48 protein-coding genes (1 of these 48 running past the window's edge) are annotated in these 56,248 nt (G+C 75.3%); 27 read left to right on the top strand and 21 right to left on the bottom strand.

Annotation, left to right across the window (positions count from 1 at the left end):
• Both OM98_RS16010 and OM98_RS13245 read right to left on the bottom strand, forming a co-directional pair.
• Positions 1-1,993 carry the 5' portion of a glycosyltransferase family 4 protein gene (locus OM98_RS16010; protein ID WP_010535117.1) on the bottom strand. 239 nt of this gene lie to the left of the window's left edge, so 1,993 of the gene's 2,232 nt are visible here — the first part of the coding sequence; it begins with the start codon at positions 1,991-1,993; the stop codon falls past the left edge of the window.
• Positions 1,993-3,414, bottom strand: a complete 1,422-nt coding sequence (locus OM98_RS13245; RefSeq protein WP_083837778.1) for a glycosyltransferase — start codon at positions 3,412-3,414, stop codon at positions 1,993-1,995. The genes OM98_RS16010 and OM98_RS13245 overlap by 1 nt, the downstream gene beginning before the upstream one ends.
• Before the next feature lie 190 nt (positions 3,415-3,604).
• Here OM98_RS13245 and wecB point away from each other — a divergent pair, with 190 nt between their 5' ends.
• On the top strand, positions 3,605-4,669 hold the full coding sequence (gene wecB, locus OM98_RS13240; RefSeq protein WP_010535115.1) for a non-hydrolyzing UDP-N-acetylglucosamine 2-epimerase: 1,065 nt from the start codon (positions 3,605-3,607) through the stop codon (positions 4,667-4,669).
• A complete protein-coding gene (locus OM98_RS13235; protein WP_010535114.1) occupies positions 4,666-5,868 on the top strand; it encodes a glycosyltransferase in 1,203 nt (400 codons plus the stop codon). Before wecB ends, OM98_RS13235 begins: the two co-directional genes overlap by 4 nt.
• Before the next feature lie 35 nt (positions 5,869-5,903).
• Here OM98_RS13235 and OM98_RS13230 read toward each other — a convergent pair whose 3' ends face one another.
• The 4 genes from OM98_RS13230 to OM98_RS13215 are packed head-to-tail and all read right to left on the bottom strand — an operon-like array spanning position 5,904 to position 10,671.
• Positions 5,904-6,986: an acyltransferase gene (locus tag OM98_RS13230; protein WP_010535113.1), complete on the bottom strand. Its 1,083-nt coding sequence runs from the start codon at positions 6,984-6,986 to the stop codon at positions 5,904-5,906.
• Entirely contained in the window at positions 6,976-8,928 is a 1,953-nt protein-coding gene (locus tag OM98_RS13225; RefSeq protein ID WP_010535112.1) for a DUF6541 family protein, read from the bottom strand. The genes OM98_RS13230 and OM98_RS13225 overlap by 11 nt, the downstream gene beginning before the upstream one ends.
• Positions 8,925-9,344 carry a DUF2304 domain-containing protein gene (locus OM98_RS13220; protein WP_010535111.1) on the bottom strand — a complete coding sequence of 140 codons (420 nt, stop codon included), beginning with the start codon at positions 9,342-9,344 and terminating at the stop codon, positions 8,925-8,927. The genes OM98_RS13225 and OM98_RS13220 overlap by 4 nt, the downstream gene beginning before the upstream one ends.
• Positions 9,345-9,348: 4 nt before the next feature.
• Positions 9,349-10,671: a nucleotide sugar dehydrogenase gene (locus OM98_RS13215; RefSeq protein WP_010535110.1), complete on the bottom strand. Its 1,323-nt coding sequence runs from the start codon at positions 10,669-10,671 to the stop codon at positions 9,349-9,351.
• A gap of 205 nt (positions 10,672-10,876) precedes the next feature.
• Between OM98_RS13215 and OM98_RS13210 the strand changes: the two genes are divergently transcribed.
• Positions 10,877-11,584, top strand: a complete 708-nt coding sequence (locus tag OM98_RS13210) for a glycosyltransferase family 2 protein (protein WP_010535109.1) — start codon at positions 10,877-10,879, stop codon at positions 11,582-11,584.
• Positions 11,585-11,596: 12 nt separating this feature from the next.
• On the opposite strand, the gene OM98_RS13205 is transcribed toward OM98_RS13210, so the two are convergent.
• Positions 11,597-12,931, bottom strand: a complete 1,335-nt coding sequence (locus OM98_RS13205; RefSeq protein ID WP_010535108.1) for an LCP family protein — start codon at positions 12,929-12,931, stop codon at positions 11,597-11,599.
• 244 nt (positions 12,932-13,175) lie between these two features.
• Here OM98_RS13205 and OM98_RS13200 point away from each other — a divergent pair, with 244 nt between their 5' ends.
• The 6 genes from OM98_RS13200 to OM98_RS13175 all read left to right on the top strand — a co-directional run bounded on the left by OM98_RS13200 (position 13,176) and on the right by OM98_RS13175 (position 20,195).
• The gene (locus OM98_RS13200) at positions 13,176-14,171 is read left to right on the top strand and encodes a glycosyltransferase (protein ID WP_050812683.1); all 996 of its coding nucleotides are present in this window, start codon (positions 13,176-13,178) and stop codon (positions 14,169-14,171) included.
• Positions 14,168-15,109 carry a glycosyltransferase gene (locus OM98_RS13195; RefSeq protein ID WP_010535106.1) on the top strand — a complete coding sequence of 314 codons (942 nt, stop codon included), beginning with the start codon at positions 14,168-14,170 and terminating at the stop codon, positions 15,107-15,109. The genes OM98_RS13200 and OM98_RS13195 overlap by 4 nt, the downstream gene beginning before the upstream one ends.
• Before the next feature lie 122 nt (positions 15,110-15,231).
• The gene (gene glf / locus OM98_RS13190) at positions 15,232-16,392 is read left to right on the top strand and encodes a UDP-galactopyranose mutase (protein WP_010535105.1); all 1,161 of its coding nucleotides are present in this window, start codon (positions 15,232-15,234) and stop codon (positions 16,390-16,392) included.
• Between the two features lie 69 nt (positions 16,393-16,461).
• Positions 16,462-18,504, top strand: a complete 2,043-nt coding sequence (locus OM98_RS13185) for a glycosyltransferase (RefSeq protein WP_010535104.1) — start codon at positions 16,462-16,464, stop codon at positions 18,502-18,504.
• Entirely contained in the window at positions 18,501-19,421 is a 921-nt protein-coding gene (locus tag OM98_RS13180) for an ABC transporter permease (protein WP_010535103.1), read from the top strand. The genes OM98_RS13185 and OM98_RS13180 overlap by 4 nt, the downstream gene beginning before the upstream one ends.
• Positions 19,422-19,424: 3 nt before the next feature.
• A complete protein-coding gene (locus tag OM98_RS13175) occupies positions 19,425-20,195 on the top strand; it encodes an ABC transporter ATP-binding protein (RefSeq protein ID WP_010535102.1) in 771 nt (256 codons plus the stop codon).
• A gap of 28 nt (positions 20,196-20,223) precedes the next feature.
• On the opposite strand, the gene OM98_RS13170 is transcribed toward OM98_RS13175, so the two are convergent.
• On the bottom strand, positions 20,224-20,880 hold the full coding sequence (locus tag OM98_RS13170; protein WP_010535101.1) for a TIGR03089 family protein: 657 nt from the start codon (positions 20,878-20,880) through the stop codon (positions 20,224-20,226).
• Complete coding sequence (locus OM98_RS13165; protein ID WP_139017722.1) at positions 20,877-22,115, bottom strand: coenzyme F420-0:L-glutamate ligase; 1,239 nt, start codon at positions 22,113-22,115, stop codon at positions 20,877-20,879. The genes OM98_RS13170 and OM98_RS13165 overlap by 4 nt, the downstream gene beginning before the upstream one ends.
• A gap of 274 nt (positions 22,116-22,389) precedes the next feature.
• On the opposite strand from OM98_RS13165, the gene OM98_RS13160 reads away from it, so the two are divergent.
• The 3 genes from OM98_RS13160 to OM98_RS13150 are packed head-to-tail and all read left to right on the top strand — an operon-like array spanning position 22,390 to position 27,679.
• Positions 22,390-22,686: a WhiB family transcriptional regulator gene (locus OM98_RS13160; RefSeq protein ID WP_010535099.1), complete on the top strand. Its 297-nt coding sequence runs from the start codon at positions 22,390-22,392 to the stop codon at positions 22,684-22,686.
• A 12-nt stretch (positions 22,687-22,698) separates the two neighbouring features.
• Entirely contained in the window at positions 22,699-26,115 is a 3,417-nt protein-coding gene (locus tag OM98_RS15950) for a glycosyltransferase family 2 protein (protein ID WP_010535098.1), read from the top strand.
• A complete protein-coding gene (locus tag OM98_RS13150) occupies positions 26,108-27,679 on the top strand; it encodes a DUF5719 family protein (protein ID WP_010535097.1) in 1,572 nt (523 codons plus the stop codon). Before OM98_RS15950 ends, OM98_RS13150 begins: the two co-directional genes overlap by 8 nt.
• 3 nt (positions 27,680-27,682) lie before the next feature.
• Here the strand turns inward: OM98_RS13150 and OM98_RS13145 are convergent, their stop codons facing one another.
• Positions 27,683-28,153, bottom strand: coding sequence for a metallopeptidase family protein (locus OM98_RS13145; RefSeq protein WP_010535096.1), 471 nt, complete (start codon positions 28,151-28,153; stop codon positions 27,683-27,685).
• Between the two features lie 165 nt (positions 28,154-28,318).
• On the opposite strand from OM98_RS13145, the gene OM98_RS13140 reads away from it, so the two are divergent.
• Together OM98_RS13140 and OM98_RS13135 are read left to right on the top strand one after the other, a co-directional pair.
• Positions 28,319-28,615: a DUF3499 family protein gene (locus tag OM98_RS13140; RefSeq protein ID WP_010535095.1), complete on the top strand. Its 297-nt coding sequence runs from the start codon at positions 28,319-28,321 to the stop codon at positions 28,613-28,615.
• Positions 28,608-30,284, top strand: a complete 1,677-nt coding sequence (locus tag OM98_RS13135) for a hypothetical protein (RefSeq protein WP_010535094.1) — start codon at positions 28,608-28,610, stop codon at positions 30,282-30,284. Before OM98_RS13140 ends, OM98_RS13135 begins: the two co-directional genes overlap by 8 nt.
• Before the next feature lie 14 nt (positions 30,285-30,298).
• On the opposite strand, the gene OM98_RS13130 is transcribed toward OM98_RS13135, so the two are convergent.
• Positions 30,299-31,126 (bottom strand): RDD family protein, encoded by an 828-nt coding sequence (locus tag OM98_RS13130; RefSeq protein ID WP_010535093.1) that lies wholly within the window; start codon positions 31,124-31,126, stop codon positions 30,299-30,301.
• A 117-nt stretch (positions 31,127-31,243) separates the two neighbouring features.
• On the opposite strand from OM98_RS13130, the gene OM98_RS13125 reads away from it, so the two are divergent.
• Positions 31,244-32,239 carry a stage II sporulation protein M gene (locus OM98_RS13125; protein ID WP_010535092.1) on the top strand — a complete coding sequence of 332 codons (996 nt, stop codon included), beginning with the start codon at positions 31,244-31,246 and terminating at the stop codon, positions 32,237-32,239.
• Positions 32,240-32,251: 12 nt separating this feature from the next.
• On the opposite strand, the gene OM98_RS13120 is transcribed toward OM98_RS13125, so the two are convergent.
• Genes OM98_RS13120 through OM98_RS13100 form a run of 5 tightly spaced genes read right to left on the bottom strand, consistent with a single transcriptional unit; the run spans position 32,252 to position 37,545 of the window.
• A complete protein-coding gene (locus tag OM98_RS13120) occupies positions 32,252-33,550 on the bottom strand; it encodes a DUF58 domain-containing protein (protein ID WP_010535091.1) in 1,299 nt (432 codons plus the stop codon).
• Between the two features lie 14 nt (positions 33,551-33,564).
• Positions 33,565-34,587 carry an AAA family ATPase gene (locus OM98_RS13115; RefSeq protein WP_010535090.1) on the bottom strand — a complete coding sequence of 341 codons (1,023 nt, stop codon included), beginning with the start codon at positions 34,585-34,587 and terminating at the stop codon, positions 33,565-33,567.
• Complete coding sequence (locus OM98_RS13110) at positions 34,584-35,807, bottom strand: DUF4350 domain-containing protein (protein WP_139017721.1); 1,224 nt, start codon at positions 35,805-35,807, stop codon at positions 34,584-34,586. Before OM98_RS13110 ends, OM98_RS13115 begins: the two co-directional genes overlap by 4 nt.
• Positions 35,804-36,445 (bottom strand): DUF4129 domain-containing protein, encoded by a 642-nt coding sequence (locus OM98_RS13105; protein ID WP_010535088.1) that lies wholly within the window; start codon positions 36,443-36,445, stop codon positions 35,804-35,806. The genes OM98_RS13110 and OM98_RS13105 overlap by 4 nt, the downstream gene beginning before the upstream one ends.
• A complete protein-coding gene (locus tag OM98_RS13100; protein WP_010535087.1) occupies positions 36,442-37,545 on the bottom strand; it encodes a glycerophosphoryl diester phosphodiesterase membrane domain-containing protein in 1,104 nt (367 codons plus the stop codon). Before OM98_RS13100 ends, OM98_RS13105 begins: the two co-directional genes overlap by 4 nt.
• Before the next feature lie 127 nt (positions 37,546-37,672).
• On the opposite strand from OM98_RS13100, the gene mtrA reads away from it, so the two are divergent.
• The 7 genes from mtrA to secA all read left to right on the top strand — a co-directional run bounded on the left by mtrA (position 37,673) and on the right by secA (position 48,018).
• Entirely contained in the window at positions 37,673-38,368 is a 696-nt protein-coding gene (gene mtrA, locus OM98_RS13095) for an MtrAB system response regulator MtrA (RefSeq protein ID WP_010535086.1), read from the top strand.
• Between the two features lie 89 nt (positions 38,369-38,457).
• On the top strand, positions 38,458-40,065 hold the full coding sequence (gene mtrB, locus OM98_RS13090; protein WP_245528780.1) for an MtrAB system histidine kinase MtrB: 1,608 nt from the start codon (positions 38,458-38,460) through the stop codon (positions 40,063-40,065).
• Positions 40,062-41,819: an LpqB family beta-propeller domain-containing protein gene (locus OM98_RS13085; protein WP_010535084.1), complete on the top strand. Its 1,758-nt coding sequence runs from the start codon at positions 40,062-40,064 to the stop codon at positions 41,817-41,819. Before mtrB ends, OM98_RS13085 begins: the two co-directional genes overlap by 4 nt.
• 83 nt (positions 41,820-41,902) lie before the next feature.
• Positions 41,903-42,814, top strand: a complete 912-nt coding sequence (locus OM98_RS13080) for a ComF family protein (protein ID WP_010535083.1) — start codon at positions 41,903-41,905, stop codon at positions 42,812-42,814.
• A gap of 109 nt (positions 42,815-42,923) precedes the next feature.
• Positions 42,924-43,574, top strand: coding sequence for a ribosome hibernation-promoting factor, HPF/YfiA family (gene hpf / locus OM98_RS13075; RefSeq protein WP_010535082.1), 651 nt, complete (start codon positions 42,924-42,926; stop codon positions 43,572-43,574).
• Between the two features lie 82 nt (positions 43,575-43,656).
• Positions 43,657-44,958, top strand: a complete 1,302-nt coding sequence (locus OM98_RS13070; RefSeq protein WP_010535081.1) for a winged helix-turn-helix domain-containing protein — start codon at positions 43,657-43,659, stop codon at positions 44,956-44,958.
• A gap of 96 nt (positions 44,959-45,054) precedes the next feature.
• Positions 45,055-48,018, top strand: a complete 2,964-nt coding sequence (gene secA / locus OM98_RS13065; RefSeq protein WP_010535080.1) for a preprotein translocase subunit SecA — start codon at positions 45,055-45,057, stop codon at positions 48,016-48,018.
• Positions 48,019-48,190: 172 nt separating this feature from the next.
• Here the strand turns inward: secA and OM98_RS13060 are convergent, their stop codons facing one another.
• Together OM98_RS13060 and OM98_RS13055 are read right to left on the bottom strand one after the other, a co-directional pair.
• Positions 48,191-48,586 carry an Rv3235 family protein gene (locus OM98_RS13060; RefSeq protein WP_010535079.1) on the bottom strand — a complete coding sequence of 132 codons (396 nt, stop codon included), beginning with the start codon at positions 48,584-48,586 and terminating at the stop codon, positions 48,191-48,193.
• Positions 48,583-49,713, bottom strand: coding sequence for a LysM peptidoglycan-binding domain-containing protein (locus OM98_RS13055; protein WP_139017719.1), 1,131 nt, complete (start codon positions 49,711-49,713; stop codon positions 48,583-48,585). The genes OM98_RS13060 and OM98_RS13055 overlap by 4 nt, the downstream gene beginning before the upstream one ends.
• 309 nt (positions 49,714-50,022) lie before the next feature.
• Here OM98_RS13055 and OM98_RS13050 point away from each other — a divergent pair, with 309 nt between their 5' ends.
• The gene (locus tag OM98_RS13050) at positions 50,023-50,565 is read left to right on the top strand and encodes a hypothetical protein (protein ID WP_010535077.1); all 543 of its coding nucleotides are present in this window, start codon (positions 50,023-50,025) and stop codon (positions 50,563-50,565) included.
• Positions 50,566-50,652: 87 nt separating this feature from the next.
• Here the strand turns inward: OM98_RS13050 and OM98_RS13045 are convergent, their stop codons facing one another.
• A complete protein-coding gene (locus tag OM98_RS13045) occupies positions 50,653-50,937 on the bottom strand; it encodes a helix-turn-helix transcriptional regulator (protein ID WP_010535076.1) in 285 nt (94 codons plus the stop codon).
• A 215-nt stretch (positions 50,938-51,152) separates the two neighbouring features.
• On the opposite strand from OM98_RS13045, the gene OM98_RS13040 reads away from it, so the two are divergent.
• From OM98_RS13040 to OM98_RS13030, 3 genes are all read left to right on the top strand, one after another.
• The gene (locus tag OM98_RS13040; RefSeq protein WP_010535075.1) at positions 51,153-51,788 is read left to right on the top strand and encodes an SAF domain-containing protein; all 636 of its coding nucleotides are present in this window, start codon (positions 51,153-51,155) and stop codon (positions 51,786-51,788) included.
• The gene (locus OM98_RS13035; RefSeq protein ID WP_010535074.1) at positions 51,785-53,050 is read left to right on the top strand and encodes a CpaE/TadZ family protein; all 1,266 of its coding nucleotides are present in this window, start codon (positions 51,785-51,787) and stop codon (positions 53,048-53,050) included. The genes OM98_RS13040 and OM98_RS13035 overlap by 4 nt, the downstream gene beginning before the upstream one ends.
• 102 nt (positions 53,051-53,152) lie before the next feature.
• Positions 53,153-53,587 carry a DUF6912 family protein gene (locus OM98_RS13030; RefSeq protein WP_010535073.1) on the top strand — a complete coding sequence of 145 codons (435 nt, stop codon included), beginning with the start codon at positions 53,153-53,155 and terminating at the stop codon, positions 53,585-53,587.
• Between the two features lie 37 nt (positions 53,588-53,624).
• Here the strand turns inward: OM98_RS13030 and OM98_RS13025 are convergent, their stop codons facing one another.
• Entirely contained in the window at positions 53,625-54,119 is a 495-nt protein-coding gene (locus OM98_RS13025; RefSeq protein ID WP_010535072.1) for a DUF2505 domain-containing protein, read from the bottom strand.
• Positions 54,120-54,209: 90 nt separating this feature from the next.
• Between OM98_RS13025 and OM98_RS13020 the strand changes: the two genes are divergently transcribed.
• Positions 54,210-55,700 (top strand): sensor histidine kinase, encoded by a 1,491-nt coding sequence (locus tag OM98_RS13020; RefSeq protein WP_010535071.1) that lies wholly within the window; start codon positions 54,210-54,212, stop codon positions 55,698-55,700.
• A gap of 71 nt (positions 55,701-55,771) precedes the next feature.
• Here the strand turns inward: OM98_RS13020 and OM98_RS13015 are convergent, their stop codons facing one another.
• On the bottom strand, positions 55,772-56,020 hold the full coding sequence (locus tag OM98_RS13015; protein WP_010535070.1) for a WhiB family transcriptional regulator: 249 nt from the start codon (positions 56,018-56,020) through the stop codon (positions 55,772-55,774).
• Positions 56,021-56,248: the final 228 nt, after the last annotated feature.

Below are 56,248 nucleotides of genomic sequence, written 5' to 3'. Positions count from 1 at the left end.
CCTCGACGAGGACCCGGGTCTGCGCGGCCAGCTCCGCACGCTCGCCCTCGGTCCAGAGGGCGGTGTCGGCGCGGTAGAACACGGCGCCGAAGACGTGGATGCGCAGGACCTTGGTGGCGATCGCGCGGCGCGCCACCGGGGCCAGGCCGCGGAACCAGTCGGCGTCGAGCATCGGCGGCACGAAGCCGAGCTGCTCGCGCATCGGCCGCACCACGTAGGTGACGCGGTCCCCGGCGTCCACGCCGATCACGTACGGCGGGCCGGAGCGGTCGTAGGCGGTGGGGACGGTCGCCATCATCGCGGTCACCATCTCCACGTCGCCGCCGACGGTCGCCCCCGGCACCAGGGCCAGGCCGGTCCGGGCCAGCATCGCCCGGCTCATCAGGCCCAGCGGCGCCGAGCGGTAGGACAGGCGGTCGCGCACCAGGTCCCGCAGGCCGCCGCGGAGCATCCGCACCGGCGGGGTCGGCACGCCAGTAGCCGCGGTGCCGAGCGCCAGGCGGGGGATGACGAACTCGGCGCCCGTGCGGCGCTGCTCCGCCAGCCAGGAGGCGACGGCGCCCGGGGCGAGGGTGTCGTCCGAGCCCATGATCGACACCCACGGCGCCGTCGAGGCCGCGATGCCCGCCATGAAGGGCCCCGAGGCGGAGCGGAACGCGTCGCGGTGCTCGCGGAACTGCACCTGCTCGCGGTGTCCGGCGGGGATCACGGCGGCGATGGCCGCGGCGTCCACGTTGTGGCAGACCACGGTGACCGAGGCGTGCTCCGCGTTGCCCTCCAGCACGGAGACGACGGCGCGGGCGACGGGCCGCTCGGGGGTGTGGCAGGCGATGATGACCTCCACCTCCGGTTCGCCCGAGCCGTCATCCGATCCGGCTCCGCGCGGGGCGCCGTCCAGCAGCTCCTCCTGCACGGCGCGGTACCCGGCGGCGACCGAGGGGGTGGAGAAGCGATCGCCGATGGTGGCGGCGATGTCCGCGGCCGGCAGCTCCCGGGTGCGCGCGTCCACCGCACGGATAGCCGTGGCGTACTCTGCGGCGTACTCTGCGGCGTCCTGCGCGGCGATCAGCTCTCCCACCTGCGGACGCACGTACTCGCCCTGCCCGCCGGTGGCGCCGAGCACCACGGGCCGACCGGCCACGATGGCCTCCGCGGCGGAGACGAAGAAGTTGTCGGCGCGGGTGGGCCCGAAGAACAGGTCCGCCCGGGCCAGCGCCGCCCGCACCTCGGCGCCCGACACGTTGCCGGGTAGGTGCAGACGCTCGGCGACGCCCCGCTCGGCGGCGCGCGCCTCGGTGGCCTCGCGCAGAGGCCCCTCGCCGAGCCACTCCAGGTGGGCGTCCACGCCCTGCTCGACCAGCAGCGCCAGCGTGTCCACCGCGACCAGCGGGTCCTTTCGCTCGATCAGCCCGCCCGTGGAGACCAGCCGCAGCGCGCCGTCGCCGCGGTCCCGGCGCGGGGCCGGGGGAGCGGGCTCCACGATGCAGGGCACCACCGTCGTCGGCCGCTGCCCGCGCACCGCCCGGATCGGGGCGGCCAGGAACTCGCAGACCGCCGTCACGTGATCGGGCAGGGCCAGCAGCCGTGACATCGCCGGCAGCGCGATCTGCGCGGGGCGGGACAGGGTGGCGGGTGTGGTCAGTGCCGACCAGTGCTCGGTGTGCAGCCACGGCACCGTCGGGCGGCGCAGCGCCAGCGGCAGCAGGGAGGAGAAGGCCATGGAATGCACCAGGTCCGCCCCGGTGCAGGCCCGGCGCAGCGCCCGCGCCGCGGCGAGCACCTGGTCGGGGCGCTTCGGGTCCATCGGGATCCGCAGCACCTCGATGCCGTCGTGGACCAGGCGCCGGGTGCCGTCGTCGTCGGCGGGCGGCACCAGGTGGACCAGGCGCACCTCCGCGTGGCGGGCGATGGCCTGCACGTCCCGCACCACGAAGGAGCCGCGGGAGGGCGCCACCGTGGTCGGGAACCAGGTGGTGACCACGGTGATCCGCATCAGCGGTCCTCCCCGCCCGCGGGCACGGCATCCGGTTCGCCGTCCGGCGCGTCGGCGCCGAGCACCCGCCGGTACAGGGCCAGCAGGTGCGCCGCCTCGTGCTCCCAGGTCAGGTGCGGGGCGGCCTCGCGGGCGCGTGCCCGGTAGCGCTCGGGGTCCTCCAGGATCGAGGTGAGCGCCGCCGCGAGGTCCTCGGCGCTGGTGCCGCGGAACACCTCGCCCACGCCCAGCTCCTCCACCACGGCCCGCATGTCCGGGAGGTCGGCGGCGGCGATGGGCAGGCCCGCCCGGATCGACTCGAACAGCTTGTTGGGCAGCGCGAAACGGTAGGACAGGCACACCGGGCGCACGTGCACCACGGCCACGTCGCCGTCGGCCAGGGCCGCGGAGACCTCGTCGGGGGCGACGGCCCCCACCAGGTGCACCCGCTCGGCCACGCCGAAGCGCTCCGCCTCGGCGCGCACGTTGCGCAGCGCCTCCGCCTCCCCGTACCCCAGCAGCACGAAGTGCACGTCCTCGCCCAGGTGCGCGAGCGCCGCGATGGTCTCCTCGATGCCGCGGGAGGTGGTGATGCGTCCGCCGTAGGCGATGACCTTCGCCTCCGGGCCGAGACCCGCCCGGTCGCGCAGCACGCCCGTGGAGGGGTCCGGCAGCGGACCGGCCGCGGGCACGTTGCGCACCAGCACCGGCGTCTCCGCCAGGTGGTAGGTGTCGCGCAGCCACTCGGCGATCGAGGGGGAGACGGTGATGAGGCCGTCGGCGCGGGCCACCCCCAGCGCCTCGGTGACCCGCTCCAGGGCCGGGGCCAGCCAGCGGTCGGGACGAATGTTGCGGTGGCGCCACAGCTCGTGCGAGTCGTAGACGATGCCGACGTCCTGCGGCGACAGCGCCTTCACCGCCAGCGCCGGCACCAGCGTGTTGCCGTCGTTGGCGTGCACCACGTCGGGGGAGAAGCGCATCGCGGCACGGGTGGCGTTGACCCAGTAGGTGCCGAGCGCGATCGTGCGGTAGGCCCGCTCCCCGAGCCCGCGCACGCGTCGAAGCACCGTCGTCTCCAGCCGGGAGGCGGGACGGCGGGGCGCCGGCGGGGGCGGGACCGTGTCCCCGGGCAGGTCCGCCTCGCCGCGACCGATCAGGTTGCGCCACAGCGGCGCCAGCGCCGGCACGATCCGCTCGATCGCGAACTCCGGCACCCGCTCCAGGTCCAGCCGCGCGGAGAGCTGATGGCGGGCCGCCAGGTAGCCCTTCTCCCGCCGCTCCACGGCGACGATCCGGGTCAGGTACCCGGCCTCGTCGAGGGTCGCGGACTCCTTGAGCACCCGCGAGTCGTTCGCGCAGTCGTTGTAGACCAGGACCGCCACCCGGGGCTCCCCGGGAGGGGCGGGGGCGGGCTGCTCCGCCGGGGTGTGCTGAGCCGTCATGCATCGTCCGTTCCCGGCCTCCGCACCGGCGTCGCCGGGGGATCGGCCGTGTCGCCGGGCGCTGTGCGACCTCGGCCGACAGCTACAGTGGGGCGCGTCCACTGTACCCGCGTCCCCGATGCGTTCCCGAGCCCTCCCCGGCGCCCTGCGGCCCCGTGGTGAGCAGGCCGGCAGCGAGGAGCCCCAGCCGATGAAGATTCTCTCCGTGGTGGGCGCCCGCCCCCAGTTCGTCAAGCTCGCCGCGATCGCCGACGCGGCTGCGCAGCGCGACGACGTCGAGCACGTGATCGTCCACACCGGGCAGCACTACGACGCAACCATGAGCGACGTGTTCTTCGCGGACCTGCGGATCCCTGCCCCCGACGTGAACCTCGCCGTCGGCTCCGGCAGCCACGGCCGCCAGACCGGCGCCATGCTCGCCGGGATGGACGAGGTGCTCGAGGAGCAGCGGCCCGACTGGACCCTGGTCTACGGGGACACCAACTCCACCCTCGCCGGAACCCTCTCCGCCGTGAAGATGCACCGCCGGGTCGCCCATCTCGAGGCCGGGCTGCGCTCTTTCAACCGGCGCATGCCCGAGGAGCACAACCGGGTGCTCACCGACCACGCCGCCGACCTGCTGCTCGCCCCCACCGAGGTCGCCCGGGAGCACCTGGCCGCCGAGGGGCTCGCGGAGCGGACCCTCGTCACCGGTGACGTGATGACCGACGTCTGCCTGCGGGTGGCCGCCGCCGAGCTCGGCGCCGCCCCCGCCCTGCCCGAGGGCATCGACCCCACCGCCGACTTCGCCGTCGCCACTCTGCACCGCGCCGACAACACCGACGACCCCGCCCGGCTGCGCGCGATCATCACCGCCCTGCAGGAGCTGCCGCTGCCGCTGGCCCTGTTCGCCCACCCGCGGCTGGTCGCGAAGGCCCGCGAGGCCGGCATCGCGCTGGCCGGCGGCTCCCTCCACCTCGGCGAGCCCCTGGCCTACCCGGACCTGGTCCACGCCGTGCAGACCGCCCGCGCCGTCGTCACCGACTCCGGCGGCCTGCAGAAGGAGGCCTACCTGCTGGGCACCCCCACCACCACGGTCCGCACCGAGACCGAATGGGTGGAGACCCTCGAGCACGACTGGAACCAGCTGGTGCCCGAGCCCGCGCGGATCGCCGCGAGCGTCGCCCGGCCCCACCCCACCGCCGCACGGCCGCCCGTCTACGGCGACGGCGAGGCCGCCCGCCGCAGCGTCGAGGCCCTGGTGGAGCGCGCATGAGCCGCTCCCGCAGCGCCCGCCGCCGCCCCGGCCGGCCCCCGCACGTCGTCCTCGCCACCCGGGTCTTCGCCCCCGAACCGGTCGCCGCCGCCTTCCGCGAGGAGGCCCTGGTGCTGGCCCTCGAGAAGGCCGGGGCCGAGGTCACGGTGCTCACCACCACCGCGCCCGGCACCGGACGGGTCCGCTCCGCCGGACGGAAGGTGTCCCGCTTCCCCGTGAAGCGCGACAAGCAGGGCCAGGTGCGCGGCTACGTCTCCTACCTCAGCTTCGACGTGCCCCTCGCCCTGCGCCTGCTGCTGCAGCGGCCGATGGACGCCCTGGTCGTGGAGCCGCCGCCCACCACCGGGCTGGTCGCCATGGTCGCCGCCGCGATCCGCCGCGTTCCCTACACCTTCTACGCCGCCGACGTCTGGTCCGACGCGACCGACAGCGTCGACGGCGTCCCCACCGTGGTGCGCCGCGCCGTGCGGGCGATGGAGACCACCGTGTGGAAGCGCGCCGCCCGCGTGCTGACCATCTCCCCGGGCGTCCAGCACCGCCTCGAAGAACTGATCGGCGCGCGTGACAGCCTGGTGATGGTCGGCAACGGCATCGACACCGCCACCTTCACCGACCAGGGGCCCGACGCCGGCGAGGACCCCCGCGGAGAATCCCCCTACCTCGTCTACGCGGGCACCGTCTCCGAATGGCAGGGCGCCGGGGTGTTCCTGGACGCCTTCGCCCGCGTCCGCGAGAGGCACCCCACCGCGCGGCTGCTGTTCTTCTCCGAGGGCAGCGGGCGCGACGCGCTCGCCGAGCGCGTGGCCCGCGAGGGCATCGAAGGCGTCGAGTTCCGCGACAAGATCCCCCCGGCCCTGGTCGCCGCGCAGCTCCGCGGAGCCGCCGCCGGGCTCTCCTCTATCACCCCCGGGCAGGGCTACGAGCTCGCCCTGCCCACCAAGATCTACGCCGCCACCGCCACCGGCACCCCCGTGATCCACGCCGGCGAGGGCGCCGCCCACGACCGCATCCGCGATCACGAGCTCGGCTGGGCCTGCGCCTACGACGCCGAGCAGGTCGCCGCCGCGATGGACGAGGCCCTGCGCGGGGAGGGCGCCCCGCCGCGTGAGCACCTGCGCGCCTGGACGCAGGAGAACGCCTCCCTGGCCGGCTGCGCCGCCCATGCCGCCCGTGCCGTGCTGGAGACGATCAACCGCTGACCGGGCCGCCCGAACGGGCCGCCCGAACGGTCCGCTCAGACCACGCGTCGCAGGCCCGGGACCCGCATCGCGAGCAGCGCGAAGACCGCCGAGATCGCCGCGGTCAGCGCCCACAGGCCCAGCAGAGCGCCTGCCGTGGGCGCGTCCAGGCCGGGCACCAGCTCCCGCAGCAGCACCAGCACCGGGTAGTGCACCAGGTACACCCCGAAGGTGGCCTCCCCGGCGCGACGCAGGCGCCGGGCGGCGACCTCGCCCACCCGCCAGTCGCGGCCGAGCGACACCACCGCGGCCACCAGGCCCACGGAGTACGCCATCACCGGGGCGGTCACGTAGGCGGGGGAGAGCACGGCCGCCGTCGCGCCGCCGGTGCCGGTGGCCGCCCAGCGGTACAGCACCACCAGCAGCGCCACCCAGGCCGGGCTCACCGCCAGCAGCGCCACGGCGAGGCGCCGCGGCACCGGGGCGACCAGCACCGCCCGCCCCAGCACGTAGTAGCCCAGGTAGACCAGGAAGAAGGTGCCGGTGCCCAGCTCGATCGGCACCGTGGACAGCACTCCCGCCTCCGCGAGCCGGCCCACGGCCATCACCGCGACCGTCCAGGCGCAGGCCCCGAGCCCCAGGATCCAGGCGCGTCGCCCCTCGTACGGGGCCAGGAACGGCTGGATCACCGGGGAGAGCAGCACCAGCCCGGCCAGCGCGAACAAGAAGTACAGGTGCGGGGCGGTGGTGCCGGTGACCACCATCGAGACCACGTCGCGCAGATCGGTCGGGGTGCGCAGCAGACCGACCCGGATGACCAGGATGCACAGCGCCGACCAGACCACCAGGGCCGGCAGGATCCGCGCGGCCCGGCGGCGCAGGAACGCCCCGGCGCCGTTACGCTGCGCCCGCGGGTCCAGCCCCAGCGCCCCCGAGATCATGAAGAACGCGGGCACGGCCGCGACCAGCGCCATGTCGACCGTGAGCAGTCCGGTCCCCTCCGCGCCGGCCTCCTCGGCCCCGGCGAGCACGTGCACGCCGACCACGCCGGCCACCGCGACCACGCGGATCACGTCCAGCAGCGGCAGATAGCCCGGCCGCGCTCCGCCCCTCAGGGCCGTCCGGTCCTCATCCGGCATCGCAGTCCAGCTCGAGGAGCCGCGAGTGCTCGGTCTCGAACAGCACGGTGCCGATCGCGGTGGAGCCCAGGTTCACCGAGTCCGAGGTCTTGTGGTACTGGTACGGCCACCATTCCTGGTAGACGTAGCGGATGCCGGCGTCCTGCAGCAGCGCGCAGGAGGCCGGGTCAGTGTCGGCGTCATCGACGGCGTACAGCAGCTCCCGGTCCGCCTCGGTGTAGGCCATGCCCGCGACCGGGAAGCGCACCTGCTGGCCCTGCATCGCGTACAGGTGGGAGGCGCCCGAGAAGGGACTGGCCAGGATGACGCCGTCCGGGTCGAGGCGGTCCTGCACCTCGGCGAAGGCCGCCAGCTCGTCGGCCTGCAGGAAGCGCCCGCGCCCCGGGTAGTCCAGGGCGAGGTTCTTGGCGGCGTTCTCCAGCCGGGTCGGCACCGAGGTGCCCGCCGCGAGGATCGCGAAGCCCACCAGCAGCGCCACAAGGCCCCGGCCGAGCGGCCGCGGGGCGGTCTCCCCGGGGCGGGGGCGGCGCAGCCAGCGGCCCAGCAGCTGCAGGCCCGGCACCACCAGCACGGCGCAGATCATCGCCAGCGGCAGGGAGAGCCGGTCCTGGCCCCGGTAGAACAGGGTGGAGAGGTTCGCGGCGGAGTCGACGGCCGCATCGAGGTACAGCAGGGTCAGCACCGCCCAGGCCACCGTCAGCCAGCGCAGCGCGGGCCGGCGGGCGGACTCCACCAGTCCGGGCCACCACAGCAACGCCAGCACCACGCCGAGGGCCATCGGCCACACGGTCAGCAGGCCCAGGCCCGCCTCCAGCAGGGCGCGACCCCCGGAAACCTGCAGGCCCCCGGTGAAGGCGCGGACGCTGCCGCCGAGCGGGGTGAAGGTGGCCGCCAGGTAGGGCAGCACGAAGGCCAGCGGCACCAGGGCCAGCCAGGGGCGGGCCCGACGCTGCTCCCAGGCGGTGACCGCGGTCAGCGAGGCCAGCAGCAGGATCGCGGTGACGGCCGTGTTCGGGTGCACCACGGTCAGGCCCAGGCCGGCCGCGGCGAGCAGCAGCAGGACTGCCGAGACGGTGCGGACCGTGACCGGGCTCCGCTCCGGCGCGGGCGGGGCGACGGCGGTCGCGCCGGGCAGCAGCGCACCCCAGAGCGCGACGGCCGCGGCGAGCACGCCGGTGAGCATCGCGAAGCCCGCCACGTTGGGCACCGCGGAGAGGTGGATCCACTCGTCCAGCGGGGAGGCCGGGATCAGCGCCGCGGTGATCGCGGCGGCCGTCGGGGCCCAGCCCACCTGCGGCAGCACGGCCCGGGCCAGCAGCGCGATGCCCAGGATCCACGGCACCGTCGCCAGCGCCAGCACGGCGCCGTTCAGCAGGATAGGCACCTCCACCCCCGGCACCAGGGTGGCCAGGGCGTGGAAGCCCGCCGGATAGGGGGAGGCGGCACCGGCGCTGTTGGAGACCGAGCCCAGGTCCAGGCTGGAGGAGGTGCCGGACTCCCGCACCCGCTGCAGGGCGGAGAGGTGGTACAGGGTGTCCCAGCGCTCCAGCACGGTCCCGGGGGAGCGGGCCTGCCAGGCGATCGGCACCACCGCCACGGCCACGGCCCCGGCGATCCACCAGGGCCCGCCGGGCACGGCGCCGCGCGGCGCCATCCGCCCGTCCAGCACCGTCGCCGGCAGGACGAGGCCCAGGGCGCGCATCCCGGCCGCGGCACTCAGCAGCAGCGCGGAGCCCGCCGCGAAGGGCAGCAGGGACCAGTCGATCCCGAGCAGCGGGGCGAGCAGGGCGCTGCCGCCCGCGACGGCCGCGCCCAGGGCCGGGGCCAGGGCGAGGGCCAGCAGGGGAGCGCCGCGCAGCAGCCGCACCGCCGCGTACCCGGGCAGGTAGGCGGCGGCGAGGACGACGACGAGGGTCGCGAGCAGCTGGGCCAGGTCGCTCATCGATCGCGCATCGCGCGCTCGCGGTACGCCGCGGGGGACTCGGCCTCGTCGAGGGCGAGGCGGCGCGCGAGATAGGTGGTGCGCTTCTCGGCGGCCTTGGTGCGGGCCTCCTGCAGGGCCAGGAAGCCCAGCAGCACCACCACGGTGGCGTACAGCAGCAGGTCGGCGCCGCGGCCCACCCCCACCAGGTTCGCCACCTCGCTGAGCACCCGCGGGAACAGCACCGTGAGCACCGCGAACACCGCGAAGGCGATGATGATCAGCCGGCGCACGGCCAGCTGCTTCGCCCCGCGGGTGAGGAACAGCCAGCCGACGATCACGACGATCCCGGCCACCAGCAGCAGCTGGATGATCACGGTGCGGCCGCCGGTGTCGGCGGCCGGGCCGAGGGCCTCGAGCAGGGGCAGCGGATCCATCCGCTCAGGCCTCGCCGTCGCGGTGGGTGGAGGCGGAGCCGTCGCCGAGGACCAGGCGCGGGGTGCCCGTCCAGTGCTCGGCGCGGGTGATGTTGCGGCCGTCCACGAGCAGCCGCACCCCGGGGACCTCCGCGGCGGTGAGCTCCGCGTACTCGGGGTGGTTGGTCTGCACGATGACCAGGTCGGCGGCCTCGCCCGGGTGATAGGGCGCCCAGCCGAAGCCTTCGAGCTCGGCGTCGTCGTAGTAGGTGTCGTGCACCGCCACCTCGGCGCCGCGGGCGCGCAGCTCCTCGACCACCGGGAAGACGCCGGAGAAGGCGGTCTCCTTCACCCCGGTGCGGTAGGAGGCGCCGAGCACGACGGACTTCACACCGGACAGGTCCCCGAGAAGGGACTCGGCGCGCTCCACCAGGCGGGCGGGCACGGAGGCGTTCAGCTGCCGGGCCGTGCGCACCGTGGTGGCGGCCGGGTCGGTGGAGAGGTACAGCCGGGGGTAGACGGGGATGCAGTGCCCGCCCACCGCGATGCCGGGCTGGTGGATGTGGGAGTAGGGCTGGGAGTTGCTGGCCTCGATGACCTTGTACACGTCGATGCCGTGGTCCTGGGCGAACAGGGCGAACTCGTTGGCCAGCGCGATGTTCACGTCCCGGTAGGTGGTCTCGGCGAGCTTGGCCAGCTCGGAGGCCTCGGGGGAGCCGAGGTCCCAGACGCCGTTGGGGCGGGGCAGGTCAGGGCGCTCGTCGAACTGCAGGGCCGACTCGTAGAAGGCGCGGGCCCGCTCGGCCCCGGCCGCGGAGATCGCGCCGATCAGCTTGGGGTACTTGCGCAGGTCCGCGAACACGCGGCCGGTCAGCACCCGCTCGGGGGAGAACACGGCGAAGAAGTCCTCGGACTCGGTCAGACCGGAGATCTCCTCGATCATCGGCACGAAGCGGCCGCGCAGGGTGCCCACCGGCAGGGTGGTCTCGTAGGAGACCAGGGTGCCGGGGGTGAGGTGCTCGGCGAGCGAGCGGGTGGCGGCGTCCATCCACGCGAAGTCCGGCTCCCAGGAGGCGTCGTCCACGAACAGCGGCACCACGATCACCACGGCGTCCGCGCCGGGGATCGCTTCGGCGTAGTCGGTGGTGGCGCGCAGGCGACCGGCGGGCACCAGCTCCGCGAGCTTCTCGGCGAGCTGCGCCTCCCCGGGGAACGGCTCGACCCCCTGGTTGACCAGCTCCACCTGGCGCTCGCTGACGTCCACGCCGACCACCTCGTGGCCCGCGTCGGCGAACTGCACCGCAAGCGGCAGTCCGATCTTGCCCAGGGCCACGACTGCGGTCTTCACCAGTTCTTCTCCTCCTGCGAGACGGCGCTCGCACCGACGGCGACGGGGTGGCGCACCCGCACCGGGCGGCCACCGTGACAGGGTATCCTCCACGGGCGTCGGCGGTCCCCAGGAGCCCTGGCCGGGGCGCTCCCGGCCGTGTCGCCCGACCGCCCGCCGGCCCGCCCGGGCCGGCGATCCTCCGGTCCCCCTCCAAGGAGCCCCGATGACCCAGCCCGCGCCGCTCGGTGCCGGTGCCGCCCCGGCGGCCGACCGCACCTGGTTCGTGGTGCCCCTGTTCAACGAGGGCGAGGTCGTCGGGGACGTGATCCGCTCCCTGCGGGAGCGGTACCCGCTGGTGGTGTGCGTGGACGACGGCAGCGCCGATGACTCCGCCCGCATCGCCGAGGAGGCCGGCGCCGCGGTGGTGCGCCACCCCTACAACATGGGGCAGGGCGCGGCACTGAAGACCGGCATCGACTTCGCGCTGCGCGACCCGGCGATGGCGCAGATCGTCACCTTCGACTCCGACGGCCAGCACCAGGTGGACGACGCCGCCGCGATGATCGCCCTGCGCGAGGCAGAGGACGTGGACCTCGTGCTCGGCTCGCGCTTCCTGGACGCCCGCACCCGGCCGGGCTGGGCCAAGCGCCTCGTGCTGCGCGGCGCCGTCTGGTACTCGAACCTCACCTCCGGGGTGAAGCTCACCGACGCCCACAACGGGCTGCGGGTGATCGGCCGCGGCGCCTGCGAGAAGATCTCGATCGAGCAGAACCGGATGGCGCACGCCTCCGAGATCGTCGAGGAGATCGGGCGTCACGGGCTGAGCGTGCGGGAGTACCCGGTGCACATCCTCTACACCGACTACTCGCGCTCCAAGGGCCAGTCGATGCTGAACTCGGTGAACATCGTCATCGACATGCTCTTCCGCTGACAGTCGCGGTCATCACTCCGTGGCGGTCGCCGCGCTGCCGTCCTCGATCGCGCCGAAGAACTCCGCCACGTCGGCATCGTCGGTGAGGATCGCGACGCCCGAGTTCTGGGTGCGGTACTCCTGGTCCTCGATGGGGATCGTGAGGGAGCCGCCGCCGTTCATCGCGGAGCGGGCCGTCAGCCCCATCCGGGCCACGTCGATCATGCCGGTGCCCTCGCTGGTGGTCAGCGCGTCGGAGCCGGCCCCGGCCACCTTCACCTGGGTCACGGGGTTCAGGATCACCCCGGGATCGGTCATGCGGTCCATCAGAGCGGCCACGAACTGCTGCTGGCGGCCCTGACGGCCGAGGTCGGCGGTGGGGTCGAAGTAGCGGGCGCGGACGAAGGCCAGGGCCTGGTCGCCGCCGACGTCGTGGCAGCCCTCGGTCATCACCAGGCCCGACTTCTCGTCGTCCACGTCCTGGTCGATGCAGAGGTTCACGGTGCCCACCGCGTCGACCACGTTCGCGACGCCGTCGAAGCCGACCTCGACGTAGTGGTCGACGGTGAGCCCGGTGAAGGCCTCGACGGTCTCCACCAGCAGCGGCGCCCCGCCGAAGGCGTAGGCGGCGTTCAGCTTGTAGCCGCCGTGGCCGGGGATGTCGACCAGGGTGTCGCGGGGCAGGGAGACCAGGTAGCTGTTCCCGTTGCGGGCCTTGTGCAGCAGCATCATGGTGTCGGTGCGCTGGCCCTCGGTGCCGTCGTCGGCCACGGACTCGCCGTCGCGGCTGTCCGAGCCGGCGATCAGGTAGGTGGTGCCGGGGGTGTTCGCCGCGTCGGAGAGCGCGTCGACGTGCTCGATGCGACTGTCCGCCCACAGCATCAGCCCGGCGCCCCAGCCCAGCACGATCACCAGCACCAGGGCCAGGCCGGTCGCGGCGAGCCGCAGCGGACGTGGGATGCGGGAGGCCCGGGAGCGGCGACGAGGCCCCCTGCCGCCGCCCCGGCCCCCGTCCCCGGGGCCGCCCGGGCCGCCGGGCCCGGCGGGACCGCCGCCGGAGCCGCCCACCGGGGGACCCGCGGCCGGGCGTGCGCCATGCGGCGCCGGCTGTCCGGCGCCGTCCTGGTAGACGGGGTAGGCGCGGGTCGGGGTGGGCTCGTAGGAGGAGGTGGGGATCGCGGTGGTGCGGTCCTCGCTGCCTCCGCGGGCGGCGCCCGGACCACGCGGCTCCCGGGCGGCGCGCGCCTGCCGCTCCTGCTCCTCGACGGAGGGCATGGCGCGGGCGCTGCCCCCGGCACGGGCGCGGCTGCTGCCGGGCCGCCGGGGGCCTCCGGGGCGCGAGGAGCGCGGGGGCTGCTGGTCGCTCATGGATGTCTCCTGACGCGGGGAAGGGGCGCGGGACGATGCGGGATCGGGGCGCGGGTGCGGGGCACCGCGCCCGCCAGGGTAGCCCGAAGTCCCCGCCGCGCCCTCGGCCGGGACACGCCCCCACCGGACCTCCCGGGAACCTTCACACACGCCGGTGCGCCCCCGCCGCCCGGGACGGAGACGCTCCGTACACTGGGTGATCGCCGCCGCCCGGGCGGTGTCCGAGCAGCATGCAGGAGGCGCCGTGCCCGATCCCGCCCTCGCCGAGGCCACCGCCCACGCCCGTGCCGCCGCGTCCCGCGTGGTGGCTGTCGTGGTCACCTACAACCGGGAGCAGCTGCTGGCGGACTGCCTGGACGCCCTCGCCGCCCAGGAGCGCCGGCCCGACGCCGTCGTGGTCATCGACAACGACTCCTCGGACGGCTCCGGCGCCGTGGCCGACGCCCACCCGATCGGCGCGGACGTCCTGCACCTGCGGCGCAACGTCGGCGGGGCCGGCGGCTTCGCGACCGGCATCGCCCGCGCCCTGGTGCGCCACGAGGCCGACTGGATCTGGGTGATGGACGACGACACGGTCCCCGCCCCCGGGGCGCTCGCCGCCCTGCTGGACGCCCTCGAATCCTCCCCGGTGCGGCTCAGCGTGCTGAGCTCCCGAGCGGTGTGGACCGACGGCCGCACCCACCCCATGAACTCCTCCCGGGTGCGCCTGGGCGCGAGCGGCCAGGACCGCCGCGACGCCCGCACCGCCACCCGGGACGGCCGCCCGATCCGCACCGCCAGCTACGTCTCCGCGCTGCTGAGCGGCGAGGACGTGCGCCGTCTCGGCCTGCCCTACGCGGACTACTTCATCTGGTCCGACGACTTCGAGCACACCGGCCGCCTGCTGCGCCGCGGCCGCGGCCTGCACGTGCCGGACTCCGTGGTCGAGCACCGCACCGCCCGCTTCGGGGACGCGCAGTCCAACCCCGGCAACCGCTTCTACTACGACGTGCGCAACCGCACCTGGGCGCTGCTGCGCACCACCTCCTTCGCCCCCTGGGAGAAGGCGGTCTACGGCGGCCGCACCCTGCTCGGCTGGGCCACCCGGCTCCTGCGCCACCGCGGCGACCTGCTCGGCATCGGCCTACGCGGCCTCGGCGCGGCGCTGCGCCGCGGCCCCCGGCCCTCGCCGGCGGTGCTCGCCGCCGACGGGGAGGCCGCCGCCGACGTGCGGGCCATCGACCGGGCGGCCGGCCGGTGACCTCCACCGCCGCGGCGCCGGGACCGCAGGGGGAGCCGCCCGCCGGGGCCGCCCCCTTCACGGTGCTGATGCCCCTGTGGCGCAAGGACGAGCCCGACCGCTTCGAGGACGCGGTCCGCTCCGCGACCCTCGCCCAGACGCTCCGGCCCGACCTGCTGATCCTCACCGTCGACGGTCCCCTCCCGGAAGGGCTGGAGGCCGTGGTGGCCCGTATCGAGGCCGGGGAGTTCGGTCCCGCCCGGGTGCTGCGCCACGAGGCCCACCGCGGCATCGCCCTGTGCCTGCAGGACGGCCTGGAGGCCTCCCCGCACGAGATCGTCGCCCGCGCCGACGCCGACGACCTCTGCCGTCCCGAGCGCTTCGCCGTGCAGATCCCCGCCATGACCACGGGGGAAGGGCTCACCGATCCCGTGACCGCCGAGGGCGCCGACCTCATCGGCGGCGGCATGCAGGAGTTCAGCGACTCCGTGCCCCCGGGCACCGGGCCGCGCCGCAGCCGCCCCCTCACCCACGCCGAGATCGTCGCCTACCTGCCCCACCACACGCCCTTCCACCACCCCACCGTGGTGCTGCGCCGCTCCACCGCGCTGGCCGTCGGCGGTTACCGCGACCTCAAGCTGCTCGAGGACTACTGGCTGTGGGAGCGGATGATGCTCGGGGGAGCCCGCATGGGCAACGTGGAGCCCGTGGTCGTGGACTACCGGGTGGACGAGCAGCTCTTCGCCCGCCGCGGCGGCTGGGTGATGTTCGCCTCCGACCTGCAGCTGCAGCGGGTCATGCTGCGCGACCGGGTCACCACCCCGCGCCGCTTCCTGATCAACGTGGTTCTGCGCGGCGGCTACCGCTTCGTGCCCGGCTGGGTGCGCGGGCTCGGCTACCGCCGCTTCGTCGAGCACGGCGAGCAGACGGCTGCGGACCATTCCCTGAACGCCTCGTGAACGATCGCCCACGGCTTCGTGCCGTGGGCTCGTCCGCCGCGTCGCCGCCGGTCGGCTCGGCTACGGTGAGCGGGTCTTCCGGCAGATCATGCCCCTGACCCCGACCCCCGAAGGGACCCTCCGTGTCGACCCCTGATCTCCTCGTCGTCGGCTCCGGCCTGTTCGGCCTCACCGTCGCCGAGCGTGCCGCCCGCGAGCACGGAGCCTCGGTCACCGTGATCGACCGCCGCAGCCACCTGGGCGGCAACGCCTACTCCGAGGCCGATCCGGTCACCGGGATCGAGGTCCACAAGTACGGCGCCCACCTCTTCCACACCAGCAACGAGCGGGTGTGGGAGTACGTCAACCGATTCACGGACTTCACCGGCTACGTGCACCGCGTCTACACCACCCACGAGGGCGTGGTGTACCCGATGCCCATCAACCTGGGCACCATCAACCAGTTCTTCCGCTCCGCCCACGGCCCCGACGAGGCCCGCGCGCTGATCGTCGAGCAGGCCGGGGAGCTGGCCGGCACCGACCCGGAGAACCTCAACGACAAGGGCATCTCCCTGATCGGCCGGCCCCTCTACGAGGCCTTCATCAAGCACTACACCGGCAAGCAGTGGCAGACGGACCCCCAGGACCTGCCCGCCGGGATCATCTCCCGGCTGCCGGTGCGCTACACCTACGACAACCGCTACTTCAACGACACCCACGAGGGCCTGCCCGCCCAGGGCTACACGGCCTGGCTGGAGCGGATGGCGGACCACCCGAACATCGAGGTGCAGCTGGAGACCGACTACTTCGACGGCTCGCAGCCGCTGAACCGCGACGCGGTGCGCGGGAACCTGCCGGTGGTCTACACCGGGCCGATGGACCGCTACTTCGACTACGAGCTCGGCGACCTGGGCTGGCGCACCATCGACCTGGAGACCGAGCACCTCGAGACGACGGGTGACTTCCAGGGCACCTCGGTGATGAACTACGCGGACGCCTCGGTGCCCTTCACCCGCATCATCGAGCCGCGGCACTTCCACCCGGAGCGCGACTACCCCCGCGACCGCACGGTCATCCAGCGCGAGTACTCCCGCTTCGCCGAGCGCAGCGACGAGCCCTACTACCCGGTGAACTCCGGCGCCGACCGCGAGAAGCTGCTGCGCTACCGCGAGCTGGCCGAGGCCGAGCCGCGCACCCTGTTCGGGGGCCGCCTGGGCACCTACCAGTACCTCGACATGCACATGGCGATCGGTGCCGCCCTCTCCCTGGTCGACAACAAGTTGACCGACCTGCTGCGCGCCTGAGCCGTCGCCCCTGCGGCCACGTGCCGCGGCTGCGCCCGACCCGTCCCCGACGCACCCCCGAGGAGCACCATGCCCGAGCGGACGACCACCCCCGACAGCCCCCCCGTGCAGCGCCTGCTGCAGCGGCTGATCCTTCCGCGCGAGCTCTCGCCCGACGTGGTCCAGCTCTACATCGAGCGGGACAACGCCCGCTCGGGCGCCACCGGCGGCGCGTTCAGCCTCGGCGGTCCGCAGGAGGGTGAGGAGCCGGCGCCCGCGGCGGCGCCGCCGCCCGTGCCGCGCAAGGGGGTGCGTCTCAGCGAGCTGGACCAGCGCCACGCCGTGGGCATCCCCGCCCGGTCCATGCGCTCCTTCGGCACCTACTTCAACGCCTTCCCGGCCTCCTACTGGCGGCGCTGGACCCCGGTGCGCACGATCCGCCTGACCGTGACCACCTCCGGGCCCGGGCACCTGGTGATCATGCGCTCCACGGCGCGCGGCACCCTGCAGCGCCACCTCTCGCGCACCGTCACCGAGGCCGGGGAGCAGGTGTTCGAGCTGCCGCTGACGGCCTTCGGCGACGGCGGCTGGTACTGGTTCGACGCCTACGCGGGCGAGGAGGACTTCCTCATCCACGGTGCCGAGTGGACCGCCGACGCCGACCTCGCCCGCACCACCGGCAGCTTCTCCATCTCCATGACCACCATGAACAAGGTGGACTACTGCCTGGAGAACATCCGCACCATCGCGGAGGACCCCGCCCTGCGGGCGCTGCTCGACGTGATGTACGTGATCGACCAGGGCAGCGACCGGCTCTCCGACCACCCGGAGGAGCTCGCGCCGCTGCAGGAGCGCCTCGGCGGGCAGCTGCGCCTCCTCGAGCAGGGCAACATCGGCGGCTCCGGCGGCTTCTCCCGCGGGATGTACGAGGCCGCCACCGCCGGCAGCTCCACCTACGTGGTCAACTGCGACGACGACATCGTGCTCGAGCCGGAGTCGCTGATCCGGATGACGGTGTTCGCGGACTTCGCCACCACCCCCACCCTGGTCGGCGCCCACATGTTCGACCTCAACAACCGCTGCGTGCTGCACACCTTCGGCGAGGTCGTCGACCCCTGGCGCACGCAGCCCACCCTGCCCGACCACGGCGCCTCCCTCGGCCACGACTTCGCCCGCTCCCCGCTCCGCTCCACCCCCTGGCTGCACCGCCGGGCCGACGTGGACTACAACGGCTGGTGGTCCTGCCTGATCCCCACCGAGACGGTGCGCGCGATCGGGCTGAGCCTGCCGGTGTTCATCAAGTGGGACGACGCCGAGTACGGCCTGCGCGCCAAGAAGGCCGGCTACCCCACGGTCTCCCTGCCCGGGGCCGGGGTGTGGCACATGAGCTGGGTGGACAAGGACGACCTGGTGGGCTGGCAGGCCTACTTCCACGAGCGCAACCGCATCATCACGGCGCTGCTGCACTCGCCCTACGAGCGCGGGGGCCGGGTGGTGCGCGAGTCGCAGTCCGCCGACATCAAGCACCTGCTGTCCATGCAGTACTACACGGAGGCGGGGCGCCTGCTGGCCCAGCGCGACGTGCTGGCCGGCCCCGATGTCCTGCACCCCACCATCGGCACCAAGCTGCCCGAGATCCGTGCGATGGCCGCCGAGTTCGACGACGCCGCCGCGAAGAAGGACCCCGACCAGTACCCGGGTGTGCACATCGACAAGCCGCCGCGGAAGGGCCGCCCCTTCACCCCGCCCCGGGCGGCGGTGCTGCCGCTGTGGACCGCGAAGAACCTCGCCAAGCAGCTGCTGAAGCGTCCCGCGGCCTCCGCCGCCCGCAACCCGCAGGCCGCGATCGCCCACATCGACGCCAAGTGGTGGCGACTGTCGGCCTACGACTCGGCGCTGGTCTCCAACGCCGAGGGCACCCAGGTCTCCTGGTACCGCCGTGACCCCCAGCAGGTGCGGGAGATGCTCGGCGACGGCCTGCGCGCCCACCTCGAGCTGCACCGCCGCTGGCCCGAGCTGCAGCGGCAGTACCGCGAGGCCGCGCACCGCATCACAGCCTTCTCCGCCTGGGAGGAGACCTTCGCGGCGAACCCGGCGCCCGAGCGCGGCCCGGCGGAGGGCGCCCGATCGTGAGCACGGCCCCCGCGGCGCCCCGGCGTCGCCCCAGCGCCGCCGAGCAGGGCGAGGGCTGGCACGCCCCCGGCCAGGACGCCGGTTGGCTGAACCCCCTGCGGGAGCGCTTCCTGCTGCGCCTGCTGGTGAAGAAGGAGCTGCGGGTCCGCTACCGCGGCAGCGCCCTGGGCATGCTGTGGAGCTACGTCAAGCCCGCCGTCCAGTTCATCGTCTTCTACCTGGCCCTCGGCGTCTTCCTGCAGCTGAACAAGGGCGACAGCGCCTACGCGGTGTACCTGTTCAGCGGGATCGTGGCGATCAACCTGTTCGGCGAGGTGTTCGGCAACGCCACCCGCTCGATCACCGGCAACGCGCCCCTGGTCTCGAAGATCTACCTGCCCAGTCAGCTCTTCCCCTGGGCCAGCATGCTGGTGGCGCTCGTGCACTTCCTGCCGCAGCTGGTGGTGCTGCTGGTGGGGGCGCTGCTGTACGGCTGGACGCCGGGCGGCACCGAGCTGCTGGCCTTCGGCCTGGGCATGGGCATCCTGATCGTGTTCACGATGGGCCTGGGGATGCTCACGGCCGCGCTGAACGCCGCCTTCCGCGACGTGGAGAACTTCGTGGACCTCATCGTCATGGTCGCCACCTGGCTGAGCCCGGTGATGTACCGGGTGTCGATGGTGCAGGACGCCATCGGCGGCACGTTCTGGTACTGGCTGTACATCCTGAACCCGCTGACCATCGTCGTGGAGCTGTTCCACACGGCCTTCTGGCGGCACCTGCCCAGCACGGTCGAGGCGATGGAGGCGGACCCGCGCTTCGCCGCCTCGGGCGTCTCGGACCTGTGGTGGGTGGGCGTGCTGATCGCCGTGGCCACCTTCGCGGCCGGCACCGTCGTCTTCGAGCGCTCCAAGCGGCGCTTCGCCCAGGAGCTCTGAGCCATGCCGCTGCTGCCCGACGGGCCGGCGCCTGTCGCCCCCGCCGCCGATGCCCGCCCGATGATCCGCATCGAGCAGGTGTCCAAGCGCTTCTCCCTGCGCCACACCCGGGCGCTGAAGGAGATGGTCTTCGCCGCCCTGCAGCGCAAGAAGCTCTCGGACAGCTTCCTGGCCCTGGACGGGGTGGACCTCACCATCCGGGCGGGGGAGACGGTCGGCCTGATCGGTTTCAACGGCTCCGGCAAGTCGACCCTGCTGAAGACCGTCTCCGGGGTGCTGTTCCCCGACCGCGGCCGGGTGCTGCTGCGCGGCCGCGTGGCGGGCCTGATCGAGGTCGGCGCCGGCTTCCACCCGGACCTCTCGGGCCGCGAGAACGTGTACCTCAACGGGGCGATCCTCGGCATGACCCACGAGCAGATCGACGAGCGCTTCCGGGAGATCGTGGACTTCTCCGAGATCGAGGAGTTCATCGACACCGACGTGAAGTACTACAGCTCGGGCATGTTCCTGCGGCTGGCCTTCGCCGTCGCCGTGCACACCGAGCCGGACATCTTCCTGGTCGACGAGATCCTCTCGGTGGGTGACGAGCCCTTCCAGAAGAAGTGCCTGGCCCGGATCCGGGAGCTGCAGGCCAAGGGTCGCACGATGGTGGTGGTCTCCCACGAGCTGGAGATGCTGCAGAAGCTGTGCACCCGCATCGTGGTGCTCCGCAAGGGCACCGTGATCTTCGACGGCGACCCGGTCGAGGCCGTCGCCACGCTCCGCGCGAGCTGAGCCGCGGCCGCGCCGAGGGACCCCGTGCTCAGTCGGTGCCGCTGACGCCCTCCTCGCGGGCGGCCCGGGCACTCACTGCCGCCGCGGGTCCCACCACGCCGCCCCCGGCCAGCCAGGCCGCCAGCGCCCCGGGCAGCTCCGCGGCCCCGGCGCCGTCCCCGGTGAGCAGCACCCGTTCGCCGGACCCCGCGGGGGTCGGTCCGGACCAGGCGGGCAGCGGCGCAGCGAGGCGGTCGGGGTGGGCGCGCACCTCGGCGACCCAGTCGTGCACCAGCGGCGGCAGCTCTCCGGCGAAGCGCGGGGCCAGCGCGACCGGCTGCAGGGCCAGCACCTCCTCGGCGTCCTCGGCGAGGGGTCCGGAGGGCTCGTCGGTCACCAGCACCCGCGGCTCCCGCGTCGGCGCCGTCCCGGGGGCGAGGACCTCCACCTCGGCGCCGAGGGCGTGCGCGGCCAGGGCCAGCACCAGCCGCTTCCAGTGCGGCGGCATCGCGAGCGCCACCGGGTCCCCGGGAGCGAGCGTGATCTCCGCGTCGAGGTGGCCGATGGCCTTGATCACCCAGTTGGCGAGTACGTGCCCGGACAGCTCGGTGCGGCCCTCGGGCGCGTACCAGGCCAGGGCGGGGCGCGGCCCGGTCCGCTCCAGGGCGTCCAGCAGGGAAGCGGCAGTGGGCAGCAGCGCGGTCACGGGGTCTCCTCGGGGTCGGGGTCGGGGTCGGGGTCGGGGTCGGGATCGGGAGCGGGGGACGGGACGGGGTTAGGGCTGGTCCTCCAGGGACGGTCCGGGGACGGGGCGCAGCCGCCGGGCCCGTCGGCCCCGTACGCTCCCGGACGCGGCGCCTCGAGGGGTGGGCCGAGGCGCACCGTGAGCGGGGGCAGGGCGGCGGCGATCTCCTCGGCGCCGAGGGCGGTGAGCAGGCGCTCGCGCAGGGCGCCGGCGGCGGCCCAGCAGGTGGGGGAGTCCGCCGGGGGGTGCACGCTCAGCTGCCCCGGACCGGCCGAGCGCACCGTCGCCGGGGCCCCGTCGTCGGGACGCGGCCGGCACGCGACCACCACGGCCCGGGCGATCCGCACCGCCGGCTCCTCGGGGTCCATCGCCGCGACCGGCTCCTCCTCGAGGTCGAGGCCGAGGGCCTGCCAGACCGATTCGAGGCTGGGCCGGCGGAACCAGTCCCCGGCCCCGGTGCGGGAGAGCGCGCCGGCGGGCACCCCCGGGTCGGCCAGCACGCCGGGGACGCCCCGGACCAGGGCGGCGGGGACCCGGGCGGTCTTGCCCTTGACCAGGTCCGCGGCGGCGGCGATCTCGTCGGCGAGGGCCCGCACGGTCACCGTGAGGGCGCGGCCGGCGTCGTCGCGGCCGCCGCGCAGGTCCTCCAGCGCCACGATCCCCGCGGCGCCGAGGGCGAGGTCGGAGACCCCCACCCGCCACACCCGGGAGGAGGTGTCCGAGAGCACCACGCCCAGCTCACGGCCAACGTCGCCGAGTCCGCCCAGCAGCTCCTCGCGCAGTGCCGCGGCGCAGGCGTCCGGGTCCTCGGGCAGCAGCAGCGGACCCTCGGGGGCGTTGGAGCCGTCGACCCCCGCGGCGGCCATCACGGGGCCTGAGGGGATCTGCACCACGGAGGTCACGGTCCCGCCGTGGCGGCGGCGGGCGACGGTGCGCACCGCGGCCGCGGCGACCGCGGCGTCCCGGTCGGCGGGCGCGGCCCGCAGCCCGAGGGCCTTGGAGACCACCTTGGTGGACACGCACAGCACGTCCCCCCGCCGCACCCCGGCCGAGCGCAGCGCCGGCAGCAGGTGCTCGGCGAGGGCGTCGCCGGCCCGGACCTCGCCGATGCCCCGCAGTGGGATCACCCGCAGCTCGGGGGCGCGATCGGCGGCGGCCTCGGACTGCGGCGGCGGGGTCATCGGGTCTCCGGGCATCGGGGGAGTGGGCGGGCAGCGCCCGCGCGGGGGTCTCGCGGGTCCCCGCAGGGCGCGGACGGGCGCGGACGCCGCGCGCGACCGGGGTGAAGGCCGTCTCGGGGACCCGTCCTCGCTTGACGGGCAGGACTTACACCGGTGTATTTTAGAGGCGCACCGGCCGTCGGGGTGGACCGGACACGGCGGATCGAGCGGCCCGGTGCGGACGGCCCGGAGAGGGAACGGACCGGGCACGCTGACGATGGTGGACCGGCACATGGGAGGAGCGGTGGCGATGGAATCGGATCACGTCGAGGACGACGGGCGCGTCGAGCTGTCCCTGCTGGATTTCGGAGCGGACGAGACCGAGGAGGAGCTCTCGTGGCAGGAGCGCGCCCTGTGCGCGCAGACCGACCCCGAGGCCTTCTTCCCCGAGAAGGGCGGCTCCACCCGCGAGGCGAAGAAGGTGTGCGTCTCCTGCGAGGTGCGCGCCGAGTGCCTCGAGTACGCCCTGCAGAACGATGAGCGCTTCGGCATCTGGGGCGGTCTGTCCGAGCGCGAGCGCCGCAAGCTCAAGCGCCGGGCGATCTGAGCCGCCCACCCGGTGTCCCCGCGTCATGTCACCGCTGTCGTCCTGCTGAGCGGGGCGACGACCGCGCCCACCCCGCAGGAGAACAAGAGGACCCCGGACCCGACGGCCGCCGCTGAGGCGGAGACCGCCGCGCGCGTCGAGGAGATCCTCGCGGCCGTCGCCGCCCAGGACCGCGCTGCGGACCGAGTGCTGGTGACCGTCCCGCCGCAGCTGCCCGCGGCCGCCACGGAGCTCCTGGCCGCCGCGCAGCGCGCCGGACGCATCGACCGGATGCTGCCGCTGGGGGACCGCAGCGACCAGGCCGCCGCCGTCCGCGCGGTGCTCGAGCTGCTGCGCGAGGAGCAGACCACCCCGCGCGAGGACGAGGGCGCCCCCCGGACCGCCGTCGAGCCCGACGCCGACCGCGGGCCCGAGCCCGGGGGCCGCCGCGCCGCCGCCGTGGACGCCGAGGAGGTCGAGCGCGAGCGCAGCCAGCGCGCCGCCGACCTCGCTCGCGTGCCCGAGCGCCTGCGCGAGCAGACCCCCGGACCGGGCGCCGGACGTCGCGCCGCCCCCGCCGGCGGCGACTCCTGGCTGTGGTTCGCCGTGCAGGACGCCCCGCCCGCCCCCGACGCCCTCGGACGCGAGCTCGAGCTCGTCGTCAGCTCCCCGAACACCGCCGTCGTCGGCGCCAAGCGTCTGCGCCCGCCCCGCCCCGCCGAGACGGGCGCGGCCTCGGAGCCGCAGGACCCCGCGGCCCCGGCCGAGCTGGTCGACGTCGGCCTCACCCTCACCCACTCCGGGCGCATCATCACCGGGGTGGACCCGGGCGAGATCGACCAGGGACAGGCAGACTGGCGCCACGACGTGCTCGCCGTCGCCCTGCCCGGCATGCTCGTGCGCACCCGGACCCTGCTGCGCAGCGGCGGACTGGACGGCGAGCTGCCCTCCCCCTGGGCGGAGATCGACCTCTGCCACCGGATCTGGCGCTCCGGGGAGCGCGTGGCCGTGCAGCCCGAGGCCGCCGTCGTGCTCGCCCCGCCCACCCGGCCCCTGCTGGAGCGGCTGCAGGAGCAGCGCACCGGCCGTCTGCTGGTGCTGCTCAAGCACCGCGGGCCGGTCGCCGCCCTGCTGCTGCTCGCGGCGCTGCCGCTGGTGACCCTCGCCCGGATGGCCGGGGCCGTCGCCGCCGTGGTGCCCCGCCGCGCCGGGATGGAGGCCCGCGCCTGGGTGGACGCGATGCGCTCCGCCCCCGCGGTGATCCGCCGCGGCGCCCGTGCCGGCCGCCGCGCCCGGGTGCCCCGCGGCCGCCTCGCCCCGCTCTACCTGCCGCGCGGGGAGAGCCTGCGCCGTGGCCTGGCCGACGTCTGGACCCGGCTGGTCGCGGACGACGACCGCACCCGCCGCATCCGCCGCACCACCTGGGGCATCGCCGGCACCCGCCACGGTGTGGACGACGCCGACTACGGCCGCCACGTGATCGGCACCGTGGTGGTGGCCCTCGCCGGCACCGTGCTGGGGCTGCTGGCCCTGCGCGGGCTCTTCGGCCGCGGCACCCTGCAGGGCCCCGCCCTGCTGCCGCTGCCCGAGTCCTGGCGGGACACGGTCGCTGCCGCCTGGTCGAGCTGGATCCCGACCGGGCTCGGGGAGCGCGGTCCCGCCGACCCGCTGCTGCGGGTGCTCGGCGCCCTGCCGCTCGGCGGGGACCTCTGGGCCGAGGCCCTGGTCTTCGCCGCCGTCCCTGCCTCCGCGCTGACCGCCTGGTGGGCCGCCGGCGCCCTGACCCGGGCGATCGGCGCACGACTGGCGCTGGTCGTCACCTGGGCGCTGGCGCCCGCGCTGCTCTCGGCCCTCTCGCTGGGCGCCTGGCCGCTGCTGCTGGTGCACGTGCTGCTTCCGCTGCTGGCCCTGGCCGTGGGCCGCGCCATCGGTCTGCCCCACAAGGTCTCCCAGGCCAGCGTGCCCGCGGCCGCCGCCGGGGGCCTGCTGCTGCTCGTGATCGGTGCCGTGCAGCCCGCACTGGTGGTGCTGGTGGCGCTCGCCCTGGCGATGCTCGTCCCGCTGGTGCCGGGCCGCCGTCCGCGCCTGCTCTGGGTGCTGGTGCCCTCCCTGCTGCTGCACCTGCCCTACATTCCGGCCTACCTCGCCCACCCCTCGATGCTGCTCGGCGTCGGCGCCGTGCCCGCGGGGAGCCTGCCCGTCGGGGACACCGCCGATCTGCTGCGGCTGTGGCCCACCGCCCCCGGTCTGGACGCGGTGCTCGCCCCGCTGCTGGGGGCGCAGCTGGCCCCCTGGGCGCCCGCCCTCGCCCTGCTGCCCGTCGTGCTCGGCGCGCTGGCCGCCCCGCTGCTGGCCGGGACCGCCGGCACCGCGGGCCGCTACGGCCTGCTGCTCGCGGCCCTCGCCGGGGCGGCCGTGCTGCTGGTGGTGCGGGTGCCGCTGATGCCCGCGGGGGATGCCGTGATCGCCGCGCCGCTGCACGGACTGCTGGACCTGCTGCTGCTGGCGCTGTGCCTCGGCGCGGGAGCCTCCTTCGACGCCCTCGCCCGCCGCGGGGGCGGGGTCTCGCGGCCCCGCCGCGCCCTCACCGCCGCCGTCGCCGGCCTGGTGGCCGCGGTCTGTGTCGTGACCGTCGCCGGCTGGTCGTTGCTGCTGCCCGGCATGCTCGCCGTGGACCGGGCCGAGGGCTCTCAGGTGCCCGCCGCGGCCACCGACCAGGGCCTGACCGACGCCCGCTCCCGGGTGCTGGTGCTCGGCGAGACCGCGGAGGGCACCGTCACCGCCTCCCTCGTCGTGCAGGGCGCCGACACCGCCCTCCAGCAGGCCTCCGTCACCGACGCCCGCGACCTCGAGCTGCTGCGGCTGGGCGGGGAGCTCGGCTCCGACGCCGGCTCCGAAGCGCTGCGCGAGGACGTCGCCGAGATGCTCGCCACCGGGGACGACGCCGGGCCGGAGGCTGCGGCCGTGGCCTACGTGGTGGTGCCCGGCGCCGCCGAGGACCACCCTGCCCTGGTCTCCGCGCTGGACGCCTCCACCGCCCTGGAGAAGGTCACCGAGAACGCCGACGGCGGCCTGTGGCGCGTCATCGACACCCACCCCCGTGCGGAGATCCGCGGGGAGGACGGCACCGCCCCGCTGGCCAGCGGGGTGATCGACGCCGAGGGCACGATCGCGGCGGCCGACGCCGAGCGCACCCTGGTGCTCTCCGAGCGGGCCGATGCCGACTGGCGCGCCACCGTCGACGGCGAGCGGCTGGAACCGGTCACGGTCGACGGCTGGGCGCAGGGCTTCACCGTCCCCGCCGACGCCGCGGGCCAGGTCGAGGTGCACCGCGTCCAGCCCCTGCGGCTGCTCTGGCAGCTGCTGCTGCTTGCCGGGGTGGTGGTCACCGCCCTGATCGCGATCCCCTGGCGGATGCGCGCCCGATCCGCGGAGGAGCTCTATGGCTGAGCGACCGGCCCCCCGCCCGCTGCTGGCCCTGCTCGCCGTCGTGCCCCTCGCCCTGGTCGGCGGGGCGCTCGCGCTCGGTCCCGCCCCGGCCACGGACCCCGCCCAGCGCGCCACCACCAGCGCCCTGCCGGGGGCCTCGAGCTCCCAGTGCGCCGGGCCGCTGCAGATCTCCGAGGAGCTGATCGGCACCAGTGGGGACGAGGAGCTCGCCGCCACCGCCCCGGCCGAGCAGGCCCAGGTCGGCGCCCTCGCCCTGGAGTCCGACTCCTCGCTGCTGTTCGGCACCGTGGCCGGCTCGGAGACCCGCCGCGGCGAGGACGGCTCCGCCCGCGCCCCGCAGCTGTCCCTCGCCGACCCGGAGGGCGCCGCCCTCGACGCGGCGGTCGGGGCCGGGGAGCTCGGCGCCTCCCTGCTCGCCGCCCAGGGCGTCACCACCGCCTCCGCGGTGACCGCCGAGACCGCCGACGAGGGCCGCCCCGTCGCCGACGCCGTGCAGTCCACGCTCACCGCCGAGGGCGACTACCGCTCCCTGGCCGTGTCCCGCTGCGCCGCCGCCAGCACCTCCGCCTCCTTCCTGGGGGCCTCCACGCTCTCCGGCTCGAGCGCCGAGCTGGTGCTGCGCAACCCCACCGCACGGCCCGCGACCGCCTCGGTGCAGGTGCGCACCGAGGACGGCCCCGCCGCGATGGAGGGCCGCAGCCAGGTGGTCGTCGCCCCTGGTGCCGAGGAGCGGGTGCTGCTGGAGTCCGTGATCGGTGAGGCCGCGGTGCTCGGCGTGGAGGTCGAGGTGCTGGGCGCCCCGCTGGCCATGCACGTGCAGAGCACCGAGCGCGACGGCCTCACCCCCGGCGGCGCCGAGATCCTCACCCCCCTCGAGCCGGCCGGCACCGAGCAGGTGATCCCCTCCGTGGTCCGCGCCGGCAGCGACCCCACCCTCGTGCTCGGCAACGCCTCCGGCGAGGAGACCACCGCCGCGGTGCGGGTCCTGGGCGCGGGCGGCGAGGAGCTGAGCACGACCGTGGAGGTGCCCGCCGACGCGGTCACCGCCGTGCCGCTGGAGGGCCTGCCCGACGGCGCGCACAGCGTGCAGGTCGAGGCCGAGGACCCGGTGAGGGCCGTCGTCCGCAGCGAGGCCGCCGGGCAGGACCTGCCCGGGGACACCATCGGCACCCCCGTCGACTTCGCCCTCGCCCCGGCCGCCGCCACGCTGGACACCAGCGGCGTCACCGCCCTGCCCGCCGGGGGCGGCCGCGGTACCCTGAGCCTCACCGCGACCGCGGACACCGCTGCCACGGTGATCCCGCTGGCCGCCGACGGCACCGCCGGCGAGCCCGTCGAGCTGGAGGTCACCGCCGACGCGCTCTCCACGCTGGACACCGCCGACATCCGCATCGGCGTCCAGGACCCCTCCGGTCTGGTGGTGGTGCCCGATCTCCCCGGCGTGCTGCACGTCGGGTGGATGGAGAGCCGGGCCGCCGCCGACGACGGGGCGATGCTCTCGGCCCTGGCCGTGCTGCCCGCGCAGGACAGCGGCGAGGCCGTCGAGGTCCGTCTCGAGGACTGAGCCTCAGTCCTCGAGGTCCCAGGCCTCCGGGTCGATGTCCTCCGGGGGGATGCCCAGCAGGGAGCCGATCTGCTCCGCGAGCACCTGGCGCACCATCGCCTCCACCGCGGCCTCGTCCGCGCAGCGGGTCTCGATCGGACGCCGGTAGACGATCACCGTGGCGGGCCGCTCCCGGGTGGCCGGCAGCGCCCGTCCCAGCAGCACCGGCGCGTCCTCCCAGGGGGAGGGGTCCGCGGCGGGCACCTCCTCCACATGCACCCGCAGGTGCGCGAGCCGCCGTGGGAAGCGCTCCGCGGTGGCCGCCGCGAGGTCCGCGACCATCTCGTCGAAGCGCTCGCGCCGGGTGCGGTGCCCCGGCAGGTGCGGGGGCACCAGGTCGAAGCGGCGGCCGCGGCCGTGCCGGTCCCGGCGTCGGGCCCCGCGACGCGAGGGTGGGCCGGGCGGCTGCGCGGAGCCGGAGGGCTGCAGGTCCATGCCCGGCACCCTAGTCCCCGCGGCCGGGAGGACCGTGACCTCCCCCTCGCCGTCGGGCGGGACCGGGCGAGCCGCCCCGCGGGGGCGGCTCCCCTGCGTAGACTCCCCTCTGTGCCAGCTCGTGAATGCTCCCGGACCGCCTGCTCGAACCCCGCGGTGAGCACGTTGACCTTCGTCTACGCCGACTCCACGGCGGTGCTCGGCCCGCTCTCGCGCAGCAGCGAGCCGCACACCTACGACCTCTGCCAGGTGCACTCCGAACGCCTCACCGCCCCCGTCGGCTGGGAGCTGCTGCGTGTCGAGGGCGGCGACGCCGTCCCCGACGACCTGGTCGCCCTCGCCGAGGCCCTGCGCCCGGCCCGCCCCGCGCCCGAGCCCCGCCCGGCCGTGCGCCCCGCCGCGGAGAAGCCGGCCGGCACCGGCGCCCGGCACCTCAGCGTCGTGCGGTCCCCCGATGAGTGAGCGTCCCTCCGGCGCGGACCTGCGCGGCATCATCGGCTCCTCCGACGTGCGCGGCGTCGCCGGGGAGGAGCTGAGCGCCGAGGTGGCCCGCGCGCTCGGCGCCGCCTTCGTCGACCACCTCGCCGAGCAGGCCGTCGACGGGGCCGCCCCCGCCGTGATCGTCGCCCGTGACGCCCGCGCCAGCTCCCCGGAGCTGGCCGCCGCCGTCGTCGCGGGCGCGGCCGCCCGCGGCGCGACCGTCGCCGACGCGGGACCGGCCTCCACCGACCAGCTCTACTGCGCCTCCGGCCTGCACGACGCCGCCGGGGTGATGGTCACCGCGAGCCACAACCCGCCCGGCGACAACGGCCTCAAGCTCTGCCTGCCCGGCGCCCGACCCGTCAGCCACGACACCGGCCTGGCCGCCATCGGCCGCCGCGCCGAGCGCTACCTCGACGAGGGCTCCGTGCCCGAGGTCGCCGGCGGCCGCGTGCAGGAGCTGGACACCCTCACCGACTACGTCGACACCGTGCTGGACCTGGTGCCGATGCCCGCCGCGCGGCCCCTGGCCGTGGTGGTGGACGCCGGCCACGGCATGGCCGGGCTCACCGCCCCCGCGGTGCTGGGCCGGCTGCCCGGGATCACCCTGCGGGGCCTGCACCTCGACCTCGACGGCTCCTTCCCCGCGCACCCGCCCAACCCCCTGGACCCCGCGAACCTGCGGGGGCTGCGGCAGGCGGTGCGCGAGGCCGGCGCCGACCTGGGGCTCGCCTTCGACGGCGACGCCGATCGCTGCGTCGTCGTGGACGAGCGCGGCGAGGTGGTCACCCCCTCGGCGCTGACCGCGCTGATCGCCACCCGGGAGATCGCCCGGATGCGTGCCGCGGGCGAGGAGCGCCCCGTGGTGATCGCCAACGCCGTCTCCTCCCGACACGTCGCCGAGGCGGTGCGGGAGGCCGGCGGGGAGCCGCTGCGCTCCCCGGTGGGCCACTCGCTGATCAAAGCGCTGATGGCCGAGCACGAGGCGGTCTTCGGCGGCGAGCACTCCGCGCACTACTACTTCCGCGACTTCTTCCGCGCCGACTCCGGGATGCTCGCGGCCCTGCACGTGATAGCGGCGCTCGCCGGCACCGACGGCCCCGCCTCCGCGCTGGTGGCCGCGCACGACCCCTACCCCTCCAGCGGGGAGATCAACGCCCGGCCCGCCGATCCGGCGGCGGCCCTCGCCCGGGGACGCGCCGTGCTGGAGGCGATCCCCGGCACCGAGGTCGACGAGCTGGACGGGCTGAGCCTGGTCCACTGGGACGAGGACGCCGCCCCCGCCGAGCGGTGGTGGGTCTCCCTGCGTCCCTCGCACACCGAGAAGCTGCTGCGGCTGAACGTGGAGGCCGCCGAGGAGGACACCATGGCCCGCATCCGTGACCGCGTGCTCGAGGCCATCGCCGAGCCGGAGGCGGCGGATCCCGAACCGGTCCAGTCCGAGCCGGAGCCCGTCGAGCAGGCCGCCTCCGCCCCGTCCTCCGTCGCGGAGCTGCCGAGGTGGGTGCGCGAGCGCCTGCGCTGCCCCGACTGCGGCGGCGCGCTGGTCGACGCCGAGCGGGCGCTGCGCTGCACCGACTGCTCCCGCGCGCACCCCGTGCAGGACGGCATCCCGGTGCTCATCGCCGGACGCACCGCGCCCCCCGCCTGAGCGGCCCGACGGGCTCAGGCCCCGAAGGGCGCGGTGCGCACCTGCGCCTCGATCTCCTCGCGTCGCTGCCGGGCCCGACGCAGCCGGCGCTCGTCCCGGGCCGCACGCTCGGCGATCACCGCCGCCAGGAAGCGCTCCTGATCGGTGCCGGGCGGTGGCGCGGGCGCCACGTGCGGCAGGGTGCGCTGGACCAGGTCCCGCACCAGCACCCGCCGCGACTCGGGGTTCGTCCGCGCGGCCCGCGGCAGGAAGGAGCGGATCTCCTGCATCAGCGGGGCCGGCAGCCGCCCCAGGTCCGCCCCCTCGGCCCAGTCGCCCAGCTCGGCGGGCATCGGCACGGGCTCGGGGCTCCGGTCCCGCATCCGCTCCTGGATCACCACGGTCCCCGCCAGCAGGTCGCCCAGGCGCCGTGAGCGCCGGTCCAGCACCGCGCTGGTCAGCGCGATCGCCCCCGCCGTCGACCAGATCTCCAGCATCGCCATCACGGCGCGCAGCACGCTCTGGCGGGCATGCACCGGGCCGCCGTCGTCCCGCACCACCCGGGTGCCGGTCACCAGCCGCCCCAGGGATCGGCCCCGGCCCAGCTGCTCGCACAGCACCGGGTAGCCGACGAACGCGGTCACCGAGGCCAGCACGGTGCCGGCGGCGAGCAGCCCCGCATCCAGCCCCTCCCGGGCGTCGACCCAGGCCATCGACAGACCGAGGCCGATCAGCAGGGCCAGCACCACGACGCCGTCCACGGCCCCGGACAGCATCCGCACCGCGAAGGAGGCCGGGCGCAGGTCCAGCATCACCGCGTCCCCGGTGATCAGGGCCTCGCTCCGTCCGCTCGCCGCGCTCATGGCCCCATCCTCGCAGGCCGTCCCCGGGCGCAGCAGCGACTGGGGTCGGCTCCCGGAGGGGCGGCCCGCGACTTTCGTCGGCCGTGCCGCGGTGCCGTCCCGCCCTAGGCTGGGCGGGTGGACCTGGACGCCGTGATCGCCGTCAACCGCCCCCGCTGGGAGCGGCTCGCCGTGCTGACCCGGCAGCGGCACCTGGACGCCGCCGAGGTCGAGGAGCTGCTGTCGCTCTACCAGGAGACCGCCACCCATCTCTCCACGATCCGCTCCCGCACCCCGGACCCCACTCTCACGGCCCGGCTCTCGCTGCTGGTGCACCGGGCCCGGCTGCGCATCACCGGCACCCGAGTGAGCACCTGGCGGCGCGTGCGGGACTTCTGGTGGGAGGACCTGCCGGCCGCGCTGTACGCCTCCCGCTGGGGGGTGGCCCTGGCGGCCGGCATCTTCCTGCTGGCCACGCTCGTCACCGCCCTGTACTTCGGTCTCGACGACCGCGCCCGCGACCTCGCGGTGCCGCAGGACGCGCAGCAGGACCTGGTCCGCGGCGACTTCGTGGCCTACTACTTCCAGGGCGAGGCCACCGGCTTCGCCGCCCAGGTGTGGACCAACAACGCCTGGATCGCGGCCCAGGCCGTCGTGTTCGGCGTGACCGGCGTGTGGCCCGTGCTGATGCTGCTGCAGAACGGCCTGAACATCGGCCTGACCGCGGGGGTGATGGCCGCCTACGGGGGCCTCGGCACCTTCTTCGTGTACATCCTCCCGCACGGGCTGCTGGAGCTGACCGCGGTGCTGGTCGGGGCCGGGGCGGGCCTGATGACCTGCTGGGCGTGGGTGCGGCCCGGCCCGCTGCCGCGCTCCTGGGCGCTCGCGCACGCGGCCCGCAGCCTGGTGTCCGTCGCCATCGGGCTGGTGCCCGTGCTGCTGGTCTCGGGCCTGATCGAGGCCTTCGTGACCCCCGGCGCCCTGCCGCCGGCGATGCGGATCGCGATCGGCGTCCTCGCCTGGGCCGCGTTCCTGTGGTTCATGCTGGGCCGCGGTCGCACCGTGCACCGGGCCGGTATCCGCGGGGACCTCTCCGCGGAGCTGGTGGGGGAGCGGGTCGCCACCGTCGGCTGAACGGTCGCGGGCTCAGAGCCGCCCGGCCGCCTTCAGCGCCAGGTAGGCGTCGGCCAGGTCCTGCGGGGCGTGCTCCGGATCGGCGTCGACCACGTGCGCGCCCGCGCGCTCCAGGGCCCGCCCCACCCCGTCGCGGTCGGCCCGGGCCTGCTCGGCGGCGGCCGCCAGGTACACCTGCTCCGCGTCGCCCCGCCCCGCCGCGAGCGCCCCCAGCGCGGGATCGGCCACGGAGGCCACCAGCAGCTGATGGTCCTGCGCGATGCGCGCGGCGACCGGGAGCAGCACCCCGTGCATCGCGGACTCCTCGATCGGGGTCAGCAGCACCACCAGGGAGCCTTTTCGGGTGCGTTCGGCGACGGCGGCCGCGGCCAGCTCCCAGTCGGTCTCCACCAACGCCGGGTGCACCGCGGCCGTGGCCGCGACCACGTCGTGCAGCACCGTCGTGCGGCTGGAGCCCACCACCGAACGGTGCGGGATGCGGTCGATGCACAGCAGGTCCACCCGGTCCCCGGCCTGCCCGGCCAGGGCCGTCAGCAGCAGCGCCGCGTCGAAGGCGGCGTCCAGCCTGGTGCCCTCGCCGAGCCGGGCGGCGCCGGTGCGGGAGGTGTCCACCACGATCAGCACATGCCGGTCCCGCTCAGGGCGCCACGTCCGCACCACCACGCTGCGGCGGCGGGCGGTGGCGCGCCAGTCGATCGAGCGCACGTCGTCGCCGTCGACGAAGTCGCGCAGGGAGTCGAACTCGGTGCCCTGGCCGCGCTGGTGGATCGCGGCCAGGCCCTCGATCTCCCGCAGCCGTTGCACCCGGGAGGGCAGGTGGCGGCGGGCGCCGAAGGGGTGCAGGGCGAGCATCCGCCCCGGCGCCTGCACGGGGGCGCTGCGGCGACCGACGCCGAGCGGCCCCCGGGAGGAGATGACCAGGGCGCGCGAGGAGTGCTCCCCGCGGCGGGTGGGGGTGAAGGTCTGGGGGACCGCGCGCCGCTCCTGCGGCGGCACCGTGAGGCGGGTGCGCTGCGTGTCCAGGCCCGCGGTCGGGTTCCAGGCGTCGCGTAGCTCCAGCTCCGCTGTCCGCGGCCCGGGGTTGGTCACCAGCAGCCGTCCCGTCGCGGTGGTGCCGAGCCGCACCTGCAGCGGCGCCTCCCGCCGCACCGTGAGCGCCCGGGGGGAGGGCGCCGCTTGGGCGTCGCCGAGCACCACCGCGAGCACGCCGACGGCGGCGAGCAGCAGCGTCCACCAGTGCGGCCACAGCACGATCAGCGGCAGCGGCAGCAGGGCCAGCAGCACCGCACGGGGCGTCGGGGACAGGCGCATGGGCGGGACCCGGCTCAGCGGGGGACCGGCACCGAGGCCAGGGTCGCGGCCAGCACGGCCTCCACCTGGGTGCCCTCGAGCTCGGCCTCCGTGGTCAGCTGCACCCGGTGGGCGAGGGTGGCCGGAGCCATCGTCTTCACGTCGTCCGGGGTGATGAAGTCGCGTCCCATCAGGTAAGCCCAGGCGCGGGCGGTGCGCAGCAGGGCGATGGTGCCGCGCGGGGAGACCCCGAGGGCGAGGCTGGGGGAGCGGCGGGTGGCCCGGCAGACGTCCACGATGTACTGCACGACGGGGTCCTCGGCGGCGACGGCGGCGACATCGGACTGGGCGCGGTGCAGGGAGGGCACGTCGACGACGGCCCGCAGCCCGGTGGCGGCGAGGTCGGCCATGTCGAAGCCCTCGGCGTGGCGGCGCAGCACGTCCACCTCGACCTCCCGCTCCGGCAGCGGCATCACGGCCTTGAGCAGGAAGCGGTCCAGCTGGGCCTCGGGCAGCGTGTAGGTGCCGTCGAACTCGATGGGGTTCTGGGTGGCGACCACCAGGAAGGGGTCCGGCAGCGGCCGGGAGGCGCCGTCGACGGTGACCTGCCGCTCCGCCATCGCCTCCAGCAGCGCCGACTGCGTCTTCGGGGGCGTGCGGTTGATCTCGTCGGCCAGCAGCAGGTTCGTGAACACGGGGCCCTCGCGGAAGACGAGGTCGCTGGTGGCGTTGTCGTAGACCAGGGAGCCGGTGATGTCGCCGGGCATCATGTCGGGGGTGAACTGGACGCGCCGCATGCGCACGTCCAGGGCGGCGGCCAGGGAGCGCACCAGCAGGGTCTTGGCGACCCCGGGCACGCCCTCCAGCAGCACGTGGCCGCGGCACAGCAGCGCCACCACCAGCGAGGTGACGGCGGCGTCCTGGCCCACCACGCCCTTGTGGACCTCCTCGGCCAGGCCCTGCAGCTGGGCGCGCACGTCCTGGTCGGCGGGGGAGGGTGTCGAGGAGGGCGCGGGGCCCCTCACAGGGTCCGGGACCTCCGGCATGGTCGAGCTCATCGGTCGATCTCCTTCTCGAGGTGGTCGAGGTCCCGGGCCAGCCGCACCAGCTGCTGGTCCGTGGGGACGGGGGCGGGGCCGAGCAGGCTGCGCAGCTGCTCGGGGGAGCGGTCGGTGTGGGGTCCCAGGGCCGCCACCAGGGCGTCCAGGGTGTGCTCGCCGCGCAGGCCGAGCCGGCCGGCGAGGCGGCGGGCGGCGGCGGTGCGCAGGGAGGTGGCGGCGGCCTCGCGGGCGTGGGCGCTCTGCAGCAGCCGCGCCCGGCCGCGCACCAGCTCCTCGGGGCGGACCGCCACCGGCAGCGGTTCGACGACGACGGGGCCGAGCCGGCGCGAGGCGACCCACAGGCCCAGCGCCGCGACCGCCAGCAGCCACAGGGCCAGCGGGCCGGCCCAGCGCGGCAGGTGGTCGATCAGGGTGGGGGTGCCGGAGGCCAGCGGGTCGCCCGGGGAGGGCAGGTACCAGCCCAGGGTCCCCTCCTCACCGAGCAGCCCGAGGGCGAGGGCGGCGTTGTCGGCCCCCGCGACGCCCTCGTTGCTGAGCACGTCGGGGCTGCCCAGCACGGTCACGTCCCCGGCGGCCGCCAGCAGGGAGCCCTCGCCGGCCTCGAAGCAGGTGGCGGCGTCGGCGGGGGCGTCGGCGGTGATCTGGTAGAGGGAGGAGTCGCCGAGCGCGCCCTCCTCGCCCTGCACCCGCAGGGTCCCGGCGCGGGTGTCCACCGCCCCGCAGGCGCCCGCGGCGGTCACGTCGCTCGCCTCCTCGAGGCTGCCGGTGGGGATGATCCCGGGGGCGAGGGCCCTCAGGGCGGCGAGGTCGGGGCGCAGCAGGACCAGACGGCCGCCGCCTTCGCGGTGGGCCTCGGCCAGCAGGTCGAGCTGGGCGGGGGAGAGGCCTGCGCTCGCGTCCAGCAGCACGGGCCGGCCCGCGCGCAGCTCGGCGGCGGCGTCGGCGGCGTGGCGCAGGGTCTCCGTCTCCACGCCGTCCCGCGCCAGCACCTGCACCAGGGCCTTGGATCCCTGCGGGGTGGGGGCCCCGGGCTCGAGGGGGCCGTCACGGTAGGCGCCGCGGGCCATGATCGTCACGGTGGTGGCGACGAGCACCAGCACCACGGCGGCGACCAGCCAGCCGGGCCGGCGTTTGCGCTCCGCGGGGCGGGGCCTCGTGGACCCGGCGCCCGGTGTCGCCTCCGGCGCGGGGGCCGCTGCAGGGGCGGGGGCGCTCATGCGGGGGTCCCGTCGAGGGCGGCGAGGTCCGGGGTGGATCCGGCCAGGTACTCGGCCAGGCGCAGCAGGTCCTCGGCCTGCTTCGCCGTCGCCGGGCGGGCGGAGTAGGCGGCGGTGTCGAAGGCGGCGGCGCCGCGCAGCAGGCTCGGGCGCAGCTCGGGGAAGGGCCGGGCGGCCGCGATCGCCGCCTCGTGCGCGGTCATGCCGGCGTCGACCTCCAGCAGGGTGCGCTCCTCGAGGTCGCGGACCAGGGCGCGCAGCGCCAGCACGGTGGCGTCGTCGCGGCGGCCGGCCCCCAGGGCGGCGCGGGCGCGCTCGCGCAGCACCTCGGCGCGCAGGTGCTCCTCGGCGTCCAGTGCACGCTCCTCGGCGAGCGCGGCGCTGCGGCGCAGGTTCCCGGTGCGGCGCAGCACCAGCACGGCCGCGACCAGCAGGAGCAGCAGCACCACCACGGTGAGCACCCCCTGGGTCGTGCTGGAGCCCCTGACGCCGTCCATGAGCGCCGCGAACCAGGACTCGAGGTGCCCCAGCAGCCACTCCAGGAAGCCCCCCGAGGTGTCGTACTCCGATTTCGAGAGCTCCTCGAGCACCCGGGAGCGGGCCTCCTCGGGGTCCGGCGGGGGAGCGGCCGCGATCATCCCTGCCACGCCCCGGGCCGTGCCGCCCGGCGGCGGCGCCCGAGCTCGACGTCGAACGCCTCCTCGCGCATCCGCTGGTCTGCGTAGAGGGTCGCGTACCCGGCGGCGGTGAAGGGGGCCAGCAGCGCGCTGGCCAGGAAGGTGCCGATCGCGCTGACGGCGCTGAGCAGGAGGGTCGCGGCCAGGATGCCCTCCCCCGACGTGGACAGCAGGATGACCGCGTAGCCGGCGCCGCCGACGAAGCCCACCACCCCGGCGATCACCTGCACGGCGAGCACGGACAGCAGGGAGATCAGCAGGGCGATGCCGATGACCCGCCACTGCCGGCTCCCCGCGGTGAGGGCCAGCGCGCGGCGCAGCGCGCCGGTCACGCCGGTGCCCTCCACCGCGAGCACCGGGATCGCCAGGACGCAGCGCGCCCAGATGTACAGCGAGACCAGCCCGCCCAGCAGGATGCCGAGCAGCAGCACCAGCACGGTCAGGGGACTCGGACCGGTGAGGGCCAGCGGCACCGCCGCCAGCGCGCCGACGGCCAGCAGGGCGATCCCGGAGGCGAGGTTCACCAGCAGCGAGATCCCGACCGCGGGCAGTGCCAGGCGGCGGGCGGAGGCCCAGAAGGTCTCGGTCGCGGTGTGCTCCCCGGCCGCCTCGGCGATCGCGAGGGCCGCGACCGGCGCGGTGACCACGGCGGCCGCCACCAGCGCGAGCACGGTGGTGCCGAGGGAGCCGAGCACGGTGGCCAGCAGGTCGCCCGTGGCGTAGGAGGTGGAGCTCGCGGTGGGGTCCTGCAGCGTCGCCTGCATGTCCGACATCATCGGCATCAGGGAGGCCCCGGTCGCGACCGTCGCCAGCACCCCGGTGACCCCGTAGACCAGCAGGGCCAGCAGCAGCACGGGGCGCGGCCGCAGCCGGTAGATGCGCATCGCCGCGCCGAGGATCTCGCCGACCCCGAGTGGGCGCAGGGGGAACAGCGGCAGCTCGGCGTCGAGCTCGCGGCCGGGGCCGCCCGGTGCGGTGGCCGCCGTCGGTCCGCCGGTCGCCGGGGTGTCCTCGCGTGCCGAGCCGTCGGGGGCTCCCGGTGCCGTCCAGCTGCTGCTCATCGCGTGCTCCCATCGCTGCCCGCCCGCTGGCTCGGGGAGGTCCCGGGGGCGAGAGGCTCCCACCCTAGGGAGCCCGGGCCCCCGCGCCGATCCGACGAACGTCGACCCTGCCCGGCACGATGGCACAATGTCCCCCATGACGACCTCTTCACGCATCCTCGTGGTCGACGACGACCAGGCGATCGCCGAGATGGTCGGCATCGTCCTGCGCGGCAAGGGCTTCGAGGTGGCGACCTCGCCCGACGGGGCCTCCGCCCTGGAGACCTTCCCGCGGCTGCACCCGGACCTGGTGCTGCTGGACCTCATGCTCCCGGGCATGGACGGGATCGAGGTGTGCCGCCGGCTGCGTCGCGACTCCGACGTCCCGATCATCATGCTCACCGCCCGCTCCGACACCGCCGACGTGGTCGAGGGCCTGGAGGCGGGGGCCGACGACTACCTCACCAAGCCCTTCGAGCCCGACGAGCTGGTGGCCCGGATCAAGGCGCGGGTGCGCCGGGTGGAGGCGCCCAGCACCGAGCAGCTCACCATCGGGGACCTCGCCATCGACGTCGACGGCCACGAGGTGCGCCGCGGGGACGAGCTGATCTCGCTGACCCCGCTCGAGTTCGACCTGCTCACCCAGCTGGCCCGCAAGCCCTGGCAGGTCTTCACCCGCGACGTGCTGTTGCGCGACGTCTGGGGCTACCGCCACAGCGCCGACACCCGCCTGGTCAACGTGCACGTGCAGCGGCTGCGCTCGAAGATCGAGCACGACCCCGAGAACCCCCGCATCGTGGTGACCGTGCGCGGCGTGGGGTACCGCGCGGGCGGGGCGGCCTGAGCGCCGAGGAGGGGCCCTCCCGGCTCCGCCGGGCGTCCCGTGCCGCCCTCACCGGTGCGGATCCCCGCTCCTGGCCCCTGGCCCTGCGGGTGGTCGTGGTAACCACGGTGCTGTCCACGGTGGCGGTGCTGGCCGTCGGCTCCTACCTGTCCTCCGTGATCGCCGACGGGCTCTACGAGCAGCGCCGCGAGAGGGTGCTGGAGGAGACCGCCGAGGTGCGCAGCGACCTGATGGTGCAGATGGCGAACCTGGCCGACTCCACCACCACCCAGCAGCAGGACCAGGCCACGGCCTTCGTGAACCCCTCGGGCAGTCAGGGTGAGGCCTCGCACCGGGAGATCGCGCTGGTGCCCGTGGACGAGGGTGCGAGCGTTCTGCAGGTGGCCTCCGACGAGTCCCTGCTGGACCAGGTGGGCTCCGGCTTCCGGGAGACGGTGGCGGCGGAGCCCGAGTCGCTGGTGTGGCGGTCGATCGCCTGGGACGCCGGCAGCGGGCAGGAGATCCCGGCCCTGCTGGTCGGCACCCGCGTCGAGGTGCCCGGCACCGGCACCTACGACCTCTTCGTGCTCTACCCGATGGAGGAGGAGCAGGAGACGCTGTCCTTCGTGCAGCGGGTGATGCTGGGCGGCGGCGGCGTGCTGCTGGCCCTCGTGGTGGGCATCGCGGTGGTGGTGGCGCGGCTGGTCACCACCCCCCTCAAGCGCGCCGCCGAGGCCGCCGAGCGGATGGCCGGCGGCGACCTCAGCAGCCGGGTCGTGGTCTCCGGCGGCGACGAGCTGGCGCGGGTGGGGGTCTCCTTCAACGAGATGGCCGACACCCTCGAGCAGAAGGTCGAGGACCTCACCGAGCTGTCCCGCCTGCAGCATCGCTTCGTCTCCGACGTCTCCCACGAGCTGCGCACCCCGCTGACCACGATCCGGATGGCGGCCTCCGTGCTGAACACCGCGCGCGAGGACCTGCCGGGGGAGCTCGGGCGCACCGCGGAGCTGCTGACCGCGCAGGTGGAGCGCTTCGACGCGCTGCTGGCGGATCTGCTGGAGATCTCCCGCTTCGACGCGGGCGCCGCGGTGCTCGAGCCGCAGCGCGAGGACCTCGGCGCCCTGGTGGAGCGGGCGGTCCGCGACGCCGCCCCGCTGGCGGAGGCCCGTGGCTGCGAGCTCGAGGTGCATCCGGCCGCCGGGGACCTGCACGCCGTGGTCGACGCCCGGCGGGTGGACCGGGTGCTGCGCAACCTGCTCACCAACGCCATCGAGCACGGCGCCGGCGGACCCGTGGTGGTGCGCTGCGCGGGCGACGAGCAGGCCGTGGCGGTGGTGGTCCAGGACTTCGGGCACGGCATCTCCCCGCAGGACGCCCGGCGCGTCTTCGACCGCTTCTGGCGGGCCGATCCCTCCCGCGCCCGGACCCTCGGCGGCACCGGCCTGGGGCTGTCGATCTCCGCGGAGGACACCCGGCTGCACGAGGGCTGGCTGCAGGCCTGGGGGCAGGAGGGCCGCGGCGCCGTCTTCCGCCTCACCCTGCCGCGCCGTCCGGGCACGCCGCTCACCCGCTCGCCGCTGCGGCTGGAGCGCTCCTTCGTCCGCGGAGCCGAGGAGCCGCCGCCGATCACCGGGGAGCTGCCCGTCGCCCCCGACCAGCTGCCCGGCTGGGACACCGAGGAGTCCCCGGCCGACCTCGACCGGGAGGAGGACCGATGACCGCACCCCGACCCGACCGTCCCGGACGACACGACCCCGCAGTCCGCCCCGCGCTGCCGGGGCGCCGCCGCGTGCTGGGTCTCGGCGCCGCGGCGCTCCTCGGGCTCGGCACCGGCTGCGCCCGCATCCCCACCTCCACCGACATCGAGGTGCGACCGGTGGGGGAGGGCGTCTCCGGCGGCGCCCCCTACGTGCGGGCGGTGCCGCCCGAGGACGGTGCCAGCGCCGTGGAGGTGGTGCGCGGCTTCGTGCAGGCCGGCGTCGGAGCGGCCGACGACTACGCGGTGGCCCGCGAGTTCCTCACCCCGTCCGCCCGCGAGTCCTGGGACCCCAGCTCCGGGGTCACCATCTACTCGGGCACCCAGGAGCTGGAGATCCAGCAGGCCGGCAGCGCCACCGTCACCCTGGCCCTGCGCTCCGTGGCCGCCCTGGACTCGGCCGGGGTGCGCAGCGTGCTGGCCGGCCCCGCCAACCGGCAGTTCTCCCTCGAGCTGGAGCAGGTCGAGGAGCGGTGGCGGATCGCGAGCCTGCCCGACGGGATCTTCCTGTCGGAGGCGGCGTTCGAGGCGCTGTTCGCCCCCGGCCAGCTCTACTTCGTGGATCCGCGCGCCCGGCACCTGGTGCCCGACCACCGCTGGTTCCTGCTGCAGGACGCCGCAGGGGAGGTCCTGGACCGCCTGGACGCCGGGCCCTCACCGGTGCTCGGCGAGGCCGTGACCAGCGCGGTCCCGGCCGAGTCCGGCATCGGCCTGGCCCGGCTGGGCACCGCTGCCGACGGCACCCCGGAGATCACGGTCCCCGGGGTGATCGGGGCGCTGCCCGCCGCGGCGCGCGCCCGCGCGCTGGCCCAGATGGAGTCCTCGCTGCGCTCCGTGCGCACCCTCTCGAGCACCCAGCTGGTGTGGGCCGGGGCCGATATGACCCCCACCGACGAGCCCCCCCTGGAACGGGCGCTGCCCGTCCACCGCCCCATCGCAGCCGGGGCCCGCGGCGTGGTCTCCCTCGACGAGGGCACCGCCGGCGGCGCCGGCACCCAGCTCGTCCCCGCGCTGGAGGACATGACCGTGCGCGCCCCGGCGATCGCGAAGGACGGCGTGCTCGCCGCCGCCCTGCGGGAGGACGGCAACGCCGTGCTGATCGCCTCCGCCGACGGCTCCGTGCCGCGCCGGGAGGCCGTCACCGGGGCCGGCTTCGTGCCCCCGCGGGTGGACGACGCCGGCTACGTGTGGACCAGCGTCCCCGGGGGCAGCGGGCTGCTGGTGGCGCTGCGCGGCGACGGGGCCGGCGACGACGTGCTGATCGACGCGGCCTGGCTCGAGGGGCGCGAGCTGAGGGCCCTGGACCTCGCCGCCGACTCGACCCGGATGCTGGTGCTCTCCACCCAGGACGACACCACCCGGCTGGACCTCTGCGCGGTCGTGCGCGACGCCGAGGGCGTGCCCACCGCGCTCACCGAGCCGCGGGTGCTCCGTGTGCCGGGCATGGAGGACCTCGCCCAGGCCGGCTGGTACGACGACCAGGCGGTCCTCGTGCTCGGGGTGCAGACCGCCGACGAGCAGGTCCGCGCCCAGGTGGTGGACCTGGCAGCGGGGGTCGACACGCTGCCCGGCTTCGACGGCCCGGTGGAGCGGATCGCCGGGACGGCCGTCGCCGATGCCGTCTGGGCCGGCGACGGCGCCGGGACCCTGTGGCGCAGCGACGGCGAGAGCTGGCGCGAGCTGGACCTCGAGGCCACGGATCCCGCCCTGTACTGACCGGCCGCCCCTCCCCAGCCGCCCTCCGTCCACCGCCGCGCCCGCTCCGTGGCCGCTCGGGCCCGACGGGCGTGCGATGGGGCATGGCAGATCACGGGGCAGGACGCCGGGGCACCGCGCGGCGGACCGGGGAGCAGGCCCGGGGCGGGGGCGCACGGTCGCTGCTGCGGGAGGTGCTCGCCGAGACCGGGGGGCTGCTGGCCCCGCGGCACTGCCCCTGCGGCCGGGAGCGGACCCGACTGTGCCCGGACTGCGCCGCGGAGCTGGCGGGGCCCCCGCGCCGGGTCGAGTCCCGCTGCGAGGTGCTGCAGGTGCTGGCGGACGCCCGGGTGCGGCCCGGGGGTGGCCTCCCTGCCGGGGTGGACCTCGCCCCGCTGCTGCCGGTGCTCGCCCTCGGCCCCTACCGGGGCAGGCTGCGGGACCTGGTGCTGGGCTGGAAGAACGGCGGTGCCCTGCACCTGGCGCGGCCGCTGGCCGCGGCCCTCGCCCCCGCCGTGCGGGAGCTCGCGGCCGTGGACGTCGAGGGAGTCGAGGGAGCGGAGCCCGTGCTGCTGGTGCCCGCCCCCTCCTCCCGCGCGGCCCGGATCCGTCGCGGGGAGGACCACGTCGCCGAGCTCGCGCAGGAGCTCTCGCGCACCGGGGTCGCGGAGACCTGGCGCGGACGCCTGCGCACCCCGGTCTCCCAGCACGGCCGCTCGGGGGTGCAGCGCCGCTCCCGCCACGTCGAGCTGGGCCGCGGCACCCCGCTGGAGGGCCGCGCTGTGGTGCTGCTCGACGACGTCGTCACCACCGGGGCCACCCTGCGCGCCCTGCACGCGGCGCTCACCGCCGCCGGTGCCCGCGTGCAGGGCGCGATGGTGCTCGCCGCGGCCCGCTGGCCCGAGGAGCCCGACACCGATGGGACCAGCATCCGGGGCGGGATCCCGGACCTTCCCGGCACACCGCGCGGGATGCGATCGCTCCCAGGACATCCCGAGGATCGCGTGGCACACTAGTGCTCCCCGTCACACCTGGACGGTCCTTCTGAGAAGGAGGTGAGCACCTCAGCGCACGAGCCATCGCGGCCGGGCTCCGAGCGGCCGCCCCCGATCAGAGGAGAACTCAATGGAGATCAATGTCGTCGGACGCCATATGGACGTCCCGGACCGATTCCGTCGCCACCTCAGCGAGAAGCTCGACAAGGTCACCCAGCTCGCCCCCGCGGCGCTCCGGGTGGACGTCGAGGTCTCCCAGGAGAAGAACCCCCGCCAGTCCGAACTCAGCGACCGCGTGGAGCTCACCGTCGTCGACAACGGCGCCGTGATCCGCTCGGAGGCCCGGGCGGACGACCTCTACGGGGCCCTGGACATCGCCTACGGAAAGCTCCTCGAACGTCTGCGTCGCGCCCGCGACAAGCGCAAGGACCACCGCCGCGGCCGCGACCGCTCGCACCAGGCCGGTGCCCCGTCCCTGCGCACCATGACCCCCGACGGCGAACCGCCCGCGCCCCTGTCCGAGCCGGAGCCCGCTGCCCCCGCCGAGAGCGACGCCGCGGAACAGGACCTCGCCACCCAGGGCTCGCCCGTCGTGATCCGCGAGAAGAAGCATCCTGCCCGGCCGATGGACATCGACGACGCCCTGTACCAGATGGAGCTCGTCGGCCATGACTTCTTCCTCTTCGTCGACGCCGAGACCGGCAACCCCAAGGTGGTCTACCGCCGCAAGGGCTGGAACTACGGCGTGATCGAACTGGACGGCGCCCTGCCGACCGGCTGAGCACCCCACCCCGAGGGACGGGAGGGCACCGCGGTGCCCTCCCGTCCCGCTGCGCGTCCCCGTCCCCGAGCCGAGAGACCCGATGCCCGCCACCCCACCGCCCGTCGCGACCCTGAGCTGGACCGACGCCCGCCGCATCGCCCTGCACGCCCAGGGCATCGGGGGCAGCCGCCGCACCGCCGTCGCCTCCCCGGCACGCAGCCGCGAGGCCCTCGCCGCCACCCTCGCCCGCACCCAGCTGCTGCAGATCGACTCCGTCAGCGTCTTCGCCCGCGCCCACCACCTGCCCGCCTTCACCCGCCACGGCAGCTGGGACACCCGGGTGCTGGACCGTGCCGCCGCCCCCGGCGCCGGGTCGCGGCTGCGCGAGGCCTTCGCCCACGAGGCGGCCTACGTGGACGAGGACGTGTTCGCGCTGCTCGCCTTCCGGCGCCGCCGCGTCGCCGAGCAGGACTGGGGCGCCGTCCGCCGCGCCGCCGAGCGCTCCGGGCACCTGCTCGAGGACGTCGCCGCCCTGCTGGCCGAGCACGGGCCGCTGAGCGCCGCCGCGATCTCCCGCCACCTCGGTGACGAGCAGCGCGGGGAGGGCTGGGGATGGCGCCGCACCGAGAGTCAATGGGTGATCGAGTACCTGTTCCGCTCGGGGGCGCTGGACTGCGTGGGCCGCAGCCCCCAGTTCGAACGGCTCTACCTGCCCGCCGGGGACCTCACCGCCGCCGCGCTCGCCGACACCGCCGGTCCCGGCCCGGACCCCGCCCCCGCGATCCGCGAGCTGGTGCGCCGCGCCGCCCGCGCCCACGGGGTCGCGGACCTCGCGACGCTGGCCGACCACTTCCGGCTGCGGGTCGGCGAGGCCCGGCCGGCCGTGCAGGAGCTGCTCGCCGAGGGCGAGCTGGAGCCCGTCGCCGTCGCCCACCCCCGCGGCGAGCTGGCGATGCTGCGCCACCGGGACGCCCCCGAGCCCGCCCCGCTGCGCGCCGCCGCCCTGGTCAGCCCCTTCGACCCGATCGCCTTCCACCGGCCCCGGCTGGCCGCCCTGTACGACGTGGACTACCGCATCGGCATCTACACGCCCGCCGCCGAGCGCACCACCGGCTACTACGCGCTGCCGTTCCTGCACGGCGACCGCTTCCCGCTGCGGGTGGACCTGCGCGCCGACCGCGCCCGCGGCGTGCTCGAGGTGCGCGGGGTGCACGCCGAGCCGCTGCCGCACCTGGGCCCGCGCCTGCGCACCCCGCAGGGGGCCGTGCTCGAGGCGCTCGCCGGGGAGCTGTCCCGGGCCGCCCGCTGGCAGGGCCTGGAGGGCATCGAGGTGGCGCGCGGGAGCGGCGGCGGGGAGCTCGCCGCACCGCTCGCGGAGCTGCTCGCCGCCCGCGCGGGGTGAGGCGGGCCGCATGAGGCGGACCGTTCACCCGGTGGCGCTTACGATGGTCGATGCACGAGGCGCCCGCACGGGCGCGACGCGATCCAAGGAGCACGAGTGGTCAACCTCTTCGACACCATCCTGCGCGCCGGCGAGGGGCGCGAGGTGCGCCGCCTCGAATCCATCGCCCAGCAGGTGACGGAGGCCGGCGACGTCTTCGCCGAGCTCAGCGACGAGGAGCTGCGTGAGGAGACCGACCGCTTCCGCGAGCGTCTGGAGGACGGCGAGACCCTCGACGACATCCAGGTCGAGGCCTTCGCCGCGGTCCGCGAGGCGGCCGACCGCACCCTGGGCCAGCGCCCCTACGACGTGCAGGTGATGGGCGGCGCGGCCCTGCACCGCGGCCGCATCGCCGAGATGAAGACCGGCGAGGGCAAGACCCTGGTCGCCACCCTCCCGGCCTACCTCAACGCGCTGGCCGGCAAGGGCGTCCACATCGTCACCGTCAACGACTACCTGGCCTCGTACCAGAGCGACCTGATGGGCCGCGTCTTCCGCGCCCTCGGCCTCTCCACCGGCGTGATCAAGGCCGGGATGACCCCCGCCGAGCGCCGCGAGCAGTACGCCTGCGACATCACCTACGGCACGAACAACGAGTTCGGCTTCGACTACCTGCGCGACAACATGGCCCACAGCCCGGACGAGCGGGTGCAGCGCGGCCACTTCTTCGCGATCGTCGACGAGGTCGACTCGATCCTCATCGACGAGGCCCGCACCCCGCTGATCATCTCCGGTCCCGCCTCCGGCGACGCCAACAAGTGGTACTCCGAGTTCGCGAAGGTGGTCACGAAGCTGCGCCGCGACCGCGACTACGAGGTCGACGAGAAGAAGCGCACCGTCGGCGTGCTGGAGACCGGCATCGACCAGGTCGAGGACCACCTGGGCATCGAGAACCTCTACGAGTCGCTGAACACCCCGCTGATCGGCTTCCTGAACAACGCCATCAAGGCCAAGGAGCTGTTCAAGAAGGACAAGGACTACGTCGTCCTCAACGGCGAGGTGATGATCGTCGACGAGCACACCGGCCGCATCCTCGCCGGCCGCCGCTACAACGAGGGCATGCACCAGGCCATCGAGGCCAAGGAGGGGGTGAAGATCAAGGCCGAGAACCAGACGCTCGCCACGATCACCCTCCAGAACTACTTCAAGCTCTACGAGAAGCTCTCCGGCATGACCGGCACCGCCGAGACCGAGGCCGCCGAGTTCATGAACACCTACGACCTCGGCGTGGTGCCCATCCCCACCCACCGGCCGATGCAGCGCGAGGACCAGCCCGACCGCATCTACCGCACCGAGAAGGCGAAGTTCGACGCGGTCGTCGAGGACATCGTCGAGCGCCACGACCGCGGCCAGCCGGTCCTCGTTGGCACCACCAGCGTCGAGAAGTCCGAGTACCTCGCCACCCAGCTGAAGGGCAAGGGGGTGCCCCATGAGGTGCTGAACGCGAAGAACCACGCCGCGGAGGCGGGGATCATCGCGATGGCCGGCGCCAAGGGCGCGGTCACGGTGGCCACCAACATGGCCGGCCGCGGCACCGACATCATGCTCGGCGGCAACGTGGAGTTCATGGCGCACGCCGCCCTGGAGGCCCGCGGTCTGGACGCCGAGGAGGACCCGGAGGCGTACGAGCAGGCCTGGGACGAGGAGCTGGAGCGGGCCAAGGAGTCCGTCGCCGAGCAGCATGACGAGGTCACCGAGCTGGGTGGCCTGTACGTGCTGGGCACCGAGCGCCACGAGTCCCGCCGCATCGACAACCAGCTGCGCGGCCGCTCCGGCCGTCAGGGCGACCCGGGGGAGTCCCGCTTCTACCTCTCCCTCCAGGACGACCTGATGCGCCTGTTCAACTCCGGCGCCGCTTCGTCGCTGCTGGCCCGCGGCGGGGTGGACGAGTCGATCCCGCTGACCGGCCGCATGGTGTCCCGCGCGATCCAGAGCGCGCAGAACTCCATCGAGTCCCGCAACGCGGAGATCCGCAAGAACGTGCTGAAGTACGACGACGTCCTCACCAAGCAGCGCAAGAAGCTGTACGAGGAGCGGGCCCGGGTGCTCGAGGGCGAGGAGCTCGACGAGCACGTGGAGGCCTTCGTCGAGGAGGTCATCGGCGGCACCGTCGACGCCCACACCAAGGGGGTCACCCCCGAGGACGTGGACCACGAGGAGCTGTGGGGGGCGCTGCGCAGCGCCTACCCGATCTCCATCACCGCCGAGGAGCTGATCGAGGAGGTCGGTGGCGCCGAGAACCTCAGCGCCGCCGTGCTGCGCGAGGAGATCCTCTCCGATGCCCGCCTGGCCTACGAGCGCCGCGCCGAGGAGCTGGGAGAGGCCGGGCTGCACCAGCTGCAGCGGCGCGTGCTGTTGTCGGTGATGGACCGTCGCTGGCGCGAGCACCTCTACGAGATGGACTACCTCAAGGAGGGCATCGGCCTGCGGGCGATGGCCCAGCGCGACCCCCTGGTGGAGTACGAGCGCGAGGGCCACCTGATGTTCAACGACATGGTCGCGGGCATCAAGGAGGACACCGTCGGGTTCGTGTACAACCTCGAGGTGCAGGTCGAGAAGTCCGAGTCCGTGGTGCCGAAGGCCGTCTCCGACCTGCTGGGCAAGGGCACGGCGGCCGCGGCGGGTGTCGCCTCCGCCCGCTCCGCCGGGACGGACGCCGAGGAGAGCGCCACCGTGGCCGCGGACGCCGGGACGGCCACCGCCGAGGACGGGGCGGATGCCGCGGCCGGGACCGACGCGGACAGTACCGCCGAGGAGGAGGGCGTGCTCGAGGACTCCGAGGGGCGTGCGGACGCCGAGTCCTTCGCCGAGGAGTCCGAGGTGACCCTGTCCGCGAAGGGCCTGGACGACGGTCCCAGCCCCGACCGCCTGCGCTACAGCTCCGCCGAGGGCCGCGAGGCTCAGGACACGACCACCCTCTCGCGGGCCCAGCGCCGCCGGCAGGAGCGCCGGAGCAGGCGCCGCACCGCCCCGGGCGCCGCGGACCGGCCGGACGGCGATTCCCCGCGCGGACGTCGCTGACGCCGCCCCGCGGCGGGCACGGCACCCCACGCAGGAGCCGGGACGAAGCCGATTCGTCCCGGCTCCTGCGCGCTCCGTCCCCGCGGTGCGACCCTGCAGTGCGACCCCGGAGTGCGTCCCCCGCGTCGCGTCCGGTCGCGCACGGTGCTGTCCGGCCCTCGCCCGGCGACGCTCAGCCGATCTCGAGCACCGTCACCCGCCAGCCGCTGTGCCGCAGCTCCCAGCGCATCGCCAGGAAACGGGAGCGCTCCGGCTCGCGCAGCACGCAGCTCGCCTCGACGGTGCGCTGGTTGACGACGCAGGTGCGCACGCCGCTGACCTGCAGCCGCTGGGTCGGGGCGTAGCCCGTGGCCGCGCGCAGCCGCCGGGTCAGGGAGGCCCGGCGGGCCAGCATCTGCGCCACCTCGGGGGTCACGATGCGCGCCAGGGCGTTCTCCGGGCGCATGTCCCGCACGATCTCCACGGCCCGGCGGGCCACCGGCTCCACCATGCGCTGCACGGTGCGGGGGTCCTCGAGGTCGTACTCCGGGGCGGCGGGGGCCGCGGGGCGCTGGTCGGTGGTGCTCATCCATGCTCCTGCTGATCGAGGCCGGCAGGCACCTGGAGCACCTGGCCGGGCCGGAGGCGGTCGGGGTCGTCCCCGATCACCTCGTGGTTGTGCTGGTACAGAACGGGCCAGGCGGCCGCGATCTCGGCATCGCTCTCGGGGCCGTCCCCGAGCAGCTCGTCGGCGAGGGACCACAGCGTGTCGCCCTCGTCGACCACGACCGTCCCGGGAGGTTCCGCGGGCGGATCCTCCGGGCCCGGTACGGCCGTGTCCGTGTCCTCCTCCGGGGCGGGGTCGGGCTCCGTCGGCTCCTCGGCCGGGCCGGAGCCGTCCGGGGTGGTGGTCTCGGGGGTCGTGGTCTCGGGGGTCGTGGTCTCGGGGGTCGTGGTCTCCGGGGTGGTGGTCCCAGGTGCCGTGGTCTCCGGGTCCACGGTCTCTGGGGTCCCGGCGGGGGAGGGACTGCCCTCCCAGCCCAGGCTCGGGAGCTCCTCGTCCTCCCGCGCGGAGGGCTGCTCCGTCGGCGCGCCCCCCTGGTCGGAGGGCCCCTCGGCTCCGCCCTCCGCGCCGTGTCCGTCCTCGGAGCCGGCGGGGGTTGCGGCGGCCGCGGCGCATGCCCCGACGTCGCGGGGCGCGGCGGGGGCCGACGCGGGGGCCGAGGAGGACAGGGCCTGGGCGTTCCTCGGTGCGAGCTGCTGGGAGCAGGCGGTCTCGTCCGCCTCCGGGCCGGGAGCCAGCACCACGGCGGATGCCCCGGAGAGCGTGAGACCGGCGACCGCGGCGGTGGCGCCGGCCCCGAGCACGACCTGCCGGGCCAGACGCGGGGCGAGCACGCGCAGCGCCGGCAGCATGGCGCGGCCCGTCGTGCTGGCGGGTCCGGAGAGCAGCACCACCGTGGTCAGGCCCCAGATCGCGGCCAGGTACAGACACAGCAGCGCCCCGAGGGCGGCCGTCGTGGCCAGCAGGGCCGCGAGCAGGCCCGAGGGGCCGAGCCCGGTCATCGCCTCCCCGGCCATGCCCCGTGCCGTCAGTCCCATCGCCAGCGCTCCGGCAAGGGCGAGCACGGTTCCTCCGGCGGTCCGCGCCACCCGCAGCGGGGCCACCACTTCGTACACCGGGCCCCGGGCCCTCGTGGGTGGTGCTGGGCTCATGGCTCCCCCTGCTGCGTCGTTCCAGGCCGCGCGGCGACCGACAATCTGCTCGAACCGGACCAAGGTCCTGTTTGGTGTCGTTTGCTGTGATTCGAGGTGTTACTCAGAAAACTAGGCACGGGTGATGGTCGACACAATCGGTCGATGGTGCCGAGCTCGCGGGCCGCGGCACGGTCCGCTCGTCCTTTCGTCCCATCGGCCTGTCCGGGGTCGTCCGAAGGGACGAGGCGGGGGTGCGCTGCTGGTCCCTTCGACCCGTGCTGCGGGGGGCGTGCTCGCGCGGGCGGCTCCGGGTCCTACGGTGCCTCCATGCGATTCGACCGGATCTTCGAGGACATCGAGGGGCGCTTCGACCACGAGGAGCGCGAGGAGCTGCGCGCCGTCTCCGAGGACCTCACCCGGGCCGAGCGCGCGCAGGTCACCCTCGCCGACCGGCTGCGCGCCGCCGGGGACCGGCCCGTCATCCTGCACCTGGGGCAGGACGTGCGCGTGCACGGAGTGGTGCAGGAGGTGGGCCCGGACTGGGTGCTGCTGCGACGACGCGCGACCTCGGACCGCGCCCTGGTGCCGCTGGGACGCATCGCAATGGTGGAGGGCCTGGGCCCGCGGGCCCGACCGGCGGAGGAGGCGGCGCCGCAGCTGCAGCTGGCCGGGATGCTCCGGCACGTGGCCCGGGACCGCAGCCTGGTGCGGCTGGAGACCGTGGCTGGCTCCCTCGCCGGCCGGCTCGCCGGGGTGGGGGCCGATGCCCTCGAGCTGTCGTCCACCCCCACCGGGGAGAGCTCTCCGGTACCGGGCTCCGCCCGGGTGACGGTCGCCCTGGCGGCGCTGCGGCTGGTCCTGCTGCCCTGACTCCCGCTGCTCTGCTTTCGGGTGCGCTGACCCGATGCCCAGCGGACACGCGGCTCCGGGGACGGGGTCGGGCAGGGCGTGCCGGGGTCAGCGGTGCGCGGAGCCCCCGGGGCCCGGCGCGCGCTGGCGGGCGGCACCCGCCGGACGGGCCTCGGCGCACTCGCGGGCGTGCTCCTCCTCGAGCCCCTGGGCGGTCGCGGCGTAGCTGCGCTCGATGTACGACTCGATCTCGTCGATCTCCACCCGCCACTGGCCACGGCCGCCGACCTTGATGGCCCGCAGCTCGCCGGAGCGGACCAGGGCGTAGGCCTGCGAGGCGGAGATGGACAGCATCTCGGCCACGTCGGACAGCGGCACGAATCTCGGCTGCATCGGAGTCCTTCCGTTCTCAGGCCGGGCAAGCGGTTCCGCACAGCGTCTCACCCCGCGGCGCTCGACGCACCGGTGCTGTGGACGAGTGCGCCCGTGCCTGCGCACGGGCGGGGCAGGCCCCCGGTTGTCCACAGCGGCCCCGCGGCCGCGTGCCCGGCTGCCGTAGCCTCCCCGCAGCGCCCGGCGCCGCCTGCCGGGACGGGGAGGAGGGGACCATGACCAGCACCGCACCCGCGATGAGGCTGCGCCGCCCGCGGTGGAAGGACCCGCGGCTGATCGTCGGCATCGTGCTGGTCATCGCCAGCATCCTGATGGGCGCCCTGATGGTCTCCGGGCTGGCCCAGACCACCTCCGTGCTGGTCGCCCGCACCGCGATCGTCCCCGGTCAGGAGATCCTCCCGGAGGACCTCACCACCGTGGAGCTGCGCCTCGGCGATCAGGACGCGCTGTACGTCGGCGCCCTCGAGGCGATCCCGGAGGGAGCTGTCGCCACCCAGCCGGTGCGGCCGGGCGAGCTGCTGCCCGCGGCTGCCGTCGGCCAGTCCGAGGACGTGCCGCTGCGCCCCGTCATGATCCCGGTGGACACCGCCGTGGCCGAGTCCGTCACCCCGGGGTCGACCGTGGAGCTGTGGCACACGGCCGATGCCGAGGAGGCGGACGGGGAGGCCGAGCTGCTCGTCGAGGACGCGGTCGTGCGCCGGGTCGACGAGGGCAGCTCCCTGGCCATGCGCACGATGGCGGTCGAGGTCCTGGTGCCGCAGGAGGACGTGGCCGCCGTGCTCGAGGTCCTCTCCCGCGACGAGCGGCTCGACGTGATCGGGGTGCCCGGCGCCTATGGGGCGCGGCCGTGATCGACGTCGTCCTGTGCGCCTCGGGCAGCGACGAGGTCCGCATCGTCCACGACCTCTCCCGCGACCACCGCGAGGATGCCCGGGTGGTGCGGCGCTGCGCCGACCTCGCCGAGACCCTCGCCGTCGCCGCGGCGGGCATCGGGGACGTGGTGCTCATCGACCTCGGGGTGCGGGGGCTCGGCCGTGACCCCCTCGCGAGCCTGCTGCGGGACGCCGCGGTGGTCGGCCTGCGGGCGCCGGAGGACGGCGAGCTCACCGCCCTGGGGCTGCGCCACGTGGTCGACCCGGCGGCGCCGGTCGCCACCATCCTCGAGGTGCTGCGCGCCGCGGTGGCCGGGGACGTCGACGAGGACGCCGCCTGGACGGTCCCGGCCGAGGAGGAGGCGCCGGGCGAGCCCGGCCGGCTCGCCGTGGTGTGGGGGCCCGGCGGCGCCCCCGGCCGCTCCACCGTGGCGGTGAACCTGGCCGCGGAGGCCGCCCGCGCCGGGGAGGAGGTGGTGCTGGTGGACGCCGACACCTACGGTCCCGCCCTCAGCCAGGTCCTCGGGGTGCTCGACGAGGCCCCCGGGCTGGTCGCTGCCTGCCGCGCCTACGACCGCGACGCCCTGGACGAGGACACCCTGGACGCGCTGCTGCCGCTGGTCCAGCCCGGGCTGCGGCTGCTCAGCGGGATCGGGGTGCCGGCCCGCTGGCCCGAGCTGCGACGCTCCGCCCTGGAGGGGGTCTGGGGCGCCCTGCGCCGGCGCGGCGGACTGGTGGTGGCCGACGTCGCCGCGGTCCTCGAGGAGGACGAGGAGCTCAGCTACGACACCGCGGCCCCGCAGCGCAACGCGGCGACCCTCACCGCCCTGCAGCGCGCCGACGTGCTGCTCGCCGTGGTGGGCGCCGACCCGATCTCCCTGACCCGGCTGCTGCGCGAGCGCGCCCGGCTGCAGGAGCTGGGCGCGCCAGCGATGGAGGTGCTGGTCAACCGCGTCGGCTCCCCGGTGCCGGGGGAGCGGGTGCGGGAGCTGCTGGACCAGCGCCTGCCCGGGGTGCCCGTGCATCTGCTGCCGGACGATCCCGCGGCCTGCCGAGCCGCCCGCTGGGACGGCGCCCTGCTGGCCGAGGCGGCGCCCCGCAGCGCGCTGCGGCGGTCCCTGCGGGAGATCGCCGACTCCGCGGCCCTGCTCGGGGAGGAGGCCGCCCCGGTGATCGACGAGGAGCCGATCCGCGGGCCGTGGCCCCGGTGGCGCCGCCTGGTGCCGATCGGCGGCGGCTGAGCCCTACACAGCTGCTGAGCCCTACACAGCTGCTGAGCCCCGCAGAGCGGTCGGGCCCCGCGGATTGGCCGAGCGCCGCAGGGCGGGTGAGAGACTGGGCCCATGCGGATCTTCCTGCCCCTGGACCCCGGGGACCACGCCGTCCTGACCGCCTCCCGGACCCGCCTCGAGCTGGCCGCGGACCGTCCCGCCTGGGCGGTCACCGCGGAGGCCCGTGCCGAGCGTCCCGGGGTGGACGAGGAGGACCTCGACTACGACGCCCTGCAGGACGCGGTGCACGTGGCGCTCCAGGCCGCCGCCCCCGCCGAGCGGGCGCTGGTGATCGCCGCCGACGTGCCCGACCGGGACCTCGCCGCCGCCACCGACACCGGCGGCGCCTACGGGGTGCGCACGACGGCCGACACCACCGCCCGGATCGCCGCGCTGCACGTCACCGAGCTGGACGCCGCGGCCGCCGAGGCCGACGACACCGATCCGGCGCTGCTGTGGTTCGACGTCAGCGAGGGCGCCGCCGCCCTGGCCTACCGCCGGGCGTGATCACCTCGGCCGGCGCGCGGCCGCCGGGTCGCATCGTCTACCGCTGCGCGTAGTCCGCGGCGGCCCGCTCCTCGGCCCGCAGCACCCGCGCCACGTACGGCACGGCGGCCTTCTCCAGGCGGGATCCCAGCAGCGGCACCCGCGCGGTGAGCTCCCCGCGGATCTCCACCACTGAGCCCTCGCCGGAGGGGCGCAGCTCCATGCGGGCCTCGAGGCTCGCGGGGGTGCCCGCCACCTGCAGGTGCATCGTGCCCGTCCGGGAGCCGTCCGCTTGCGGCGCCTGCCATTCCTGGCGCTCGGAGACCGTGACCGAGGTGCCCACGAAGGGACGCACCATGTCCGGCACCCCGTCGGTGGGCAGCGTCAGCTCCGTGCGCACCGTGAAGGCCCCGGCGGGGTCGCCCGTCACCGCGGCGTGGGCGGCGCTCGCCCCCAGGGCCTCGCGGCGCATCGCCGCATATCCCTCGTCGGCGTACATCGCCGCCGTCCCGGTGGGGGACTGGGGCAGGGTCAGGGTCTCGTGCAGCTGCATGCGCATCCTTCCTCGCGGCGCGGATGCCCCCAGCCTATGCCTCCCGCACGCCGTCACCGGGCACCCGGGAAGGGCCCCTATCCTGAGGACATGCCGAGCCTGTCCAAGTTCCTCGCCGACATCCCCTCCTACCCCGAGCACGGGGCGGACTGGCTGCAGCACCTGGTGGGCGACTGGAACCTCGTCTCCGACCTGCTGCGCGCTGACCTGGTGCTGTGGGTGGGCACCGAGCGGGGCGCGATGGCGGTGGCCCACTGCCGCCCGGCCACCGGCCCCACCGTCTACTACGAGGACCCCGTGGGGGAGCTGCTGCCCGGCGGCGACAACCCCTCCCTGGACGTGCTGCTGGACGGCGGCCGCCTCGCCGCCGAGGAGATCGCCGTGCAGCGGGAGGGCCGTGAGGCCACCGGCCTGCTGGTGCCCGTGCGCAAGAACGGCGAGACCCTCGCCGTGATGGCCGTGGAGTACCCGCTGAGCACCGCCACCCCCTCCACCAGCGAACTGCGCCAGCAGCAGCTCGGCCGACGTCTGCTGGGCATGCTCGAGCACGGGGCCTTCCCTATCGAGGGTGCTCCGATCCCGCCGCGCCGCGGCGCCCCGCGGGTGGGCGACGGCGTGGTCCAGCTCGACGAGCAGGGGGTCGTGCAGTGGGCCTCCCCGAACGCGCTGTCGGCCTTCCACCGCTTCGGCATCAGCGGCGACATGCACGGCACCACGCTCGCGGAGATGACCACCGAGGTGCTGCAGACCCGCAGCCCCGTGGACGAGTCGCTGCCGCTGGTGCTGATGGGTCGCGCCGCGTGGCGCTCGGACATGCAGGCCCGCGGCGGCACCCTGTCCCTGCGGGCGGTGCCGCTCACCGAGGGTGGCCGCCGCACCGGGGCGATGGTGCTGGTCCGGGACGTCACCGAGCTGCGGCGCCGCGAGCGCGAGCTGATGACCAAGGACGCCACCATCCGCGAGGTCCACCACCGGGTGAAGAACAACCTCCAGACCGTGGCGGCCCTGCTGCGGATGCAGTCGCGGCGGATGAAGACCGACGAGGCCCGCGAGGCGCTCGCCGAGGCCATGCGCCGAGTCTCCACGATCGCCCTGGTCCACGAGTCGCTGCTGCAGGGCTCCCAGGAGTCGGTGGTCTTCGACGACGTCATCGACCGCTGCCTGCGCCTGGCGGTGGACGCCGCCAGCGCCACGGTGCACCGGGAGGGCACGCCGCGGCTGACCGAGACCCAGGTGGAGGTGCGCACCGAGAAGATCGGCCGGGTCGGCTCCATCCGCGCCGAGGACGCCACCCCGCTCGCGCTGGTGGTCACGGAGCTGGCCACGAACGCCGTCGAGCACGGGCTCTCCGAGAACGGCGGCACCCTGACCGTCCGCAGCGAGCGCACCGGCTCCCACCTGGTGATCTCCATCGAGGACGACGGCCCGGGGATGCGCACCACCGGGCCCACGGGGCTGGGGACCAACATCGCCCAGTCGCTGGTGCAGGGCCAGCTGGACGGCACCCTCACCTGGACCGGCCGCGACGGCGGCGGCACCTGCGCGGTGATCGACGTCTACCTGGACCCACTGGCCGTGTGAGGGTCCCGGAACGACGAACGGCGCGGATCCCACGAGGGGATCCGCGCCGTTCGGCGTGGAGGGGGGAGACGTCAGCCGGCGCGACGGGCGCGGGCGTTGCGACGCTTCAGGGAGCGGCGCTCGTCCTCGGAGAGGCCGCCCCAGACGCCCGAGTCCTGGCCGGACTCGAGGGCGAACTTCAGGCAGGCGGTCATGACGTCGCACTTCTGGCACACCGCCTTCGCCTCCTGGATCTGGGTGATCGCGGGGCCGGTGTTCCCGATCGGGAAGAACAGCTCGGGATCATGCTTGAGGCACTCCGCCTGGTGGCGCCAGTCCATCGTCACTCTCTCTTTCCAGGACGCCCCGACCGGCCCGGGAGGGCGGGACGAGGCGAGGTTTCGCCCCGGCGGGGGACGGTCTCGGGTCTCGGGGCCCCGGTGGCCGGTCGGGCGAAGATCGCCGGGATGACCGGCCCCGCTGCGGGGCCTGATCCATTCTCCGGGGCCTCTGGTCGCCCCGACAAGAGCTGCCGACGATCCCGCTGGTGGCACTTCCCACACGGCATC

Origin of the sequence: Brachybacterium squillarum M-6-3 (genome assembly GCF_000225825.1) — a bacterium.
Lineage (GTDB): Bacteria > Actinomycetota > Actinomycetes > Actinomycetales > Dermabacteraceae > Brachybacterium > Brachybacterium squillarum.
This window is presented reverse-complemented; position numbering and strand designations above follow the sequence as displayed.

Excerpts from the sequence above, each read along its gene's own strand:
- OM98_RS13120 (WP_010535091.1), bottom strand. The coding sequence starts at position 33,550 with ATGCGCCTGTCCCCGACGCCCCGTGCGGTGCTGCTGGCCCTGCTGCCG.
- OM98_RS13235 (WP_010535114.1), top strand. The coding sequence starts at position 4,666 with ATGAGCCGCTCCCGCAGCGCCCGCCGCCGCCCCGGCCGGCCCCCGCAC.
- OM98_RS13045 (WP_010535076.1), bottom strand. The coding sequence starts at position 50,937 with ATGCAGCCGAGATTCGTGCCGCTGTCCGACGTGGCCGAGATGCTGTCC.
- OM98_RS13025 (WP_010535072.1), bottom strand. The coding sequence starts at position 54,119 with ATGCAGCTGCACGAGACCCTGACCCTGCCCCAGTCCCCCACCGGGACG.
- OM98_RS13050 (WP_010535077.1), top strand. The coding sequence starts at position 50,023 with ATGCGATTCGACCGGATCTTCGAGGACATCGAGGGGCGCTTCGACCAC.
- OM98_RS13185 (WP_010535104.1), top strand. The coding sequence starts at position 16,462 with ATGCCCGAGCGGACGACCACCCCCGACAGCCCCCCCGTGCAGCGCCTG.
- OM98_RS13230 (WP_010535113.1), bottom strand. The coding sequence starts at position 6,986 with ATGCCGGATGAGGACCGGACGGCCCTGAGGGGCGGAGCGCGGCCGGGC.
- OM98_RS13020 (WP_010535071.1), top strand. The coding sequence starts at position 54,210 with ATGCCGAGCCTGTCCAAGTTCCTCGCCGACATCCCCTCCTACCCCGAG.
- OM98_RS13205 (WP_010535108.1), bottom strand. The coding sequence starts at position 12,931 with ATGAGCGACCAGCAGCCCCCGCGCTCCTCGCGCCCCGGAGGCCCCCGG.
- OM98_RS13225 (WP_010535112.1), bottom strand. The coding sequence starts at position 8,928 with ATGAGCGACCTGGCCCAGCTGCTCGCGACCCTCGTCGTCGTCCTCGCC.
- wecB (WP_010535115.1), top strand. The coding sequence starts at position 3,605 with ATGAAGATTCTCTCCGTGGTGGGCGCCCGCCCCCAGTTCGTCAAGCTC.
- OM98_RS13070 (WP_010535081.1), top strand. The coding sequence starts at position 43,657 with ATGCCCGCCACCCCACCGCCCGTCGCGACCCTGAGCTGGACCGACGCC.
- OM98_RS13105 (WP_010535088.1), bottom strand. The coding sequence starts at position 36,445 with ATGATCGCGGCCGCTCCCCCGCCGGACCCCGAGGAGGCCCGCTCCCGG.
- OM98_RS13115 (WP_010535090.1), bottom strand. The coding sequence starts at position 34,587 with ATGAGCTCGACCATGCCGGAGGTCCCGGACCCTGTGAGGGGCCCCGCG.
- OM98_RS13055 (WP_139017719.1), bottom strand. The coding sequence starts at position 49,713 with ATGAGCCCAGCACCACCCACGAGGGCCCGGGGCCCGGTGTACGAAGTG.
- OM98_RS13160 (WP_010535099.1), top strand. The coding sequence starts at position 22,390 with ATGGAATCGGATCACGTCGAGGACGACGGGCGCGTCGAGCTGTCCCTG.
- OM98_RS13135 (WP_010535094.1), top strand. The coding sequence starts at position 28,608 with ATGAGTGAGCGTCCCTCCGGCGCGGACCTGCGCGGCATCATCGGCTCC.
- mtrA (WP_010535086.1), top strand. The coding sequence starts at position 37,673 with ATGTCCCCCATGACGACCTCTTCACGCATCCTCGTGGTCGACGACGAC.
- OM98_RS13085 (WP_010535084.1), top strand. The coding sequence starts at position 40,062 with ATGACCGCACCCCGACCCGACCGTCCCGGACGACACGACCCCGCAGTC.
- OM98_RS13165 (WP_139017722.1), bottom strand. The coding sequence starts at position 22,115 with ATGCCCGGAGACCCGATGACCCCGCCGCCGCAGTCCGAGGCCGCCGCC.
- OM98_RS13110 (WP_139017721.1), bottom strand. The coding sequence starts at position 35,807 with ATGAGCGCCCCCGCCCCTGCAGCGGCCCCCGCGCCGGAGGCGACACCG.
- OM98_RS13100 (WP_010535087.1), bottom strand. The coding sequence starts at position 37,545 with ATGAGCAGCAGCTGGACGGCACCGGGAGCCCCCGACGGCTCGGCACGC.
- OM98_RS13080 (WP_010535083.1), top strand. The coding sequence starts at position 41,903 with ATGGCAGATCACGGGGCAGGACGCCGGGGCACCGCGCGGCGGACCGGG.
- OM98_RS13175 (WP_010535102.1), top strand. The coding sequence starts at position 19,425 with ATGCCGCTGCTGCCCGACGGGCCGGCGCCTGTCGCCCCCGCCGCCGAT.
- OM98_RS13220 (WP_010535111.1), bottom strand. The coding sequence starts at position 9,344 with ATGGATCCGCTGCCCCTGCTCGAGGCCCTCGGCCCGGCCGCCGACACC.
- OM98_RS13245 (WP_083837778.1), bottom strand. The coding sequence starts at position 3,414 with ATGACGGCTCAGCACACCCCGGCGGAGCAGCCCGCCCCCGCCCCTCCC.
- hpf (WP_010535082.1), top strand. The coding sequence starts at position 42,924 with ATGGAGATCAATGTCGTCGGACGCCATATGGACGTCCCGGACCGATTC.
- OM98_RS13150 (WP_010535097.1), top strand. The coding sequence starts at position 26,108 with ATGGCTGAGCGACCGGCCCCCCGCCCGCTGCTGGCCCTGCTCGCCGTC.
- OM98_RS13145 (WP_010535096.1), bottom strand. The coding sequence starts at position 28,153 with ATGGACCTGCAGCCCTCCGGCTCCGCGCAGCCGCCCGGCCCACCCTCG.
- OM98_RS13060 (WP_010535079.1), bottom strand. The coding sequence starts at position 48,586 with ATGAGCACCACCGACCAGCGCCCCGCGGCCCCCGCCGCCCCGGAGTAC.
- OM98_RS13030 (WP_010535073.1), top strand. The coding sequence starts at position 53,153 with ATGCGGATCTTCCTGCCCCTGGACCCCGGGGACCACGCCGTCCTGACC.
- OM98_RS13015 (WP_010535070.1), bottom strand. The coding sequence starts at position 56,020 with ATGGACTGGCGCCACCAGGCGGAGTGCCTCAAGCATGATCCCGAGCTG.
- OM98_RS13040 (WP_010535075.1), top strand. The coding sequence starts at position 51,153 with ATGACCAGCACCGCACCCGCGATGAGGCTGCGCCGCCCGCGGTGGAAG.
- OM98_RS13130 (WP_010535093.1), bottom strand. The coding sequence starts at position 31,126 with ATGAGCGCGGCGAGCGGACGGAGCGAGGCCCTGATCACCGGGGACGCG.
- OM98_RS13210 (WP_010535109.1), top strand. The coding sequence starts at position 10,877 with ATGACCCAGCCCGCGCCGCTCGGTGCCGGTGCCGCCCCGGCGGCCGAC.